This window comes from Thermosipho sp. 1070, assembly GCF_001682135.1.
In the GTDB taxonomy this organism is placed as follows: Bacteria; Thermotogota; Thermotogae; order Thermotogales; family Fervidobacteriaceae; genus Thermosipho; species Thermosipho affectus.
Map to the genome: position 1 here is coordinate 1095758 of NZ_CP007121.1, position 57076 is coordinate 1152833.

General features: G+C 32.2%; 67 protein-coding genes, 2 tRNA genes and 2 pseudogenes (2 of these 71 cut by a window edge). 53 read left to right on the forward strand and 18 right to left on the reverse strand.

The window, feature by feature from the left end; translation table 11 throughout:
• The 4 genes in view from pyk to Y592_RS05455 are tightly spaced (at most 1 nt apart) and all read right to left on the reverse strand, a layout consistent with a single transcriptional unit that may run on beyond the window.
• Positions 1–1214 carry the 5' portion of a pyruvate kinase gene (pyk, locus tag Y592_RS05440; protein WP_075665994.1) on the reverse strand. It extends 199 nt beyond the left edge of the window, so 1214 of the gene's 1413 nt are visible here — the first part of the coding sequence; the start codon lies at positions 1212–1214; its stop codon lies off the left edge, out of view.
• Entirely contained in the window at positions 1171–2433 is a 1263-nt protein-coding gene (locus tag Y592_RS05445) for a DUF5693 family protein (RefSeq protein WP_075665995.1), read from the reverse strand. The genes pyk and Y592_RS05445 overlap by 44 nt, the downstream gene beginning before the upstream one ends.
• The gene (locus Y592_RS05450; RefSeq protein ID WP_075665996.1) at positions 2396–3613 is read right to left on the reverse strand and encodes a hypothetical protein; all 1218 of its coding nucleotides are present in this window, start codon (positions 3611–3613) and stop codon (positions 2396–2398) included. The genes Y592_RS05445 and Y592_RS05450 overlap by 38 nt, the downstream gene beginning before the upstream one ends.
• 1 nt (position 3614) lies before the next feature.
• Positions 3615–4496, reverse strand: coding sequence for an RluA family pseudouridine synthase (locus Y592_RS05455; protein ID WP_075665997.1), 882 nt, complete (start codon positions 4494–4496; stop codon positions 3615–3617).
• 119 nt (positions 4497–4615) lie between these two features.
• Here Y592_RS05455 and Y592_RS05460 point away from each other — a divergent pair.
• From Y592_RS05460 to Y592_RS05680, 45 genes are all read left to right on the forward strand, one after another.
• Positions 4616–4690, forward strand: a tRNA-Val gene (locus Y592_RS05460).
• Between the two features lie 17 nt (positions 4691–4707).
• Positions 4708–4782, forward strand: a tRNA-Gln gene (locus Y592_RS05465).
• Between the two features lie 182 nt (positions 4783–4964).
• On the forward strand, positions 4965–5339 hold the full coding sequence (gene rpsL / locus Y592_RS05470) for a 30S ribosomal protein S12 (RefSeq protein ID WP_075665998.1): 375 nt from the start codon (positions 4965–4967) through the stop codon (positions 5337–5339).
• Positions 5340–5357: 18 nt separating this feature from the next.
• Positions 5358–5825 (forward strand): 30S ribosomal protein S7, encoded by a 468-nt coding sequence (rpsG, locus tag Y592_RS05475; protein WP_075665999.1) that lies wholly within the window; start codon positions 5358–5360, stop codon positions 5823–5825.
• 13 nt (positions 5826–5838) lie between these two features.
• On the forward strand, positions 5839–7914 hold the full coding sequence (fusA, locus tag Y592_RS05480) for an elongation factor G (protein ID WP_075666000.1): 2076 nt from the start codon (positions 5839–5841) through the stop codon (positions 7912–7914).
• 31 nt (positions 7915–7945) lie between these two features.
• On the forward strand, positions 7946–9148 hold the full coding sequence (gene tuf, locus Y592_RS05485; protein WP_075666001.1) for an elongation factor Tu: 1203 nt from the start codon (positions 7946–7948) through the stop codon (positions 9146–9148).
• Between the two features lie 64 nt (positions 9149–9212).
• The gene (gene rpsJ / locus Y592_RS05490) at positions 9213–9521 is read left to right on the forward strand and encodes a 30S ribosomal protein S10 (RefSeq protein ID WP_012057174.1); all 309 of its coding nucleotides are present in this window, start codon (positions 9213–9215) and stop codon (positions 9519–9521) included.
• Between the two features lie 22 nt (positions 9522–9543).
• Positions 9544–10161, forward strand: coding sequence for a 50S ribosomal protein L3 (gene rplC, locus Y592_RS05495; protein WP_075666002.1), 618 nt, complete (start codon positions 9544–9546; stop codon positions 10159–10161).
• Positions 10162–10198: 37 nt separating this feature from the next.
• Entirely contained in the window at positions 10199–10864 is a 666-nt protein-coding gene (gene rplD / locus Y592_RS05500) for a 50S ribosomal protein L4 (RefSeq protein WP_075666003.1), read from the forward strand.
• On the forward strand, positions 10864–11169 hold the full coding sequence (rplW, locus tag Y592_RS05505; RefSeq protein ID WP_075666004.1) for a 50S ribosomal protein L23: 306 nt from the start codon (positions 10864–10866) through the stop codon (positions 11167–11169). The genes rplD and rplW overlap by 1 nt, the downstream gene beginning before the upstream one ends.
• A gap of 15 nt (positions 11170–11184) precedes the next feature.
• Positions 11185–12009 carry a 50S ribosomal protein L2 gene (gene rplB / locus Y592_RS05510; RefSeq protein WP_075666720.1) on the forward strand — a complete coding sequence of 275 codons (825 nt, stop codon included), beginning with the start codon at positions 11185–11187 and terminating at the stop codon, positions 12007–12009.
• A 15-nt stretch (positions 12010–12024) separates the two neighbouring features.
• Positions 12025–12312: a 30S ribosomal protein S19 gene (rpsS, locus tag Y592_RS05515; RefSeq protein ID WP_004101445.1), complete on the forward strand. Its 288-nt coding sequence runs from the start codon at positions 12025–12027 to the stop codon at positions 12310–12312.
• Between the two features lie 14 nt (positions 12313–12326).
• Positions 12327–12776 (forward strand): 50S ribosomal protein L22, encoded by a 450-nt coding sequence (rplV, locus tag Y592_RS05520; protein ID WP_075666005.1) that lies wholly within the window; start codon positions 12327–12329, stop codon positions 12774–12776.
• A gap of 17 nt (positions 12777–12793) precedes the next feature.
• Positions 12794–13423 carry a 30S ribosomal protein S3 gene (gene rpsC / locus Y592_RS05525; protein ID WP_075666006.1) on the forward strand — a complete coding sequence of 210 codons (630 nt, stop codon included), beginning with the start codon at positions 12794–12796 and terminating at the stop codon, positions 13421–13423.
• A 22-nt stretch (positions 13424–13445) separates the two neighbouring features.
• A complete protein-coding gene (gene rplP / locus Y592_RS05530; RefSeq protein ID WP_075666007.1) occupies positions 13446–13874 on the forward strand; it encodes a 50S ribosomal protein L16 in 429 nt (142 codons plus the stop codon).
• Positions 13871–14071, forward strand: coding sequence for a 50S ribosomal protein L29 (gene rpmC / locus Y592_RS05535; protein WP_075666008.1), 201 nt, complete (start codon positions 13871–13873; stop codon positions 14069–14071). The genes rplP and rpmC overlap by 4 nt, the downstream gene beginning before the upstream one ends.
• Before the next feature lie 5 nt (positions 14072–14076).
• Positions 14077–14373, forward strand: coding sequence for a 30S ribosomal protein S17 (gene rpsQ, locus Y592_RS05540; RefSeq protein ID WP_075666009.1), 297 nt, complete (start codon positions 14077–14079; stop codon positions 14371–14373).
• Entirely contained in the window at positions 14360–14728 is a 369-nt protein-coding gene (gene rplN, locus Y592_RS05545) for a 50S ribosomal protein L14 (RefSeq protein WP_075666010.1), read from the forward strand. The genes rpsQ and rplN overlap by 14 nt, the downstream gene beginning before the upstream one ends.
• A 13-nt stretch (positions 14729–14741) precedes the next feature.
• Positions 14742–15062: a 50S ribosomal protein L24 gene (rplX, locus tag Y592_RS05550; protein WP_075666011.1), complete on the forward strand. Its 321-nt coding sequence runs from the start codon at positions 14742–14744 to the stop codon at positions 15060–15062.
• A 13-nt stretch (positions 15063–15075) separates the two neighbouring features.
• Positions 15076–15624: a 50S ribosomal protein L5 gene (rplE, locus tag Y592_RS05555; RefSeq protein ID WP_075666012.1), complete on the forward strand. Its 549-nt coding sequence runs from the start codon at positions 15076–15078 to the stop codon at positions 15622–15624.
• Between the two features lie 12 nt (positions 15625–15636).
• Positions 15637–15822: a type Z 30S ribosomal protein S14 gene (locus Y592_RS05560; protein ID WP_075666013.1), complete on the forward strand. Its 186-nt coding sequence runs from the start codon at positions 15637–15639 to the stop codon at positions 15820–15822.
• Between the two features lie 15 nt (positions 15823–15837).
• On the forward strand, positions 15838–16242 hold the full coding sequence (gene rpsH / locus Y592_RS05565; RefSeq protein WP_075666014.1) for a 30S ribosomal protein S8: 405 nt from the start codon (positions 15838–15840) through the stop codon (positions 16240–16242).
• A gap of 13 nt (positions 16243–16255) precedes the next feature.
• The gene (gene rplF, locus Y592_RS05570) at positions 16256–16810 is read left to right on the forward strand and encodes a 50S ribosomal protein L6 (protein ID WP_075666015.1); all 555 of its coding nucleotides are present in this window, start codon (positions 16256–16258) and stop codon (positions 16808–16810) included.
• Positions 16811–16825: 15 nt separating this feature from the next.
• Positions 16826–17194: a 50S ribosomal protein L18 gene (gene rplR, locus Y592_RS05575; protein WP_075666016.1), complete on the forward strand. Its 369-nt coding sequence runs from the start codon at positions 16826–16828 to the stop codon at positions 17192–17194.
• A 14-nt stretch (positions 17195–17208) separates the two neighbouring features.
• Positions 17209–17739, forward strand: a complete 531-nt coding sequence (rpsE, locus tag Y592_RS05580; RefSeq protein ID WP_075666017.1) for a 30S ribosomal protein S5 — start codon at positions 17209–17211, stop codon at positions 17737–17739.
• 1 nt (position 17740) lies between these two features.
• Positions 17741–17926 carry a 50S ribosomal protein L30 gene (gene rpmD, locus Y592_RS05585; RefSeq protein ID WP_075666018.1) on the forward strand — a complete coding sequence of 62 codons (186 nt, stop codon included), beginning with the start codon at positions 17741–17743 and terminating at the stop codon, positions 17924–17926.
• 15 nt (positions 17927–17941) lie between these two features.
• Positions 17942–18385: a 50S ribosomal protein L15 gene (gene rplO, locus Y592_RS05590; protein WP_075666019.1), complete on the forward strand. Its 444-nt coding sequence runs from the start codon at positions 17942–17944 to the stop codon at positions 18383–18385.
• Positions 18386–18387: 2 nt separating this feature from the next.
• Positions 18388–19674, forward strand: a complete 1287-nt coding sequence (gene secY, locus Y592_RS05595) for a preprotein translocase subunit SecY (protein WP_075666020.1) — start codon at positions 18388–18390, stop codon at positions 19672–19674.
• Between the two features lie 4 nt (positions 19675–19678).
• Positions 19679–20323 (forward strand): adenylate kinase, encoded by a 645-nt coding sequence (locus tag Y592_RS05600; RefSeq protein WP_075666021.1) that lies wholly within the window; start codon positions 19679–19681, stop codon positions 20321–20323.
• A 5-nt stretch (positions 20324–20328) separates the two neighbouring features.
• Entirely contained in the window at positions 20329–21081 is a 753-nt protein-coding gene (gene map / locus Y592_RS05605; RefSeq protein ID WP_075666022.1) for a type I methionyl aminopeptidase, read from the forward strand.
• A gap of 5 nt (positions 21082–21086) precedes the next feature.
• A complete protein-coding gene (gene infA / locus Y592_RS05610) occupies positions 21087–21311 on the forward strand; it encodes a translation initiation factor IF-1 (RefSeq protein ID WP_075666023.1) in 225 nt (74 codons plus the stop codon).
• 18 nt (positions 21312–21329) lie between these two features.
• The gene (gene rpmJ / locus Y592_RS05615) at positions 21330–21446 is read left to right on the forward strand and encodes a 50S ribosomal protein L36 (protein WP_012057198.1); all 117 of its coding nucleotides are present in this window, start codon (positions 21330–21332) and stop codon (positions 21444–21446) included.
• A 12-nt stretch (positions 21447–21458) separates the two neighbouring features.
• Positions 21459–21827, forward strand: coding sequence for a 30S ribosomal protein S13 (rpsM, locus tag Y592_RS05620; RefSeq protein WP_075666024.1), 369 nt, complete (start codon positions 21459–21461; stop codon positions 21825–21827).
• Between the two features lie 12 nt (positions 21828–21839).
• A complete protein-coding gene (gene rpsK, locus Y592_RS05625) occupies positions 21840–22229 on the forward strand; it encodes a 30S ribosomal protein S11 (RefSeq protein WP_075666025.1) in 390 nt (129 codons plus the stop codon).
• A 13-nt stretch (positions 22230–22242) separates the two neighbouring features.
• The gene (gene rpsD / locus Y592_RS05630; protein ID WP_075666026.1) at positions 22243–22872 is read left to right on the forward strand and encodes a 30S ribosomal protein S4; all 630 of its coding nucleotides are present in this window, start codon (positions 22243–22245) and stop codon (positions 22870–22872) included.
• A gap of 6 nt (positions 22873–22878) precedes the next feature.
• Positions 22879–23865 (forward strand): DNA-directed RNA polymerase subunit alpha, encoded by a 987-nt coding sequence (locus Y592_RS05635; protein WP_075666027.1) that lies wholly within the window; start codon positions 22879–22881, stop codon positions 23863–23865.
• Between the two features lies 1 nt (position 23866).
• Positions 23867–24250 carry a 50S ribosomal protein L17 gene (gene rplQ / locus Y592_RS05640; RefSeq protein ID WP_075666028.1) on the forward strand — a complete coding sequence of 128 codons (384 nt, stop codon included), beginning with the start codon at positions 23867–23869 and terminating at the stop codon, positions 24248–24250.
• A 40-nt stretch (positions 24251–24290) separates the two neighbouring features.
• Positions 24291–25598: a trigger factor gene (locus Y592_RS05645; RefSeq protein WP_075666029.1), complete on the forward strand. Its 1308-nt coding sequence runs from the start codon at positions 24291–24293 to the stop codon at positions 25596–25598.
• A gap of 13 nt (positions 25599–25611) precedes the next feature.
• Positions 25612–26190: an ATP-dependent Clp endopeptidase proteolytic subunit ClpP gene (gene clpP, locus Y592_RS05650; protein WP_232218230.1), complete on the forward strand. Its 579-nt coding sequence runs from the start codon at positions 25612–25614 to the stop codon at positions 26188–26190.
• Between the two features lie 48 nt (positions 26191–26238).
• The gene (locus Y592_RS05655) at positions 26239–26997 is read left to right on the forward strand and encodes a YebC/PmpR family DNA-binding transcriptional regulator (RefSeq protein ID WP_075666031.1); all 759 of its coding nucleotides are present in this window, start codon (positions 26239–26241) and stop codon (positions 26995–26997) included.
• A gap of 1 nt (position 26998) precedes the next feature.
• Positions 26999–27721 carry a hypothetical protein gene (locus tag Y592_RS05660; RefSeq protein ID WP_075666032.1) on the forward strand — a complete coding sequence of 241 codons (723 nt, stop codon included), beginning with the start codon at positions 26999–27001 and terminating at the stop codon, positions 27719–27721.
• Positions 27660–28514 (forward strand): CheR family methyltransferase, encoded by an 855-nt coding sequence (locus Y592_RS05665; RefSeq protein WP_075666033.1) that lies wholly within the window; start codon positions 27660–27662, stop codon positions 28512–28514. Before Y592_RS05660 ends, Y592_RS05665 begins: the two co-directional genes overlap by 62 nt.
• Positions 28515–28523: 9 nt before the next feature.
• Entirely contained in the window at positions 28524–29069 is a 546-nt protein-coding gene (gene lspA, locus Y592_RS09240) for a signal peptidase II (protein WP_075666721.1), read from the forward strand.
• The gene (locus tag Y592_RS05675) at positions 28978–29853 is read left to right on the forward strand and encodes an RluA family pseudouridine synthase (protein ID WP_232218164.1); all 876 of its coding nucleotides are present in this window, start codon (positions 28978–28980) and stop codon (positions 29851–29853) included. Before lspA ends, Y592_RS05675 begins: the two co-directional genes overlap by 92 nt.
• Before the next feature lie 100 nt (positions 29854–29953).
• Positions 29954–31273 carry a glutamine synthetase family protein gene (locus Y592_RS05680; RefSeq protein ID WP_075666035.1) on the forward strand — a complete coding sequence of 440 codons (1320 nt, stop codon included), beginning with the start codon at positions 29954–29956 and terminating at the stop codon, positions 31271–31273.
• A 4-nt stretch (positions 31274–31277) separates the two neighbouring features.
• On the opposite strand, the gene Y592_RS05685 is transcribed toward Y592_RS05680, so the two are convergent.
• From Y592_RS05685 to Y592_RS05715, 7 genes and pseudogenes are all read right to left on the reverse strand, one after another.
• The gene (locus Y592_RS05685) at positions 31278–32150 is read right to left on the reverse strand and encodes an MJ1477/TM1410 family putative glycoside hydrolase (protein ID WP_088368918.1); all 873 of its coding nucleotides are present in this window, start codon (positions 32148–32150) and stop codon (positions 31278–31280) included.
• Between the two features lie 4 nt (positions 32151–32154).
• The gene (locus Y592_RS05690) at positions 32155–34410 is read right to left on the reverse strand and encodes a DUF2194 domain-containing protein (RefSeq protein ID WP_088368919.1); all 2256 of its coding nucleotides are present in this window, start codon (positions 34408–34410) and stop codon (positions 32155–32157) included.
• Entirely contained in the window at positions 34407–35798 is a 1392-nt protein-coding gene (pelG, locus tag Y592_RS05695; protein WP_075666038.1) for an exopolysaccharide Pel transporter PelG, read from the reverse strand. Before pelG ends, Y592_RS05690 begins: the two co-directional genes overlap by 4 nt.
• Before the next feature lies 1 nt (position 35799).
• A pseudogene (gene pelF, locus Y592_RS05700) lies at positions 35800–37215 on the reverse strand (GT4 family glycosyltransferase PelF).
• Positions 37208–37600 carry a hypothetical protein gene (locus Y592_RS05705; protein WP_075666039.1) on the reverse strand — a complete coding sequence of 131 codons (393 nt, stop codon included), beginning with the start codon at positions 37598–37600 and terminating at the stop codon, positions 37208–37210. The pseudogene pelF and the gene Y592_RS05705 overlap by 8 nt, the downstream one beginning before the upstream one ends.
• Before the next feature lies 1 nt (position 37601).
• On the reverse strand, positions 37602–38459 hold the full coding sequence (locus Y592_RS05710) for a hypothetical protein (protein WP_075666040.1): 858 nt from the start codon (positions 38457–38459) through the stop codon (positions 37602–37604).
• Positions 38456–39652 carry a hypothetical protein gene (locus Y592_RS05715; protein ID WP_075666041.1) on the reverse strand — a complete coding sequence of 399 codons (1197 nt, stop codon included), beginning with the start codon at positions 39650–39652 and terminating at the stop codon, positions 38456–38458. The genes Y592_RS05710 and Y592_RS05715 overlap by 4 nt, the downstream gene beginning before the upstream one ends.
• A 454-nt stretch (positions 39653–40106) precedes the next feature.
• Between Y592_RS05715 and Y592_RS05720 the strand changes: the two genes are divergently transcribed.
• The 5 genes and pseudogenes from Y592_RS05720 to Y592_RS09245 all read left to right on the forward strand — a co-directional run bounded on the left by Y592_RS05720 (position 40107) and on the right by Y592_RS09245 (position 45910).
• Entirely contained in the window at positions 40107–40601 is a 495-nt protein-coding gene (locus Y592_RS05720; protein WP_075666042.1) for an HD-GYP domain-containing protein, read from the forward strand.
• Positions 40602–40771: 170 nt separating this feature from the next.
• Positions 40772–41088 (forward strand): annotated as a pseudogene (locus Y592_RS09350) (DUF5317 family protein).
• A 49-nt stretch (positions 41089–41137) separates the two neighbouring features.
• Positions 41138–41779 (forward strand): tRNA (adenosine(37)-N6)-threonylcarbamoyltransferase complex dimerization subunit type 1 TsaB, encoded by a 642-nt coding sequence (gene tsaB, locus Y592_RS05730; RefSeq protein ID WP_075666043.1) that lies wholly within the window; start codon positions 41138–41140, stop codon positions 41777–41779.
• A complete protein-coding gene (gene mutS / locus Y592_RS05735) occupies positions 41772–44231 on the forward strand; it encodes a DNA mismatch repair protein MutS (RefSeq protein WP_075666723.1) in 2460 nt (819 codons plus the stop codon). The genes tsaB and mutS overlap by 8 nt, the downstream gene beginning before the upstream one ends.
• Entirely contained in the window at positions 44228–45910 is a 1683-nt protein-coding gene (locus Y592_RS09245) for an HD domain-containing phosphohydrolase (RefSeq protein WP_232218166.1), read from the forward strand. Before mutS ends, Y592_RS09245 begins: the two co-directional genes overlap by 4 nt.
• Here Y592_RS09245 and amrA read toward each other — a convergent pair.
• The 5 genes from amrA to Y592_RS05765 are packed head-to-tail and all read right to left on the reverse strand — an operon-like array spanning position 45904 to position 49576.
• The gene (gene amrA, locus Y592_RS05745; protein WP_075666044.1) at positions 45904–46422 is read right to left on the reverse strand and encodes an AmmeMemoRadiSam system protein A; all 519 of its coding nucleotides are present in this window, start codon (positions 46420–46422) and stop codon (positions 45904–45906) included. The genes Y592_RS09245 and amrA overlap by 7 nt on opposite strands.
• Complete coding sequence (locus Y592_RS05750) at positions 46419–46928, reverse strand: DUF6115 domain-containing protein (RefSeq protein ID WP_075666045.1); 510 nt, start codon at positions 46926–46928, stop codon at positions 46419–46421. The genes amrA and Y592_RS05750 overlap by 4 nt, the downstream gene beginning before the upstream one ends.
• Positions 46925–47500, reverse strand: a complete 576-nt coding sequence (locus tag Y592_RS05755) for a DUF4897 domain-containing protein (protein ID WP_075666046.1) — start codon at positions 47498–47500, stop codon at positions 46925–46927. The genes Y592_RS05750 and Y592_RS05755 overlap by 4 nt, the downstream gene beginning before the upstream one ends.
• Before the next feature lie 5 nt (positions 47501–47505).
• Entirely contained in the window at positions 47506–48369 is an 864-nt protein-coding gene (locus Y592_RS05760; protein WP_075666047.1) for an ATP-binding protein, read from the reverse strand.
• Positions 48370–48382: 13 nt separating this feature from the next.
• Entirely contained in the window at positions 48383–49576 is a 1194-nt protein-coding gene (locus Y592_RS05765) for an L-cysteine desulfidase family protein (protein WP_075666048.1), read from the reverse strand.
• A gap of 66 nt (positions 49577–49642) precedes the next feature.
• On the opposite strand from Y592_RS05765, the gene Y592_RS05770 reads away from it, so the two are divergent.
• A complete protein-coding gene (locus Y592_RS05770; protein ID WP_075666049.1) occupies positions 49643–51205 on the forward strand; it encodes a DNA-binding protein in 1563 nt (520 codons plus the stop codon).
• Positions 51206–51246: 41 nt separating this feature from the next.
• On the opposite strand, the gene Y592_RS05775 is transcribed toward Y592_RS05770, so the two are convergent.
• Positions 51247–52788, reverse strand: a complete 1542-nt coding sequence (locus Y592_RS05775) for an FGGY-family carbohydrate kinase (RefSeq protein ID WP_075666050.1) — start codon at positions 52786–52788, stop codon at positions 51247–51249.
• Positions 52789–52892: 104 nt separating this feature from the next.
• Entirely contained in the window at positions 52893–54005 is a 1113-nt protein-coding gene (locus Y592_RS05780; RefSeq protein ID WP_075666051.1) for a KamA family radical SAM protein, read from the reverse strand.
• A 364-nt stretch (positions 54006–54369) separates the two neighbouring features.
• Between Y592_RS05780 and Y592_RS05785 the strand changes: the two genes are divergently transcribed.
• Both Y592_RS05785 and Y592_RS05790 read left to right on the forward strand, forming a co-directional pair.
• Positions 54370–56940, forward strand: a complete 2571-nt coding sequence (locus tag Y592_RS05785) for an efflux RND transporter permease subunit (protein ID WP_075666052.1) — start codon at positions 54370–54372, stop codon at positions 56938–56940.
• On the forward strand, positions 56937–57076 hold the start of the coding sequence (locus Y592_RS05790; protein ID WP_075666053.1) for an outer membrane lipoprotein-sorting protein. The gene runs 616 nt beyond the window's last position; 140 of the gene's 756 nt are visible here — the first part of the coding sequence; the start codon lies at positions 56937–56939; the stop codon falls past the right edge of the window. Before Y592_RS05785 ends, Y592_RS05790 begins: the two co-directional genes overlap by 4 nt.

Consider the following 57076-nt stretch of genomic DNA (forward strand, 5'->3'; position numbering starts at 1 on the left):
TACAGTGTAGAAATATTTGGAGTAGCAGCCATTATTGGTACGTTCGGTCTCAATCTTGCTACGTTAATTGCTGTTCTTCCTGTACCGGTTGCTGTTATTATCAATTTTGCGTTTATATCCTTTGAAAGATTATAGACTGCATGGGAAATAGCTGTTTCTGGATCTTCTGATATGTAATAACTTCTTATCCATTCTAATTCAATTGATTCATAGTTGAGAAGAAACTTTTCAGTATTTATTGCAACTTCGTTCATAACCTTAACCGCTTCTATGGGGTAATCGCCTATTGATGTTTCAGCTGAAAGCATTATAGCATCTGTTCCATCAAGAATTGCGTTGGCTATATCTGAAACTTCTGCTCTTGTAGGTGTTGAATTTTTAATCATGCTTTCTAACATTTGTGTTGCAGTGATGACAGGTTTAGCATACCTATTAGCGGTTTCTATGATTTGTTTTTGAACAATGGGGACTTTTGAAAGAGGAATTTCAACACCTAGATCTCCTCTTGCAACCATTACCCCATCTGCTTCATGGATTATTTCGTCAAGATAATCTAATGCCTGTGCAGTTTCTATTTTTGCAATTACAGGTATTCCGTTACTAAGTGATTTAGCAAGTTTTACATCCTCGGGTTTTCTAACAAATGAAAGTGCTATGAAATCTATATTTTCCTCAATTGCAAGTTTTATGAATTCCTTATCTTTCTCTGTAATTGCCGAAATTGAGAGATCTACCCCTGGAAGGTTGACACCTCTATGATGTGTTATTCTTCCTCCTCTAATTACTTTTGTTTTTACAATATTATTATTTGTTTCAAGCACTTCAAGTTCTATTGCACCATCGTTTATCAAAACTTTATCTCCTTTTTTTACTTCAAATGGAAATCTAACGTAATTAACTGAAAGTAACTTTTCATCGCCAAGCACATCGTCTGTTGTTATATCAACTATGCTATTTTCTTTTAGTGTTATGTATTCTTCTTTAAGTTTTCCAGTTCTAATCTTTGGACCAGATAAGTCTATTAAAATTGCAAAAACTGCGTTTAACTTTTCTCGTAGTTTTTTTAATCTTTTAATTCTTTCTTTATGGACTTCTAACGTATCGTGGGAAGAATTTAGTCTAAATACGTTAACTCCGGTTTTGATAAGTTTTTCAAGCATTTCTTCTAATTCAGTGGCGGGACCTATTGTGGATACTATTCTTGTTTTTCTCATATAAAACACTCCTTTCAAAGAATAAATTAATTATTGAAAAAATAATAATTGAAATGAATAGTGTAATCAATTCTCTATAGACATTGATAAACAAAGGTGCTCTAATATGACAGAAAGTATTAAATGTAGATAATAAGGCAATGCTTCCAAATATTTGAAAGAATTTTCTGAAGAAAATATTTTTAGTATATGGTGCTAAGAATAAAAGAGGATAAAATATTAGTTCTTTGGTTCTTGGACGAATTATAAATATGTCTTCTATAAATTCTCTTAAATTTCTTTCAAAGTCTGAAACGAATCCGTAATTCCCACTTCTAATTATATAATATATCCCAAAAATAGTGAATATAGGTAATAATATCTTCATATATTTTTTAAACTCTTTATTTTGAGTGTTTATTAGTTCAATCAATAAAATCACTGGAAGGAGGATTAGAGAAAGTTTTACTAATTTGAAAGTTTCAATATTGTTTACATGGTAAAAATCGTATAAGGAAAGATTGGTAAATATTCCTAATGAAAAATATGAAAAAAATTTCAGAATATTGTTGTTTACCTTTTTAAATACGAATATGGTTCCAATAATACTTACAATTGACACAAAATAATCATATGAAAAGTATAGAATGGGAATGAAAAAAGCAATAAATGGAAAAAGACTGAATACGAAAAGTACAAGTATTACAAGAAAAACATACTTTATATTTTTTGCTTTGACTATATAAGGAGAAGGTTCTGAAGTTGGAAAATAGTTGTTGAATTTTTTTGCAACAGTTTCGGTTAATTTTGTTCTTGGTAGAACTATAAGATCTATACTTCTTTCTACCACTGCACGCCAAAGTCTTTTGAAAAGAGTTTTTTCGTTGTATTTTGTTAGTTCCTCAGGTTTTATATAATGGACGTTTATTACATTAGTTAATTTTTTTGCATAATTTTGAGAAAGTTTGAATGAGGAATTAAATTCGAGTATTCCAAATACTTTATCTTTTATATCAATATTTACAGTTGTTGCGTCTTTTAACACAACATACTTGGAAAATTTTGTAGGAATGGTTTTTCCATCTGAGAAAAAGACTTCATTTGAGTCTTCAAAAACTATTTTTGTTTTCATGTTTTCTATATCTGAAATTATTCTTATCAAAGACGAAAGTAAGGCAATTATTGTAAAGATAAATAATACCTTATTTAACGATGTGTATGACAAAATTTTTATCTTCATAATGCCTCCTTTGTCTTTTAGGATTGATCCATGTTTTTATAAATGGGGATTTTATCATTATACCTCCTATATTGAACCATCTTTTTTGGTCAAAAAATTGAAGAGAGTTTGAATTTTTTTCGTTAATATATATTGTTTCGAGTTTTAAAGTGTTGTTTTTAAAAGTATCTTCACAATAAACGGCAATTATATTTTTTCCACACTTGAGTTTGAAAATTTCTCCTTTTTTTTCTTGATTGTTTATTTTTAAAAGAGTTTTTGTTTTGTTAAAGTCTTGTGAAATGACTTTTATTTCATAATAGTTGTCGAATAGATGTTTTTTTTCTAACAGTACTTTGGGCGGAGTGGTATCTTTTACAGTGATTGTTGTAATTGTAGAATTAGATGATGAAATTTCGTAAAAGTTTTTGGTGCCTATAAAAGTTAGGGTGCCGTACTTTGTGTGGGAGAAAAATTCGTATTCTTTTTCTTGAAAGTTTATTGTTGATTTGGGAACGAATAAGTTTTTGGTGAGACTTGATTCGTTTCCTAATTCGTCTTTTGCGTACACAAAAATTGTATATGTTCCAGGTAAAAGCGCACCAGCAGTTGGTGAAATAGTATTATTTATATAAACTTTAGTCTGTGTCTTCCCATAGTCATTTATGCGTATTTTGTAAAAACCATACTCTGGAAATGAAAATGTTGTAATATCTATTTTAGGTGGTTTAGGTGTTATTTTATATTCTCCAAAATAGAATTTTAAATTTGGTATTTCATATTCTTTTAGGAATAAATCAAGATATTCTTTTAATTTATCTTTTGGGGTTATTTTTTTTACTATTATCTTTTCATCGTATAGTTCTATTGGAAATTCATCTATAACAACTTGGGTAATTTTTGATATTTTGTATAATTTTAATATAGATTGAAATACATCTTTTGAAACCTTTATTGTCCCGTCTTTTCCAATGGTTTGTCCATCTTCTAGTACTAATAGATTGTCTGGAAATTCGAAGTTTTCTACATTAGGACTTTTGAAATAAGATATAATCTTTCCCCTAAATTTGTTTGGTTTTCCAAAAAACGGGTAAATTTCACCATTTATTATAATGGTGTTATCATATGTATTGAAATAAATGTTAATAGAAAAGAAAGACAATGAGATATGGAGTATTAATAAAAAAAATATTTTTTTCAATTCATTCCTCCATTTTTAAGGCTTTTAAAGTTTCTTGTAGGTCTTTTGCAAGAGGGGCTATTGCCCTGATTTTTTTATTTTTATAGACAAATGTCATTTCACTACAGTGTAAAAAATATCGCTTTAGTCCATATTTTCTTTTAAATTCTCTATTTAATTTTTTGTTACCATAAAGGTTATCACCTACAACTGGATAACCTATTAAACTCAAGTGTTTTCTGATTTGGTGTTTTCTTCCAGTTTTGATTTCCACATCCAATAGTGAGAAATAGCCAAGATCAGTTTTGAATGTTTTTTTCTTGTTGTATATGGTTTTTGCATATTTACTATCAAGTGGTATTTCTATTTTTTCGGTTCTTTTAGGGTTACCTATACAGAGTGTAACATATTTTTTCTTTATATTTCTTGAAGAAATTATATCACTAATTTCTCTTGCACTATTAACGTTTTTTGCCACAATGAAAACTCCTGATGTGTGTTTATCTAATCTATGGACGAGGTAAGGTGTAAAATCTTTCTTTTTGCCTAAATACATTAATCCCTCGATTAGCGTAGCAATATGTGTCCCTTTTCCTGGATGGATTGGTATACCAGCGGGTTTGTTTATTATCAGAATATTTCCATCTTCATATATGATATCAAATTCCATTTTTATTGGAATGATTTGATTGTTTTTTTCTCTATTGTACTTAGAGGTATCTTCGTTAATGTTTATCTCATCTCCAACTTCAAGTTTGTAAGATGGATCTTTAATTTTTTTTCCGTTGACTATCACCTTTCCTTTTCTTATTAATTTGTAAATGGCGCTCAAGGGTAAATTTTTAAGTTCTTTTCTTAGAAATTTGTCCAATCTGGAATAATAATTTTTTTCTGTTACTATCATGTCTTTCTCCCTCGCTTTCTTATTTTATTATACTCTATGGTTGTGTTTAAATCAAAGAAGGTAAATTTATTTTAACATCTTGACAAGTTTTTTTTGTGTGATAAAATAAAAGTCGGCCTGGGTGCGTAGCTCAGTGGGAGAGCGCTTCCTTGACGCGGAAGAGGCCGCAGGTTCAATCCCTGCCGCACCCACCAGTTGTTTTTTTTCTAGTTGGGGCGTCGTCTAACTGGCAGGACACTGGACTTTGGCTCCAGCAGTGTAGGTTCGAGTCCTACCGCCCCAGCCAGAGGGCTTGATGCCCTCTTTTTTTCTAAGTACCATTCATAAAACGCACGAAAAAGTGGACGAAACAAAATGTTCACTTATTTTTCAAGAGAATTTTGCTATAAGGGTTTATAATAGAATTTGTAAAATATTGCGGCGTGGCTGAAATGGAAAAATTTTATAGTTTTTGAAGGGAGGGTTTAGATGCCTACAATTAATCAGTTGGTAAGGTATGGAAGAAAAGTAATTAAGGAAAAATCAAAATCTCCAGCGTTACAAGGGCACCCACAAAAAAGAGGAGTTTGTGTAAGGGTATCGACAATGACTCCAAAAAAGCCAAATTCAGCTCTTAGAAAAATTGCAAGGGTTAGATTGAGCAATGGGATAGAAGTAACTGCATATATTCCGGGTATAGGACATAACTTGCAAGAACACTCAGTTGTGTTGGTTAGAGGTGGAAGGGTAAAAGACTTGCCAGGTATTAGGTATAAAATTATAAGGGGCGCATTGGATGCAGCAGGTGTTGAGAACAGAAAACAATCAAGAAGTAAGTATGGTGCAAAGAGACCTAAGAAATAAATTGGGAGGGAAATATAAATGAGAAGAAGAAGAGCGGAAATTAGAAAAGTTCCACCTGATCCAATTTATAATGATGTTTTGGTTTCAAAACTTATAAATAGAGTTATGTGGGATGGAAAAAAATCAATAGCTCAAAAGATAGTTTACAAAGCTATGGAAATTTTAGCGGAGAAGACGAAGAAAGATCCACTTGATGCTTTGCATCAAGCAGTAGAAAATGTCAGACCTATTGTTGAAGTAAGACCAAGAAGGGTTGGGGGTGCTACATATCAAGTGCCAATTGAAGTCGAAGAACCAAGGAAGACATCACTAGCATTAAGATGGATTGTTGAAGCGGCAAGAGCTAGAAAAGGAAAGCCAATGGCTGAAAAATTAGGTGAAGAATTAGTCAATGCTTTTAACAACACGGGAACGGCTATTAAGAAGAAAGAAGATGTTCACAGGATGGCAGAGGCAAACAGGGCATTTGCACACTTTAGATGGTAAGTAGGAGGAGAGTATGAAGGAGATACAGGCGATATACGTTGACTTGAAAAAATTAAGAAACATAGGTATTATGGCCCATATCGATGCAGGTAAGACAACGACTACAGAAAGGATTCTTTTCTATACAGGTAGAAAGCATAATATTGGTAGTGTGGATGATGGTACTGCAACAATGGATTGGATGGTTCAAGAAAAGGAAAGGGGTATTACCATTGTTTCGGCTGCAACAACATGTATGTGGAAGGGCTATCGTATTAACATAATTGATACTCCGGGACACGTTGACTTTACCATTGAAGTAGAAAGGGCGTTAAGGGTACTTGACGGAGCTGTTGCCGTTTTTGATGCTGCTGCAGGTGTTGAACCGCAGTCAGAAACTGTTTGGAGGCAAGCAGATAAATACAATGTGCCACGTATTGCGTTTATGAATAAGATGGATAAATTAGGTGCGGATTTTGAAATGTCCGTTGAAAGTATGGTAAAAAGACTTAGGGCAAATCCAATTCCTGTTCAAATGCCTATGGGAGCAGAGGATTCGTTTGAAGGGATAATAGATCTAATTGAAATGAAAGCCATAAGATGGCTTGATGAAAAGGGTACAGAAATGGTTTATGAAAAGATTCCCGAAAAATATTTGGCTAAAGCTGAAGAAATGAGAGAGGAATTACTTGAAAAAGTGGCAGAGCTTGATGATGATATAATGGTCATGTATTTAGAGGGCGAGGAGATTTCAAATGATTTAATAAAGAAGGCATTGAGAAAGGCTACAATTGAAAATAAAGCTACACCTGTATTTTGTGGCTCTGCAAAAATGAACAGAGGCGTTCAACCTTTATTAGATGGAATTTTGGAATATTTGCCATCGCCACTTGATGTGCCACCTGTTAAAGGATGGGATCAAAATGGAGAAACAATAGACATAGTTCCAAATGAAAACGAACCATTTACAGCACTTGCTTTTAAAATACAAGCAGATCCATATGTAGGTAAATTAACATTTTTTAGAGTTTACAGTGGAAGGCTTGAAAAGGGTAGTTATGTGTACAATTCAACAAAGGGAAAAAAAGAAAGAATTTCAAGATTGATATTTATGCATGCCGATAAGAGGGAAGATGTGGAATATGTAAGAGCAGGTGATATCGTAGCAGCAATTGGTTTAAAAGATACAAAAACAGGAGATACATTATGCGATGAGAAGAGACCTGTTATTTTGGAAAAAATGGAATTCCCAGAGCCTGTTATTTCTATAGCGGTAGAACCGGAAACAAAAAAAGATCAGGATAAGTTATCAAGGGCTTTAACATTGTTAAGTGATGAAGATCCTTCATTTAGAGCATATGTTGAGCCTGAAACAGGTGAAACTATTATTTCAGGTATGGGTGAGTTGCACCTTGAAATAATTGTAGATAGATTAAAACGTGAATTTAACACAAATGTGAGAGTAGGTCAGCCTCAAGTTGCCTACAGGGAAACTATTCAAGTTCCAGCTGAAGCTGAAGGAAAATATATAAGACAAAGCGGCGGAAGAGGGCAATACGGACATGTTGTAATGAGATTTGAACCTATTGATTTGAGTAAGACTTTTGAATTTGAAGATAAAATTGTCGGCGGAGTTATACCAAAGGAATATATTCCTGCAGTTGAAGAAGGTGTGAGAGAAGCAGCTCAAAGTGGATATATTGGTGGATATCCAATGGTAGGAATAAAAGCGATATTACTCGATGGTTCATACCACGAAGTTGATTCGTCCGAGATGGCATTTAAGATTGCAGCAAGTATGGCATTTAAAGAGGCTGTGAAAAAGGCAAAACCAATTTTACTTGAACCTATAATGAAAGTTGAAATTACTACTCCAGAAGAGTATATGGGAAACATAATAGCAGATCTTAATTCGAGACGTGCACATGTGGAAACATTGGAATCAAGAGGACATTTGAGAATCATAAAGGCTTTGGTGCCGCTTTCCGAGATGTTTGGTTATGCAACTGATTTAAGGTCGTTATCGCAAGGTAGGGCAACTTATACAATGGTACTTGAAAGATATGCAAAAGTTCCTGATAAGATTGCTGAAAAAATAATTTCAAAATAACTTATCCACAAAGGATAAAGGAGGGTGAATTATGGCAAAAGAAAAGTTTGTGAGAAGTAAACCACACCTTAATGTTGGTACGATTGGACATATTGACCACGGAAAAACAACATTAACAGCAGCTATAACAAAGTACTTGTCTTTGTTTGGAAGAGCGGATTATACACCATATGAACAAATCGATAAAGCTCCAGAAGAAAAAGAAAGAGGAATTACAATTAACATTGCACACATTGAATACGAAACAGACAACAGACACTACGCACACATTGACTGTCCAGGTCACGCTGACTATATCAAAAACATGATTACTGGTGCAGCTCAAATGGATGGTGCTATTCTTGTTGTTGCAGCAACTGATGGACCAATGCCACAAACAAGAGAACACGTTCTTCTCGCAAGACAGGTTAATGTTCCTGCAATGATTGTTTTCATTAACAAAACGGATATGGTTGATGATGAAGAATTAATTGATCTTGTTGAAATGGAAGTAAGGGAACTTCTTAATAAATACGAATTTCCAGGTGACGATCTTCCAGTAATAAGAGGTTCTGCTCTTAAAGCAGTTGAGGCATCTAATGATCCTAATGATGCTGCATATGCACCAATTAAAGAGCTTCTTGATACTATGGACGAATACTTCCCAGAACCACAAAGGGAAACGGATAAACCATTCTTGATGCCAGTTGAAGACGTATTTTCTATTACAGGAAGAGGTACGGTTGTTACTGGAAGAATCGAACGTGGTGTTATCAAACCCGGTGATGAAGTAGAAATCGTAGGAATGAGTTACGAAGTAAATAAAACAGTTGTTACAAGTGTTGAAATGTTCAGAAAGATCCTTGATGAAGGTCTTGCAGGCGACAATGTTGGATGTTTGTTAAGAGGTGTTGACAAAGATGAAGTGGAAAGAGGACAAGTTCTTGCAAAACCAGGATCAATAACACCACATACAACATTTAAAGCACAAGTTTACGTTTTAAAGAAAGAAGAAGGCGGAAGACATACACCATTCCAAAAAGGATACAAACCACAATTCTTTATCAGAACAGCTGATGTAACAGGTGAATTAATTGACTTCCCTGCAGGTGTAGAAATGGTTATGCCTGGAGATAACGTAGAAATGACAATTAAACTTATCTACCCTGTTGCTATTGAAGAAGGAATGAGATTTGCTATCCGTGAAGGTGGAAGAACAGTCGGTGCAGGTGTTGTAACAGCAATTGTTGAGTAATTATAAATATTTTGGAGAGGGGGGTAACCCCCTTTCTTCCTGAAATAAAAAGGGAGGGAACAAGATGCCAGGACAGAAGATAAGAATTAGGTTGAAGGCATATGATCATAAACTTCTTGATGAGTCTGCAAAAAAAATAGTGGAAGTTGTAAAACAAACAAATGCAAAGGTTTCTGGGCCAGTACCTTTGCCAACGGAAAGAACTTTATATGTTGTCTTAAGATCTCCTTTGAAACATAAAGATTCAAGGGAACAATTTGAAAAAAGAGTACACAAGAGAATGATTGATATATTAGAACCATCACCAAAAACTATCGATGCGCTTATGAAAATAAATCTTCCCGCTGGAGTTGACGTTGAAATCAACTTGTGATTCAAACTTGGAGGTGCTAGTTATGAAAATGATTATTGGAAGAAAATTGGGAATGACACGAGTTTTCGTAGGTGATAAGGTTGTTCCTGTTACTGTGATTAAAGCTGGACCATGTTTTGTAGTGCAAAAGAAAACCGTTGAAACAGATGGTTACAATGCTATACAATTGGGATTTGAAGAAGCAAAGAAGGTAAATAAACCTATGGAAGGTGTTTTCAAAAAAGCAGGAGTAAAACCATTAAAAGTCTTGAAAGAATTCAGAGTTGATAATCCCGAAAATTTTGATTTGGGTCAAGAAATAAAGGTTGATATTTTTTCAGAAGGTGATAAGATAGATATTACAGGATGGTCAAAAGGTAGGGGATTTGCTGGTGCTATGAAAAGATGGGGCTTTAGAGGAGGTCCAAAATCTCACGGTGCGAAATTCCATAGAGAATTAGGTTCAGTTGGTCAACACTCAGAGCCTGCAAGAATTTTCAAAGGTAAAAAGATGCCGGGACAATATGGTAACGAACGCGTAACAATTTTGAATTCAGAAGTTGTTAAAATAGATGTTGAGAACAATTTAATAGCGGTTAAAGGTGGCGTCCCAGGAGCGAGAGGCGGCCTTGTCCTCATTAGATCTGCAAAGAGGGGATAAGAGCAAGCCTCGAAAATGAAAAAAGGAGGCATTGGGGATGGCGAAAGTTGATTTGTTTAATATCAAAGGTGAAAACATTGGTACAATTGAATTAAAAAATGAGGTTTTTTCAATTGAGCCCAACCAAGATGTTATGTGGCGTTATATTGACATGCAACTTACAAATGCAAGAGCGGGAACTGCGTCAACAAAGACTCGTAGAGAGGTTTCCGGTGGAGGAAGAAAACCATGGATTCAAAAGCACACGGGAAGGGCAAGACAAGGCTCTATAAGAGCACCTCATTGGAGGCACGGTGGAGTTGCACATGGTCCAAAGCCCAAAGTTTATTTTAAAAGGTTAAATAAGAAAATGAAAAAGCTTGCTTTAAAATCAGCTTTGTCCTTGAGATTAAAGGAGAATAATCTAATTGTAGTTGATGATATTAAGTTTGAAAAGCCGAGAACCAAAGACTTGACGGAAGTTTTGAAGAATTTAGGACTTGAAAATCAAAAAGTTTTAATTGTTCTTCCTAAAAAAGAGAATAAATACGAGAATGTAAAAATTTCTGGACGAAATATTCCTGGGATTAAAGTATTAATTGCGGACAATCCAGGAGTCGATAGAGTTAATATCGATGGGTTGAATGTATACGATATTTTAAATCATGATAAGCTTGTGCTCCTCCAAGGTACTGTCCAGAAGATTGAGGAGGTGCTGGGATAATGAAAAATTATGCAGATATAATCATTAGACCAATTGTAAGTGAAAAGGCATATTATGCAAGAGAAGATAGGAAGTATGTTTTTGAGGTTGCAAAGGATGCCAATAAACCACAAATAAAAGAGGCAATTGAAAAATTGTTTAATGTGAAGGTAAAAAAAGTCAATGTTGTTAATGTTAAACCGAAACCAAAGAGAGATTTGAGAAGAGGAGCAATGGCTAGGGAAGGTTATACTAGATCGTGGAAAAAAGCTATAGTTACACTTAAAGAAGGTTATACAATTAAAGAATTAGAAGGAGAACATTAAAAGGGGTGAAAAATGATGGGTCTTAAAAGATTTAAACCAACAAGCCCTGCTCGTAGACAGATGATAATACCAGATTTTTCTGAAATAACAAAAAAAGAACCAGAAAGATCATTGGTTGTTCCACTTAAAAAAACAGGTGGAAGGAACAATTATGGTAGAGTTACTGTTAGGTTTAGAGGTGGCGGCCATAAGAGAAGATATAGGATAATAGATTTTAAAAGGGATAAAGTTGGTGTGCCTGCGAGAGTAGTATCAATAGAATATGATCCAAACAGAACAGCCAGAATAGCTTTACTTGCATATGCTGATGGTGAAAAAAGATATATATTGGCTCCACAAGGATTGAATGTTGGCGATACAATTATGAATGGTCCGGATGCAGAAATTAAACCTGGAAATGCTTTGCCACTTGAAAATATTCCCGTTGGTACTATTATTCACAATGTGGAATTTATACCTGGAAAAGGTGGGCAAATTGCGCGTTCGGCAGGGACATCGTGTCAATTAATGGCAAAAGAAGGTAAATATGCGCTGTTAAAGATGCCTTCAGGGGAATTAAGAAAGGTTCCAGTAAAATGTTATGCAACTGTTGGTGTTGTTGGTAATGAAGAACACAAGAACGAAGTAGATGGTAAAGCAGGTAGGGTTAGATGGAAAGGTAGAAAGCCGCATGTAAGAGGGGTTGCAATGAATCCAGTTGATCACCCACATGGTGGAGGTGAAGGTAGAGGAAAAGGTCACCATCCACAAAGTCCATGGGGTCAATTGGCAAAAGGATATAAAACAAGAAGAGGTAAGAAAGCGTCAGATAAATTAATTGTTAGAAGAAGAAATGGTTGATGAGGAGGTGCAATAATGGGTAGGTCCACGAAAAAGGGACCTTATGTAGATCCCAAATTATTAAAGAAAATAAGACAGTTAAACGAAGCAGGAGAAAAAAAGATAATAAAGACATGGAGTAGGGCAAGTATGATAGTACCAGAAATGGTTGGGCATACAATAGCAGTTTACAATGGATTAAAACATATCCCGGTTTATATTACGGAAAATATGGTAGGACACAGATTGGGAGAATTTTCCTTTACCAGAAGATTTGGAGGGCACGCGGATAAGTCAGCAAGTAAGGGTCAGGTTAAAAAGTGAGGAGGGTGGAAGCAATGCAAGTTCTCATAAAGAGAAATGGAATGAAACGCTCTAAATTTCATAGAGTAAGGAAAGAAAAATTAGCATCGATGCCCGTCTATGAAGCAAAGGCTGTTGCAAAGTATATAAGAATTTCACCTAGAAAAGCCAGAAGTGTTGCAAATTCAATAAAAGGGAAAAATGTTTCAGAAGCGTTTACAATTCTTGAATTTTCTCCTAAAAAAGCTGCACGAATAATAAAAAATGTGTTAAAATCAGCAGTAGCGAATGCGGTTAATAATCACGGATTAAATGAAGAAAATTTGTACGTTTACACCTGTTATGTAAACGATGGTCCTAGAATGAAAAGACTTTGGCCAAGGGGAAGAGGAAGCGCGGACATAATACAAAAGAGAATGTCTCATATAACAGTAATAGTTAGAGATAGGGAAGCCGAGAAGGCTGCAATTGATGAAAAGAAATAGAAAGGTGAGGTGGTAAGGTGGGTCAAAAAGTTCATCCACGTGGCTTTAGGCTCGGGATAACAACTGATTGGCAAGCAACTTGGTTCAACGAAAAAAATTACAAAGAATATTTGTTAGAAGATGAAGAAATAAGAAAGGTAATAAAATCAAAATACTCTCACGCAGGAATCAGCGAAATAGTAATTGAAAGACCAGATTCAGAGAGAGTTATTGCGATTATAAAGACGGCAAGACCTGGTATAATAATAGGTAAAAAAGGTGCAGAAATCACTGAATTAAGGAAAGAGTTGGAGACAAGATTCAATAGGAGATTTATTGTAAATGTTGAAGAAATAAAATTACCTGAAGTGGATGCACAACTTGTTGCGGAAAATATCGCAAATAGGATTGAAAAACGTGCTTCATATAAAGTCGTTATGAAAAGGGCAATATTTAACGCAATGAGAAAAGGTGCAAAAGGTATAAAAATAATGGTTTCTGGAAGATTAGCAGGTGCTGAAATTGCAAGAACAGAATGGTATTTGAAAGGAAGATTACCACTTCAAACGATTAGATCTATAATAGATTATGGGACTGCGAGAGCAGAAACAAAATACGGTACGATAGGTATAAAGGTATGGATTTATAAAGGCGACGCCGATATCTGACGTCTAAAGGAGGTAGTACGACATGTTGATGCCAAAGAGAGTAAAGTACAGAAAACAGCATAGGGGAAGAATGAAGGGTAAGGCAAAAGGTGGAGCATTAGTTGCATTTGGTGAATATGGTTTAAAAGCGCTTGAACCTCATTGGATTACTGCACAACAGATTGAAGCATGTAGAATTGCTATTACAAGGACTTTGAAAAAATCAGGAAAGTTATGGATTAGGATTTTTCCAGATAAATCGTATACAAAACACCCGGCAGAGAGTAAGCTTGGAAAGGGAAAAGGTAACGTTGAAGGATGGGTAGCAGTAGTGAAACCTGGAAGGATAATGTTTGAGATTGGTGGAGTAAGTGAAGAATTAGCAAGAGAAGCACTTGAATACGCTGCAACAAAACTTCCAATTAGAACAAAAATAGTAAAAAGACATGAGATAGGTGGTGAAGCAGTATGAAGGCTGCTGAACTTAGAAATCTTACAAATGAAGAATTAATGAATTTGTTAGAGGAAAAGAAAAGAACTCTCATGAACTTGAGGTTCCAGAATGTACTAGGTCAACTAAACGATTATAGTCAGATATCAAAGACTAGGAAAGATATAGCAAGAATCAAAACAATTCTCAGGGAAAGAGAATTGGGTGTAAGGAGGTAATTGACATGCCAAAGAAAAGACTTGTAGGTGAAGTTGTAAGCGATAAGATGGATAAGACGGTTGTTGTTTCCGTTAGTACGTTGGTAAAACACCCGAGAGTGGGTAAATATATAAAGAGGACAAAAAAATATTATGCGCATGATGAAAATAACGAATGCAGAGTAGGAGATACCGTTGAAATTATTGAGTCAAGACCTTTGAGTAAGCTCAAAAGATGGAAAGTGTTGAGAATAATTGAAAGGTCTGTATTTACAGAAGAAGTAGAAGATGCGGAAGGAGGTAGTAACAATGATAATCAATGAAAGCTACCTCAACGTGGCTGATAACTCAGGTGCAAAACTTTTAAGGGTAATTAGGGTAATGGGTGGTTCCAGAAGAAAATGGGGAACGGTTGGAGATATTGTTGTCTGCAGTGTAAGAGATGCAGTTCCAAATGGAGATTTGAAAAAAGGTGATGTAGTTAAAGCGGTTATTGTTAGAACGAAAAAAGAAATAAGAAGACCTGATGGTTCATATATTCGTTTTGATGATAATGCTGCTGTTGTGATTGATAAATATAACGAGCCTAAGGGGACACGTGTTTTTGGACCAGTGGCAAAGGAATTAAGAGAAAAAGGTTTTATGAAAATAGTCTCCTTAGCGCCGGAAGTATTTTAAGGGGTGATGTGCAGTGGCAAGAAAAATAAGAAAAGGAGATACGGTAAAGGTACTATCTGGAAAGGACAAGGGAAAAACAGGTGAAGTAATTACAGTGATTCCAAAAGAGGATAAGGTTATAGTCAGAGGGGTAAATATTGTAAAAAGACATCAAAGACCAAATGCACAGATGAGGCAAGGAGGAATAATTGAGAAAGAGGCTCCTATATATGTTTCAAAGGTTGCATTAGTGTGTCCAAGTTGTGGAAATGCTACAAGAGTTGGATTTAAATTCTTAGAAGACGGTAAAAAAGTAAGGTACTGTAAGAAATGCGGAGAAGTCATAGATAAGTAAGGAGGCATAGAGCATGCAGTACATACCATTAAAGGAAAAATATGAAAAAGAAATTAGAAATGCAATGATGAAAGAATTTGGCTATAAAAACATTCACCAAGTTCCAAGATTGGAAAAGATAGTTATAAATATGGGAATTGGTGAAGGTTCAAGAAATAAAGATGTTATAGATATCCACGCAAAGGAATTAGCTTTAATTGCAGGTCAAAAACCTGTGGTAACAAGAGCAAAAAAGAGTATATCTAATTTTAAAATAAGAAAAGGTATGCCAATAGGATTGAAAGTTACTTTAAGAGGAATCAATATGTACAACTTTTTGTATAAGCTCATTAATCTTGTACTGCCAAAAGTTAGAGACTTTAGGGGATTGAATCCAAATGGTTTTGATGGAAGGGGAAACTACTCATTCGGTTTGACAGAACAATTGGTATTTCCAGAGATTTCTCCTGATCAGGTAAGAAGAGTGCAAGGTATGGATATTGTAATTGTCACAACAGCAAAAACCGATGAGGAAGCTAGGAAGTTACTTGAACTCTTTGGATTTCCTTTTAAAAGACAATAAGGAGGTTTAAATATGGCAAGAAAAGGTCTTGTAGAAAGATGGAAGAAACCCAAAAAATTTAAAACAAGAGAGTATACAAGATGTAAGATATGTGGACGTGCACATTCTGTTTATAGAGAATTTGGTGTATGTAGGGTTTGTTTTAGAAAAATGGCCAACGAGGGAAAACTCCCGGGAGTTAGGAAGGCAACATGGTAAAAGGAGGGGAATACAATGTGGAGCGATCCAATAGCTGACATGCTCACTCGAATAAGAAATGCTAACGTTGCATTAAAAGAACAAGTAGATGTTCCAGCATCAAATTTAAAGAAAGCAATAGCTGAAATTTTGAAAACAGAAGGATTTATTAAAGATTACACATATATTGAGGATGGGAAACAAGGAATCATCAGAATTCAAATGAAATACAAAGGTACAAGGAGAAATAGAGAAAGAGTAATTCACGGAATTGTTAGAATTTCAAAGCCAGGAAGAAGGATTTATGTGGATAAAGATCATCTTCCAAAGGTTAAAAATGGATTAGGAATAGCAATTTTAACAACTTCTAAAGGCGTTATGACTGACAAAATGGCAAGAGAAATTGGAGTTGGCGGAGAAGTAATCGCCTATATCTGGTAAGGAGGTGTACTCAATGTCCCGTATAGCAAATAAACCTATAGTAATACCAAATGGCGTAGAAGTTAAGGTTGAAGGAAATATTTTTAAGGTTAAAGGTCCAAAAGGTGAGTTGTCGCAAGAATTTTTACCTTATGTTAAAGTCGAGATTAATGAAAATGAAATTAATGTAAAACCAAACGTTGAATTTATGAAAAGAAAGTCAGACTTAAAGAAAATGAAAATGTTTACAGGTACATACTGGAGATTGTTTAATAACATGATTATTGGTGTTACACAAGGATTTAAAAAGGAATTAGAAATTGTTGGAATAGGTTACAGAGCACAGTTGCAAGGGAAAAAATTGGTTATGAATCTCGGATATGCGCATCCCGTTGAAATGGAAATACCATCTGATGTTACAGTGGAAGTCCCAAGTCCAAATAAAATTATAGTGAGCGGAATTGATAAACAAAGAGTAGGGCAAGTGGCAGCGGATATAAGAAGGTGGAGAGAACCTAACGTATATTCAGGAAAGGGTATTAGATACGTAGGAGAAGTAGTAAGATTGAAAGAAGGAAAGAAAGCATAAAGGGGGTACACTGAGATGATAAAAAGAGAAAATAGAAATTGGAGAAGGAAAAAGAGACACTTAAGTATAAGGAAAAAAATTCATGGTACAGCTGAAAGGCCAAGGTTGTGTGTATATAAAAGTGAAAAACACATATATGCACAGGTTATAGATGATGATAAAGGGCATACATTGGTAGCGGCATCAACTTTAGATAAGGAATTGAGAGAAGCTTTGAAAAAGACTTGGAATAAAGAGGCGGCACGTGAAGTTGGGAAGTTAATTGGTAAGAGAGCAATCGAAAAGGGTATCAAGAAAGTGGTTTTTGATAGAGGTGGATACAGATACCACGGAAGAATTGCAGAACTTGCTGAAGGTGCTAGAGAAGCAGGCTTGGAATTTTAAGGGAGGTGCACTGAATGGCAGATATTGCACAGAAAATAAAGGCAACGGGTGAAGATTTCGAAGAAAGAATAGTGGAAATTAGAAGGACTACAAAAGTTACAAAGGGTGGGAAAAATCTTTCCTTTAGGGTGTTAGCCGTTGTTGGAAATAGAAATGGAAAAGTAGGAGTTGGCGTTGGAAAAGCAAGAGAAGTACCAGATGCTATAAGAAAAGCTTTATCAGCTGCAAGAAGAAACGTATTTAAAGTATCAATCCACAATGGCACGATTCCTCATGAAATTGTTGGAAGACAGGATGCGGCGAAAGTTTTGTTAAAACCAGCTGCACCAGGTACAGGTATCATCTCAAATGGAACAGTACGTGCTATTGTTGAATTGGCCGGTATTCACAATATATTGACAAAATCAAGTGGTTCAACCAATCCGGTTGTTTTGGCTCAGGCAACGGTTAATGGTTTGAAAAACCTCCTATCCTTGGAGAAAATAGCTGAATTAAGAGATATAACTCCAAAAGAAGTTATTTATGGTGTAAAGAAGGAGGGTTAATATGAAAAAGTTAAAAATAACCTTGGTTAAAAGTCCTATTGGATACAAATATGATCAAAAAGATACAGTTAAAAGACTTGGGTTGAGAAAGTTAAATTCGACGGTGATTAAAGAAGATATTCCTCAAATTAGAGGTATGATTAGAAAGGTAAGACATTTGGTTAAAGTTGAAGAAATAGAGGAATAAGGGAGGTAATATAATATGAGATTATCCGATATAAAACCGACTCCTGGTTCTATGAAAAAAAGAACAAGAGTAGGTAGAGGAATAGGTTCTGGAAAAGGAAAAACTTCTGGAAAGGGACACAAAGGTCAAAAAGCAAGGGGAAGAGGAAAAGTTCATATTTGGTTTGAGGGTGGTCAGACACCTTTGCACAGAAGATTACCAAAATTTGGATTTAAAAACTTTGCCAAAAAGGTTTACACAGTAATAAATGTTGAGCAACTTGAGAAGTATTTTGAATCAGGAGAAGAAGTAACACCTGATAAATTAATGGAAAGAGGTTTAATTAAGAAAATTAATGATGGAGTAAAAATACTAGGAAATGGTGAAATAACAAAACCATTAACGGTAATTGCCCATGCCTTTAGTTCAAGTGCCAGGAGGAAGATAGAAGCCGTTGGCGGCAAGGCAGAGGTGATTTAACAATGTGGAAGGCATTAAAAAACGCTTTTAAAATACCTGAACTTAGAGATAGAATAATTTTCACGTTACTAATGCTTATAGTCTTTAGGCTCGGAATTTACATTCCGGTTCCTGGGGTGAACTTGAAGGCATGGGGGGTTGCGTTTTCTCAAATGGGAACGGGTGCTGCTGGAGGTTTGATGAGTTTTTATGATGTCTTTACAGGTGGAGCATTTAGAAGGTTTTCAATATTTGCAATGAGTGTTACACCATATATAAACGCATCGATTATTTTGCAACTTCTATCTTCAGTTATTCCTTCTTTAAAAGAGTTGTTAAAAGAAGGTGAAGAGGGAAGAAAGAAATTTCAAAGAATTACTAGAAATTTGACCGTTATACTTGGTGCGTTGCAGGGATTTGTGGTTTCATTTGGTCTTGCAAGAAGTTTTGAGAATGTGTTAGTTATTCCTTTATGGACATTTACACTTTTATCTACTATGACATTGCTAGCTGGTACTATGTTCTTATTGTGGATTGGTGATAGGATAACGGAAAAAGGTATAGGAAATGGTATTAGTGTTTTGATCTTTGCGGGAATTGTTGCAAGATATCCAGCATATTTTAGAACAGCGGTACTTGGCGGATTAAACATATTTGAATGGATTTTCTTGCTTGGAGTAATGTTCTTAATGGTTATTGGTATTATATATGTACAACAAGCCGAAAGAAGAATAGTAGTACAATACGCATCCAGAATGGTTGGAAGAAGAATATATGGTGGGACTTCAACTCACATTCCAATCAAGGTGAATCACAGTGGAGTTATTCCAATTATATTTGGTTGGGCAATAGTTTCTATACCAGTTGGTATAGCACAATTTACAAGTTCTGAAACTTTAAAATCATTATTTTCAATGACTAGTCCACTTGTGATAACTATTTATGCTGTTTTGATTTTCTTCTTTACGTATTTCTACAGTGTTGTTGTATTTGATCCAAAAGATATAGCACAAAATATAAAGAGTTATGGTGGATACATACCAGGTATTAGACCGGGAAAACCAACTGAGCAATATATTACAAGGGTTTTGAATAGGATAACTTTTGTTGGGGCATTATTCTTAGTTGCAATTGCACTTGTTCCTTACTTGGTTCAAGGTGTTACGGGAGTTAGCATATGGCTTGGTGGTACGAGTGCATTGATTGCTGTTGGTGTGGCACTTGACATAGCTCAACAAATGGAAGCGCACCTTATTATGAGAAATTACGAAGGATTTGTTAAAAAAGGAAAACTCCCAGGAAGGAGATGAGAATATGAATATTGTCTTCCTGGGGCCTCCTGGGGCTGGTAAAGGAACTTATGCAAAAAAATTGGCAAATATATTAAATATTCCGCATATATCAACTGGAGATATATTTAGAGAAGAGATAGCTTCTAAAAGTGATCTAGGTAAAAAAGTAGAAGAAATATTAAAACGTGGAGAACTTGTACCAGATGATTTGACAAATACAATTGTAAAAGAAAGGCTTTCAAAATACGATTGTAAAAAAGGATTTATATTAGACGGATTTCCAAGAACAGTTGCTCAGGCTAAAGCTTTAGATGAAATATTGAAAAAACTTGGAAGGGAACTTGGGTATGCAATATATTTTGAAGCAAGTGAAGAGGTTGTTGTTGAGAGAATTAGCAATAGAAGAATTTGTAAAAATTGTGGCAAGATTTATAACTTAATAACTCTTCCTCCTAAGGTTAATGGAAAGTGTGATGTTTGTGGTGGGGAGTTATATCAAAGAGAAGATGACAGAGAAGAAGTTGTAAGAAAAAGATATAAAGTTTATATGGAAAACACGTTTCCTGTAATAGAATATTATCGAAAATCTAACAAACTTTTTACAGTGGATGGTAGTATGGATGTTGATTCAGTAATAAAAGAAGTATTAAATATTATCAGAAGGTGAAAGAATTGATTTACATTAAAAACAAAGAAGAAATTGAAAAGATAAAAGTAGCTTCACAAGCGGTGGCTACAATATTGAAAGAAGCAGAAAAAGTTGCAAAAGTTGGTGCGACGGCATGGGATTTAGAGGTTTTGGCCGAAAAGATTTTGAAAGAGTTAAAATGTACTCCAGCGTTTAAAGGTTATCACGGTTATCCATATATTACTACTGTTTCTGTAAATGATGAAGTTATACATGGATTTCCATTGAAGAAGAAGGTATTTAAAAAAGGTGATATAGTTTCGTTAGATGTAGGTGCAATATACGATGGGTATTATGGTGATGGTGCATACACGTATATAATAGGTGATACCGATGAAGTTGGGAAAAAGTTAGTTGAGACAACAAGAGAAGCATTGAATATAGCAGTTGAAATATTAAGAGCGGGTATAAAACTAGGAGATATTTCTCATGAAATACAAAAATATGTGGAATCTAATGGGTTCAATGTGGTAAGGGATTTTGTAGGTCACGGGGTTGGAAGGAAGCTCCATGAAGATCCACAGATTCCAAATTATGGAAAAAAAGGAACGGGTGTAATATTAAGAGAGGGTATGACTATTGCAATAGAACCTATGGTTACTGAAGGCGGCTGGCACGTAGCGGTTTTAGAAGATGGATGGACTGTGGTTACAGTTGATGGAAAAAGAGCAGCTCATTTTGAACATACTTTGTTAGTAAAAAAAGACGGATGTGAAGTTTTAACCCAGGTGGGGTGATAAGATTGTCAAATAAGGAAGATATTATAAAGATGGAGGGTACCATTGTTGAAGCTTTGCCAAATGCTATGTTCAGAGTAGAATTAGAGAACGGTCATAAGATTTTGGCACATATTAGTGGAAAGATGAGAAGAAATTTTATAAGATTAGTGCCAGGAGATAAAGTAGTAGTTGAGTTAACAATTTATGATTTAACCAAGGGAAGAATAGTTTACAGGAAAAAGTCATAGAAGAAAGGAGAGAGTGCCATGAAAGTACAATCATCTGTGAAGAAAAGATGTGAGCATTGTAAAATAATAAAAAGAAAAGGTAGAGTTTACGTTATTTGTAAGGTGAATCCAAAGCACAATCAGAAGCAAGGTTGAGGAGGGAGATAGATGGCTCGTATTGTTGGTGTTGAAATACCAAATGATAAGAAGGTAGAAATTGCTCTTACTTATATATATGGTATTGGTAGGACTAGAGCGAAATTAGTATGTGAAGCGACAAATGTGGATCCAAATAAAAGAGTAAGAGAATTAAATGATGAAGAAATTAGTAAAATAGCCACATTTATTCAACAGAACTTTAAAGTTGAAGGTGAATTAAGATCAGAAGTAATGCAAAATATAAAGAGGTTAATCGATATAGGATGCTATAGAGGATTAAGGCATAAATTGGGGTTACCAGTAAGAGGTCAAAAGACAAAATCTAATGCAAGAACGAGAAAAGGTCCAAGACCAAGTAGAATCAAGAAGAAAAAATAAGGAGGGACATAAATGGCAAAAAAAACGCGTAGGGTTGTTAAAAGGAAAAAGAAAATATCTGTTGATCGTGGCGTTGTACATATTAAGTCAACATACAACAACACTATTATTACCTTAACCGATCCAGATGGAAAAGTAATCACCTGGGGAAGTGGAGGAACTGCAGGATTCCAAGGAACAAGAAAGGGAACGCCTTATGCAGCACAACTTGCAGCAGATCAAGTTGCCAAAGAAGCGGTAAAACTTGGTATGAAAAAAGTTGATATTTTGGTTAAAGGACCAGGTTCAGGAAGAGAAGCTGCAATTAGGACTTTCCAAGCAGCGGGACTTGAAATTGGGATTATTAAAGACGTTACACCTATTCCATTTAATGGCTGTAGGCCAAAGAAGAAAAGAGTTTAAGGGAGGGAAATAAATGGCTAGATATACAGGTCCACAATGTAAACTTTGCAGGCGCGAAGGAATGAAGTTGTACCTGAAAGGCGAAAGGTGCTTTACTGATAAATGTGCATTTGATAGGAGACCTTTTGCTCCAGGTGATCATGGAAGAGACAAGAAGAAGTTAACGCAATATGGTATACAATTAAGGGCAAAGCAAACTATGAAAAGGATATATGGGGTACTTGAGGCACAATTTAGAAGATATTATGAGACTGCTGCTAAAAAAACGGGGGATACCCGTGAAAATCTTGTTATACAGGTGGAAAGAAGACTCGATAACGTAGTGTATAGGTTGGGATTTGCAGTTAATAGAACAACTGCAAGGCAGCTTGTAAATCACGGACATTTTATGGTTAATGGAAGAAAAGTAACGATTCCATCTTATCAAGTTAGACCGGGAGATGTGATTGAAGTAAGGGAAAAAAGTAGGGATATTTTGCCAATTAAAAATGCAATAGAATTGAATAAAGATAAAAATAGAATGCCATGGGTTTCAGTAGATTTTGATAATTATAAAGGGGTTTATGAAAGACATCCAAAACTAGAAGAAGTTATTGATCTTCCAGTTGACGTACAAGCAATTATCGAATTGTACTCGAGGTGATAAATTATGGATTTTATTATGCCTAAAGGTCTTAAAATGGAAGATCATTCGGAAGCGGATGAACATTATTATGCCCGGTTTGTTCTTTTTCCGCTGGAAAAAGGATACGCTACAACTATAGGGAATACATTAAGAAGGGTTTTGCTTTCTTCCATCCCATCACTTGTGATAACGGATGTAAAGTTTGTAAGACCAGAAAAATACCATGAATTTGACACTATAGAAGGGATAAAAGAAGATATAATAGAGATACTTTTAAATTTAAAGAAAGTACAACTAAAGATGGAAAGTTACATAGAAAGTCCAGTAGAGTTGAGTATTCAGCACAAAGGAGAAGGAGAAATTAAAGCTGGGGATATTATTGTGCCTGCGGGGGTAACAGTCGCAAATCCAAATCTGCACATTGCAACTGCAAATGAAGATGCGGATATTGAAATAAAGATGTATGCAACGATAGGTAAAGGTTTTGTGCCAGCTGCAGAAAGAAATGAAAAACCAGATATAGGATGGATTGTTTTGGATGGAGTATACAACCCTGTTCTTAAGGTTAATTGGAAAGTTGAGAATGTTAGGGTTGGTAAAAAGACTGACTATGATAAATTGATTTTAGAAATCTGGACTAAGAAAAATATAAAACCTATAGAAGCATTAAAACAATCTGTTAAGATAATAAATGATCACTTTAAGTTAATTGAAGAAAGTTTTGGTGATATGGAAGATAATGCAATTGTAATCGAAACTACAAACACAGAAGTGATTGAAGAGATGGTAGATGAAGATGATGTTTTAAGTAGAAAGATAGATGAGCTAGATCTGTCCATGAGAGCATTAAATTGTTTAAAGAGGGATAAAATAGAGACAATAGGAGATTTGCTTGAAAGAGGAGAAGATGAATTGTTAAAAATTAAAAACTTCGGACAAAAATCCCTAGATGAGGTAAAAGAAAAGCTGAAGGAAAAGTTTGGAATAAGCTTTGGAAGGGAGGAAGAATGAAATGAGACACAGAATGAAAAAACATAGAATTGGAAGATATGGAAGCCATAGAAGATCCTTGCTAAGAAATTTATCAAGGGAAATTATAGAACATAGTAGTATAATTACTACCACCAAAAAGGCAAAAGCGGCACAAGAATTTTTTGAAAAATTAATGACAAAGGCAATAAAGGCGAAAAAGGCAGATAAAAAAGAAAGAGAAGTAGCTTTAAGAAGGGAAATTTTCAAAGCATTAGGTGATAGAAAATTAGTTAATAAACTCGTTGATGAAATTGCACCAAAGTATCTTGATAGACCAGGTGGATACACGGCTATTTATAAAATAGGTCCAAGAAGAGGCGATGGTGCAGAGATGTCATTGATAAAACTTGTAATAGAAGAGTAAGGGGGAAGTCCCCCTTTTTTACTCTTTGAGGAGGTGTAGTATGGAAATAAAAGAGCTAGGTGTTGATAAAAACATTGTGACTAAGGAATATATATTTGATGGTACAGATATTAAAACTGCTGAAAGAAGGACTTTAAACGAATTGAATAGAAAATATACTGTGGAGGGGTTTAGAAAAGGAAAAGTCCCTCTTAGTGTTTTTAAAATGAGATTTGGAAAAGATTTTTATGACTATTTTGTCTTTGAGCAATTGTTGGAAGAGGTTTATAAATCTTTTAAAGAAGAGACTAACCTCTTGTTAATTCCAGAAATTGTGGAAAAGGAAATAAATTCTGAAAATGGAAGAGTAGTTGTAAATTTCCATAAAAAGCCTGTTGCAAAAGTTGAAGTTGAAAAAATTAAGGTTAGAATTGCAAATAAGGAACAAGTACTAGATAATTACCTTGATTTGAGATTGAATTCTTTAAAGGAAGAACATGCTGTTTTAGAACCAAAAGAGGGACCTGCAGAATTTGATGATCTAGTTAGAGTTAGAGTTTTTGTGGTTAATAAAGAGACGGGAAAAGTTTTAATAGATGGAAAAGAAGATGAATACGTGTTGTATAAAGAGGATGAAAGACCAACCGTTAAAAATGTAGTAGGACATAAAAAAGGGGATGTAGTAGAATTTGATAGAGAATTTGCAGGAAAAGAAGGGGAAAGTGTTACTTATCACTATAAATTGGAAATCCTAGAAGTTTATAAAAGAAATTTGCCTGAATTAACCGATGAATTTGTAAAAAATAATTTATCCGAACTACATCTAGAAACTTTGGAAGAACTTAAGAATAAAATAAGAGAAGAAGGTACAAAAATTTACGATGATGAAATTAAGCATTCAATAAGGGAACAGATCTTGGCACAACTTCCAGATGTGACTGAATTGTTTATTTCTGAGAAAACTATAGATTATGCTGTAAGGCTTATAGTCAACAATATGAAAGAAGAAAATAAATATGAAGATTACGTGAAAAAATACGAAACTGAAGAAAAGGCTTTAGAATCTTTAAAAGATTACTATGTAACTGAATTAAAGAAAGAGTCTGCAATTGAAAAGCTTGCAAAAGAGTATAACATTGAAAGAAAAGTATCTGATGAAGAATTGGAAAAATACGCCGAAATTTTGGCACCTTATTGGGGTATTAGTGTTGAAAGGGCAAAGGTTTTAGCGAAAGAAAAACCAGAGATAAGAGAAGAAATAGAGAATATGATTTTTGTGGATAAAGTTATTGATAAAGCTGCAGAAAAAGTTCAAAGAGAAATTGTCGATGTGAATAAAGAAGGTGAAGAGAGTGAAGAAAATAATTGATCAATATGTCCCAATGGTAGTTGAAAATACCGGAAAATATGAAAGGGCTTATGATATTTATTCCAGATTATTAAAGGATAGAATAATCTTTTTGGGCAGCGCCATAGATGATCATGTTGCAAATTTAATAGTAGCACAGCTTCTTTTTTTAGAAGCAGAAGATCCAGATAAAGATATACAATTGTATATAAATTCTCCGGGTGGATCTGTAAGTGCTGGGCTTGCCATATACGATACTATGCAATATGTTAAATGTGATGTTGTCACAATATGTATAGGGCAAGCAGCATCTATGGGTGCTGTTTTGCTTGCTGGAGGTGCAAAGGGGAAGAGGTTTTCGCTGCCTAATAGCAGAATCATGATTCATCAACCATTAGGTGGCGCGGAAGGTCCTGCAAAAGATGTTGAAATTATGACGCGTGAACTTTTGAGAATAAAGAATAAGATTAACGAAATATTAAGTTTTCACACGGGTCAGCCAATTGAGAGGCTGGAAAAAGATACGGATAGAGACTTTTTCATGACACCTGAAGAAGCGCTTGAATACGGTTTAATAGACAAGGTTATTAAACCGGAAGATAGGAAAAAATGATTTATGGTATAATTAATGTGTTAAGGATAATTTGAAGGAGGTAAAAGAATGTCGGGTCACAACAAATGGGCAAATATTAAACATAGGAAAGCGGCCCAAGATGCAAAAAGATCTAAAATATTTACAAAATTGATTAGAGAGATTATAGTTGCTGCAAGAGAAGGCGGGGGAGATCCAGAAACAAATCCAAGATTAAGAGCAGTTATAGAAAGAGCAAGAGCGGCAAATATGCCAAAAGATACAATTGAAAAATCCATAAAAAAGGGTACAGGTGAACTGGAAGGTGTAGATTACCAGGAAATAATATACGAGGCATATGCTCCTGCTGGAGTTGCATTGTACATTTATGCTATGACAGATAATAAAAATAGAACAGCTCAAGAATTAAGGCATCTTCTGAGTAAACATGGAGGTTCTCTTGCAGAGAGTGGTTCTGTTGCGTGGTTGTTTGAAAGGAAAGGAATTATTGAAATTCCGAAAGAAAAAGTTGCAGACTTTGAGGAATTTGCAATGGTAGCAATTGATGCAGGAGCAGATGATATTGTTGAAGATGATCCTATACAGGTTATTACAGCTCCAGAAAATATGACTGAGGTAAAAGATAAGTTGGCAGAAAACGGTTTTGAGGGAGAAGCAAAGGTAACCTTTATCCCAAAAAATACCGTTAAAGTAACGGGTGCAGATGCAGAAAAAGTATTGAAATTGATAAGTATTTTGGAAGATAATGATGATGTGCAAGAAGTTTATGCAAATTTTGATATAGATGACAAAGAAATGGAAGAAATAATGGCCAAACTTGAAGGATAAAATGAAAAAAATAGTTTTTTTGTTTTTGTTTTTGCAAATTCTAAGCTTTGCCCAAATATTGGATTTTTGGGTAGATCCTTTTTTCGATACGTACGGTTTTTCTATTACTCAAGACATCGAATTTTGGAAGGTTAAAGCCCTGCTTCGATATGATATTAATGTTAATTGGGAGCAGGGCTTTCCTGTATTTGAAGCAAATGTTCCAGAAATTTTTTTTGATTTAAATGCAAAGATCTATTCCGTTGAGTATGGTTTTTTTCACAGAAAAGTTCCATTTTCTGTATTTGTAAATCCATATGAAATGGGTTTGAATGTAAGATATGGTTTTACAGGTTTTTATAATGATTATTGTTATTTTTCTGGAAATTTTTTGGATGTATCCTTTAAAGAAGGCTTAATTAATGTTGGACTAAAATACAAAGATTTCAGAATTTTTTATGAAAAATTTTTAGAAAAGAATATCTTTGGGATTCAAATAGATGATTTGATCTTTTTTTACGATGAATACGGGCTAGAAGCGGCGTTGTATTTTCAAGACGAGTATTTTGGACTGTATTTTAATCCTGTAAATAATTTGCTAGGAATGGCTATTTTCAGCAAAAATAATTATTTATTTATAACGCAAGAAGAAATGTACATGAATGTAAAGTGGGGTGAGATTAATGTCTTTGGAAGATTTCAAAAAGAGAAGAGAAAGTTTGCTTTCGGGTTCAAAATTTGGTGATACACAAGAATTTTCTATGGAGGAATTTCAATGGTTTTTAGAGCAAGTAAAAAAGCAATTTAATTTTGATTTGACAGGTTATAAACCACATAGAGTTAAAAGAAGAATAGAGATGTTGATTAAAAAATATAGACTTAAATCTTATAAAGATTATTACAATTTGATTTTGAAAGATGAAAAGAAGAAGGAAGAATTTTTTGATAGAATGACTATAAATGTTACGGAATTCTTTAGAAATCCAGAGAAGTGGTGGGAACTAAGGGATAAATTTTTACCTCAACTTTTAAAGGAAAGTGGTACAAAGTTTAAAGCATGGAGTGCGGGATGTTCTACAGGAGAAGAACCGTATTCTCTTGCGATTTTACTTGAAGAATTAAGAGCACCAAGTACAGCAAAAATTCATGCAACGGATATAGATATAGGTGTTTTAACAAAGGCAAGAATGGGTGAGTATGAAGAAAGATCCTTTGTTAGTACTCCTCCACAATATTTAAAAAAATACTTTGATTTAACAAGCAAAGGGACTTATAAAGTGAAGGATATAGTAAAAAAAAGAATTTTATTCAAAAGACATAATTTATTACAAGATCGTTTTGAAACAGGATATGATTTGATTTTGTGTAGAAACGTGGTAATTTATTTTGAATTGGAAACGAAAATGGAGTTGTACGAAAAATTTGCAAAGTCCTTAAGACCAGGTGGTTTGTTATTTATAGGGAACACTGAGAGAATATTTAATTACAGGCAGTTGGGATTTGAAGTTGCATCACCGTTTATTTACAGAAAGTTGTGAGGTGATTTTTTGTTTTGGATAACGTTAGCATTTGTTATCGACCAAATTACTAAATATATTGCTACAAATTATTGGAGGTTTAATCCAACTAAGGTATGGATATTTTATTTCACATATGCGACTAATAAAGGTGTGGCATTTGGTCTTTTTTCAAATTCAAAAGAAATAGTTGTTTATTTAACACTTGCAATTACCATCTTTTTGTCTTTGATACCTTTGATCAAAAATTTGGATTTTTTAACGAATATGTTTTTAGGATTTATCATTGGTGGTGCATTGGGAAATATAGTGGATAGAATTAGATTTGGATATGTAGTTGATTTTATAACTATGCCTTATTGGCCAACTATATACAATTTGGCGGATTTCTTTATACTTTTGGGTGGTATTGGAATTGCAATATTATCATTGTGGAGGAGAGATATTGGAAATTCAAGTAACAGCGCGGGAAAAAGGATGGAGATTGGACAAGTTTGTTCAAGAGATAGCTCCAAGTTGGATATCAAGGACGTACATACAAAAAGCAATCAAGAGTGGGGAGATAATAGTAAATAATGAGATAAAGAAACCAAGCTATAAATTAAAAAAAGGTGATGTGGTTTTTTTTGAGTTGCCAGAAGAACCCAAAAAAGTGGAAATTGTACCAGAGAATATACCTATAGATGTAATTTATGAGGATAGAGATATAATTGTTATAAATAAAGCTCCAGGTGTGGTGACTCATCCCACACCTTCCTTTATTTCTGGTACGTTGGTTAACGCTTTGATGTACCATTGTAAAGATTTTCAGGGGATAAGTGGTGAATTAAGACCCGGGATAGTACATAGATTAGATAAGGACACAAGTGGAGTTATAGTTGTTGCAAAAAATGATAAAGCTCATCAAAGCTTATCTAGTCAATTTAAGGAGAGACTCACAGAAAAGACTTATATTGCAATTACTTCTGGAGTTATAAAAAAAGATTATGGAACAATTGATGTACCACTTGGAAGGAACCCAGTTGTGAGGACAAAAATGGCCCCTTTAGAATGGGGAAAAAGTGCTTTAACATACTATAAAGTTTTAAAAAGATTTAAAGTTGCTACACTTGTTCTTGCCTTTCCAAAAACGGGAAGAACCCATCAAATAAGAGTACATATGAAATACATAGGCCATCCTCTTCTTGGAGATGAACTATATGGAAAAGGAAAAAAGGATGAAATATTTGAAGTTAAGCGACAAATGCTGCACGCTTTAAGACTTTCGATTTTTCATCCTACAACTGGAAAAAAGATGATTTTTGTTGCCCCCCTTCCTTCTGATTTTAAACGGGTGATAAAGAATCTTTCGGAAATTTAATAAAAAATCTTGTAAGAGTTGATTTTTGCTAAATAAATGATATAATCAGAACAAATAAGGCTTATGTGCCTTATTATTTCTTTTTAGGGGGTGTTTTGTTATGGGGATAGATGAGATTTTTGAGGTTATTGAGAGGGAAAAGATAAAATTTATAAGGTTGCAGTTTACCGACATTAACGGGATATTAAAAAATGTCGAAATTCCTTCGAATGATTTAAAAAGGGCGTTTGAAAGAGGGATAATGTTTGATGGTTCATCAATTGAAGGGTTTGTTAGGATTAATGAATCGGATATGTATTTAAAGCCAGATCCAGCGACTTTTGCAATTCTTCCATGGACACTTGAAGGTCAAAAGAGTGCAAGAATAATTTGTGATGTTTACAAATATGATGGTACACCTTTTGAAGGGGATCCTAGGTTTAGATTGAGAAAAGTTATGGAAGAGGCAAAGGAATTAGGATTTGTCCCTCACACAGGCCCTGAAGTTGAATTTTTCTTGTTGCCAAGAAAAGATAATAAACCTGTATTTGAATTTTTAGATGAAGGTGGATATTTCGATCTTTTGCCTGTAGATATTGCAGAACACTTAAGAAGTGAAGTTGCTGTAATGTTAGAAGAGATGGGGATAGATGTTGAAGCTACGCATCATGAAGTTGCTCCATCACAACATGAAGTAGATTTTAGATACAGTAATGCTCTTTCATCCGCTGATGCCGTTCAAACTGTAAAGTTAGTTATAAAGACGTTAGCGGTAAAGAATAATTTATACGCGACATTTATGCCTAAGCCATTTTTTGGAATTAATGGTAGTGGGATGCATGTGCATATGAGTTTGTTAACAAGTGATTTAAGTGAAAATGCGTTTTACGATAAGGAAAAAGATGATATTTCCGATATAATGAGGTATTTTATAGGAGGTTTAATAAAATTTGCAAGGCCTATAACGGCGATTACAAATCCAACTGTAAATAGTTATAAAAGGTTAGTTCCAGGATATGAAGCCCCTGTAAATGTCGCTTGGTCTCTTGCAAATAGATCTGCACTTATTAGAGTACCAATGGCAAGAAAAATGGGGACAAGATTAGAATATAGAGCACCTGATCCTTCATGTAATCCGTATTTAGCTTTTACTGTTTTAATTAAAGCGGGGCTTATTGGTATAAAGGAAAAAATAGAACCACCAATGCCAGTTGAGGAAAATATTTATCATATGAAAGAAGAAGAAAAAGGAATTTTTGGGATAAAGTTGTTGCCGGAAAATCTTAGTGAAGCTATAAATGAAATGGAAGGTTGCGAAATAATAAAAGAAGCACTTGGTGAGCATATATTTTCCAAATTTATAAAAATGAAAAGAAAAGAATGGAGAGAATATTCCACATTTGTAAGTGAATGGGAAAGAAGAAAATATGAAATAATATGAGGGCTTAATTGCCCTCATATTTTTTGTAGTATTTCAAACCAAGTGATATATCTTTTAAACGTTGATTTTTATTTGCGGGATATCCATAAAAATGATATTTTTCGCATAAATTAATAAATTCTTTTAAGATATTTTCATTATTTGGTGGGTATATATAATCTGTAACAAGAACAAATTTTTCAGAGTTTTGTATTTTGAGTGTGTACGTAAGTCTTTTTTCACTTTTTAGTTTTCTATTTTTGTAAAAAAATAGAGTTTCAATTCCTATTCCATCTATTGATTTTATGTACAAATTATTGAAATCAAAGTCTATAATATCTTCTCCATTTTGAGGTACAATTAAAAGGTTATTTACTTTTTCTTTTATTTCGCTTAAAAATCTTATCATTTCATTTGCTGTAAATATTATCTCATAGCCATTTTCTGACCAATATTTATAAGAGTCTATTAAATCGAGGTAAAGACCGTCTATATTGTATGACAAAATTTTATCTATTGTTTTGAAAACTATATTTTTCCATTCGCTATACCAATATTTTACTTTGTAATTTCCCTTCCAATATTTGTTTTCTTTTCCAAGCCATTTTGGTGGATTTTTTTTCCAAGCATCTTTCCAATAATCTCTATAGCTTTCTGCCTCGCCGATGCTTAAGTATGCAAGGATTTTTGTGCCGTCTTTTTGGAGTTTTTTTAGATAAACTTTGTCTTTATCATTTAAGTAGAAAACATCTATAACCAGAAATTTTGGAGTATAAAAGGTATAGATTTTTTGTAAATCTATATTTTGAAGTTGATATATAAACGGTACATTTATCTTTTCAATACTTAGAGTATATATTAAAATCATAAATATCAGGAATAAAGTTATATATTTCATATTATCACCTTAGAAAAGTTATAACTACTTTTGATGAAGTTGTTTTTAATATGTATATATCGTTTTCGGGATAAAATGCCACTATGTCACCTCCCAGTATGCTTCTTATGGGAATTTTTGTGCGTAAAAGAAAATATTTTGGTTTTAAAGCAGATGGTGAAATAATTATTTCCATTTTATCTTTTTTGATATTGTATTCGTATTTTTGTGTTAAAAAATCAAAAAAATAAGGATATGCCTCTGAAGCAGTTTGATTTTCTAACCATGGAAAAGTTATCTTAACTTTGTAGTAGAATGTACTTAAATAAGACAATAGCTCTTCCCATGTTTTGTTTTTAGGATTTCTGTCATTTGAAAAGAAGTCATCTGGGTGTATAAAGTGTTGGAAAGAACCAAAATTTGCAAGGGTGTTTATGGAATTTAAAAGGATTTTCTTAAGTGGATAATAACCATATGTGGATCGTGGTATTACAATTGCAAAGTTGCCGATAATTTTGTATTCTGAAAAATCATCATTAGATGTGTAAGTGGTACCTATTGTTTTTATTTCTGGAAGTGCCTTTAGTAAATTTTTTATACCAAATTTATCTATTATATTATTTGGAGCTACATAACTATTTATAAAAATAGGATGTCCTAAAATTAATTGGATAAACTTTTTGGCCGATTTAAGACCTTCTTGTAGGTTTTTTTCATTTTCCCAATTTCTTTTTAAAAGTGAAAGATGATTATATCCGTGTAATCCAAGTTCATGTTCGGAGTTATCGATTTCAACTAATGCATTTGAGGGTTTATCTGAAATTAAAAATTCGGAAAAATCAAAAGGTGGATTACTTGCACCATTGTAACTTAAAGGTGTAACTATTGTGTATTTTATATTGTAGCTTTTTGAAAAATCTTTCATGTCTTTCCACCATATGTTATAGTAAAAGTTTGTATCATTTATTCCCTTTTTAACAATTTCATACGACGGAATTGGAAAATCGTCTATATAAAATATAAAAGAATTTAAAAATCCCATTATGTTAAAATCCTGCATATCAAGGATGCATTGTAAAATTAATCCCCTTGTTTCTTTTATTATAATTGGTGGATAAATGTATCCAAGGTATCCATTTTTTTCTTTTTTATACCAAATTACTGGAATGTTTTTATCACTTACAAGATAAGATAGAATTTTTTCATTATGTAAATCCACATTGAAAGAAATTTCAAAACTTCTTTCAATTTCAATGCCGTTTTTGGTGTTTTTTAAAGGAAATATTTCTTTTTTAAAGAAAATTTTTTTGACGATATGTTCTTCAGTTTTTATGTTGTTTTTCCAGGGAGTATTATAAATATTTGTTATGTATAAAATTGTACCTCCGTTATTTAGAAACATCTCTGTATTTTCAGAAGAAATGAACTTTGAATTTGTACACCAAATTATATATTTATATGGTAAAAGATCTATAAATGATTTGTTATAAAAGTCATCTATTATTGTTATATCAAAATTTATTTTTGCGTATTCTAAAGTTTTTTTTAGGTCATATTGAATCTTTGTGTAAAAGTTTGAATCATATGTATCTTTTACGATTAGTATTTTGTTTTTCATTCCAACTTGTTTTGTCAAAAATACGTCTATTAGCTTTTCAATGTTGAGTACAACCTTTTCGTTGTTTAAAAAGCTATTGAAAATTGCACATCCACCTCTTGGAGAGATAAATATTAATGGATATTTTGTATCTTTTGATTTTAGATCTAAAATAATTTTTATATCTTTTGCAAAGATTTTGTATTTTTCAACAGGTTGTGGTAATGTACTTGGTGTTGCTGTAAAAAAATCCTTATCATATGTAATTTCAAAATTTTTTAAGACTTTGTATCCATACATATAATGTATACCTATCTTGTTCAATAGGTTGTTGATTTCCCTTTGTTCAGTTGAAACTCCTAAATTGTTAAAAAAGAAAAATATACCGCCTTCTTCAACAAATTTAGAAAGTTGTCTTAAGTATACTTCGGGAGTGTTTAGTTTTGTTGAGTAATACCATGAGATTATCCCAGTATAGTGTTTTGATGAGATGTTGTAGTAATTAAATTTTTCAATGTCTGCTAAATCAAAATTTAGGTTATTTTTTTCAAGGAGGGGAATTACGTGATCTTTTAGCATGTATTCTCCGTATTCTTCAGAGCCTTTGTAGAGAAGTAAGATCTTTTTTTGAGAAAATGATAGGATGCTTAAGATTAGAAAAATTGTTAATAATATTTTTTTCATCTTTTCACTCCTCTAATTAATTTTCCTTCTGGAAGAGAAGGATTTTGTCTGAAAAATTCGATTTTAATTATATCTTTTATTTTCTTTTTAAGTAATGTATATGAAACCATAGTTCCTATTAAAAATGAAAGGGCATATCCTGCACCAAGGGATGCATAACCTATCTTTGAGACTAAAATGTAGCTTAAGAAAATATTCAAAAATAATACTGCTATATTCAAACTAAACGCCAAATTTCTAAAATCGAAGTATAAAATTAATAATATTACCATGAGGTAAAAACCGTTGAGCATTGCCCCTATTAGTCCCAGTCTTAAAATAGGTTTTGAAAGTTCATTTGATATAGGGAGAAGTTTTAATTCATTTAGTATAAAAAATAACGTGGTAATTAATATTTGAATCTTTATGGTAAGTGAAATACTTTGTAAAAGTTCTTTTTCCATTTCATCTTTTATAGTTAATATCTCGGAATATACGTATCCTTCCTTTAGTGAAGTGTAAAAATGTTTATATTTTTTATAAAACCTTGTTTCAAGTACCAATATAAACATGGTAATTGTGGGAATTATAGTTAGATAACAAAAAAACATGGGACTATCGTATATAAATGAAAATTTAAATCCGTCTATTAATTCCTCTCCAAAGTTTGGATTATTCCACACTATAAAATCATCAACCCATATAGCAAGATAATACGAAACCCCTATTAACATAAGTTGCCAATATTTTTTTATTTCTTTTACCCATTCGAAGGAAATTTTTTGATTATTATTTCCAAATGTGTTATATACTGTTATAAAATTTGTTATTATACCCACAGTTATACCTAATGCATAACCATATATTTCCGAAAGGTTGTAGTAGGAAAATAATTTGGAAAAAACAATAGAAGATATACCCATTAATACATATGATGTAATGTACCAATTAATTTCGTCAGTGGAAATTGCCGCAATTGAAATTAACCATAAGACAAGTAATGAGAGTGTAAGATAGGTAAATGAAATAATAAATTTAAATGGTTGGGGATTAAATAGAAAAAATAAAACAAGAAAGATAATTAATAAAGTTGCATTTGCTACAATTATTCCCAATGTTTCAGGGAGAATTTTTTCATATTCTTTTAAATACATAATATCTGAAATTCTCCTTGAAAGAAACATAGAAAAAATCCCTGATATTATTATAGAAAAAATAAATCCATATATGATCGCAGTATTAAAGTAAATGTTAAATATATTTAAATAGTTAAGTATTATCCACAAAGATAAAGTGGTAATAATCCATGGACCTGAAGCGGTCAATATAGAATAAAGTATGGCAAGTGCATCTGTCGAAACTCTATTTTGAAAGAATAATTTATTTAATTTAAATCCGACTCCCGCCAAGTTATTCCACCACCGAATAGTATAGTTTTTTGTAGTTTCCCACCATTTGATCTAACCTATATCTTAACATTACCCTTTTTTTTCCTATTTCTGATGCTCTTTTTCTAAAAGAATCGTCTTTGTACAAAGTGATAATTGCATTTGCCATGGCTTTAAAATCTTTGGGCTTTACGACAATGCCAGCAGGACCTATAATGTCTTCTTTACTACCGTATATTAATTCTCTACATGCCCCAACGTTTGTTGCAACTACTGGAATACCTATTGATAATGCTTCAAGTATAACTAGTGGTTGACCTTCACTTACACTTGAAATTAGAAGGATATTTAATTTATCGTAATATTCTTTTACGTCAACCATTCCAGTAAATTCAACCGTGTCTTTTAAGTTGAATATTTCTACCATTTCGTAACATTCTTTAAAGTAATCAGGTTCCTCATCGGTAGGACCAATTATGTATAACTTGAAAGATTTTATTTCATCTTTTGCTATTCTTGCAGCTTTTATTGCTGTCTTTATATCTTTTATTTCTACAACTCGTCCTACAATTCCAATGGTAAATGGTTGTTTTTCTTTTCTGTATTGTATGTCTTTGAATCTTTCTACATCAATACCATTTGGTATTACAAGCATTTTTGAGTGTTCACTGCAGAGTTCTTTTTCAAATTTTTGGTTGTCTTCAAATAATGTTGTTATTTTCTTTGCACCTTTGTATACAATTGAGCTTATTGTGTTAAAAAGTTTTATCCACCCTGTTTTGAATTCTTCTTTAATTCAATCCGAACGTAGTATTTCAAGTTGTCTTTCTCTGTGATATATACCATGTTCAGTAAGAATCACGGGTTTGTTGTATTTTAACCCATTTAAAATAGCTGAAATTCCTGCATATCCTGTGGTGATTGTATGGTATATATCGCATTTTGGAAGATCAATAGCCATAGAATTTAAAAAGGGTATCATCATAGAATATAATGTCCAGTAGTAATTTGGAAAATTCTCAAAAGGCAAGTATTTTTCATAGAATTTTAGTATTGAACTCCAATAGAACTCAGATTTTAGGAAACTTGTAAAGTCGAAATTGAGATTTTTCTTAAATAGATAATATAAATCCTTTCCCATTTTATTTTCATTAAATGGATAGGTTATAATTTTTCCTAGAGAATTGGTAAATTTTTTTGTTACTTTTCTTTTATTTTTAAATTTGTATTTTGCAAAGAGGTAGAATTCAAAATAATCTGTTACGTTTTCGGGAAACACGTATTTTTGCTTTCTTTCTCTTGGAGTATCACCCACATGAATAACGCAAAATTCAATATCTTTCATGTTTTTTATTAAAGAATGTCCCCAGTTTGATACGCCTCCCACCACGTAAGGATAAGTACCTTCAAAAAGTAGACCTACTTTCAGATTAATCACCTTCCAAGATTTTTTTTAGTTTTTTTTCCGATGGATTGTTTTTAATTATATAAAGCCCTATTTTTTGTGTATATGATAAATTTAATTTTTCAAGTTCTTTGATTAGTAAATTAAATTTTAAACTTTCGGCAAATTTGTATTTGTTAAAATCCTTTAGTGTTGAAGAAATTAAGATGAGGTATTCTACTTTAGATAAGTCTTCAATACCAAGTTCTTTTTTATGGTACAATTCGTTAAATGTTTCGTTCATTTTTATGTATAAACTTCTTTTATTCCAAGGCAGTTTTTTTAGTTCATACGGTGATTCAATCACCGCTTGATTGTAGTTTATTACAATTATTAAAATTATTAAAATGAAAGTTATAATAAAAAGGATTTTATCCATGTTATCCCTCCAAGAGTATTTTTAGTGCTTCGTTTTTAAATGAAAAGTTATAAGAGTAGAAAACGTTTAATAGTTCTTTTACCTCTTTGATATTACGTTGTTTTAGATAATATAACATTGCTTTTTCAAATAGAGGTTGAAATTTTAGTTTTTTTAGTTTTTCATCTAATATTTTTTCAATCAAGGTATTTTCTCCTAATTCTTGTAATACATCTAATAACAAAAGGATTGCTTCTATATTAAGAGGATATTTTTCTAAGAATTGTAGAAGTGTTTTTTTTGTAGAGATAAGTATATCTGTTTTTTGATTTTCGGTAAGAAATGGAGAAAGTGCATAATAGAATGAATACCTTGCGTATTCTACTTTATTATTGATTTTTGAAAGTTTTTCTAAAAGTAAATTTTCAATATTGTTTATTGCTTCAGTTGTGTATAAAATTACATCTTGGTTTGTTTCTACTTTTATGACTAAATAAAGTAGACGAAGACCTTCCAAAAAGTCTATTTGTTCTTTTTTTAGTAGTTCGAATAACAAACGTATAGCTTCCTTTTTTTGTGAAACACTTCCGTGTTTTATGATTATGTTAAATGGTGCAAGATCAACACTTTTAAAGTTTGGGTTGAATGTTTCAATGTTTTTTTCTTTAAATTCTATAGGGATATATTTTGGTTTTTTTTGGGTTATTAATAATGTTTTTATTATTGGATAATACGGGAAAAATATAATAGATCCAATAAGATCTGATACTTTTAGATCTATTAAGTTTAGTATTAGATATAGAAAGAAGAAGAATATATTTAATTTTATTAAAGAAAGAATTCCAAAAATAAGTGATACAAATATAATTATTTTTTTCATTCTTTTGTATAAGCCTCCAGTATGTTTAGTTTCCTTTCGGTTTTAATTTTGTTTAACACGCGATTTAGTCCTTGGGAATTGCAAGAAGTTAAGAGAATACTTAGCTTGTTTTGTAACGGATTGTAAAAAACAAAATCAGTTTCTCTGATATATTTTCTTATCTTGCTAATATCAAAATCTTTAGTAATAGAAGCTTCGATAAGTGAGTATGGAATTTTAAACCTTTTAAATCTTTCATCTATCTTTTCAAATACGGCTTTAAATTTTTCTATATCTGTAGTTATAGTCTGCTTTTCAAGTTCAATTGAAACATATAGAAGGTTTGATAGCCAATCTGATAAAAGTTTAAGATATGTTTCCGTATTTTTGTTTATTTTCTCAGGGTCCATGTTTTCAATTAGGACAAAACCTATTGTTTTATTTCTTTGAGAAATTTTTGTAGCCATTATAGGTTCCATAGAAAAGTCTACATTTTCATCTGAAATGTACAAAACACTTACAGATGCAAATCCTAAATCATTGGCCATTGAAATTATCTTTGATTTTTCTATTGGAAATGAATTTGGAAGGATTTGTGGACCTTTTCTAACTTTTAATCGTAAAAAGTTGTTCTTACTTAGAGTATATATGGAAACAGTTATGGCGCTTACAAAGTCGTATATTAGTTCCACTGCTTCATTAAATATGTCTTCAGGATTATTAAATTCTATTTCTTTTAATCTATCCACAAACAAAGAAACTCCTTTATTTTCAAGGAGTAGCTTGTTTTGAAGGTCATTAGTCAAAAGTTTATATTTTTCTATAGTTTTTTCAAGTGCTTTTATTTTTTCATTTAAAAGATTAATTTGTGTTTTTTGTTCATTTATTTTTTGTACATAGCTATCTCTAAAAAATCCGGTTATGAACCCCATAGATAGAAGTACTATCGGAAATCTTAGAACGGGCCAAGTAAAGATAACGGTAAAAATATTTATATTGTAGTGGATGTATAAAGATAAAAAATAGAAAAATAAACTAAATGTGGATGAGAAAAAAAACATGTCTAAGCCATGTCTTATAGATATATATATGTTTAATATGCAATATGGATTTGGATAAGATAAAACGTATCCGTAGTATTTGAAAATAATATCAAATGTAAAAAGAAGAGAATTAAGGAGAATAATTTCTATATAGTTGGAGTATTTTTTCATCCTTTTTCACCATCCTTACTATATTATAACAAATTTTAAGAGTTTGTTATAAGCTGTTTTTTAGATTGAATTTAATATTAATTTTATTACAAATTTGATTATGTTTTTTTTCAAGAAAATATTTTAAAATAATTACGAAAAAAATAAAGAAATAGTTGGAAAAATCCATTAGTTTATCAACGATTGTGCGGAATTTTTTTAAATTAATATAGAAATATTTAATATTATAATAATATTGAGTTTTGAATCTAATAATTTAGAAGGAGGGGAGAAGGTATGAAGAAGATGTGGAAGAAAATTATTGTTTTCGCACTTATTGCTTTGCCATTTGTAATTGCTACTGTGGGAAACCTTACTCTTTGGCCATCAAAAGGAGGAAAATAAGTTAGAGAGAAAAAGCAGGTGATACGATGGGGAATTTTTTGAAGAATTTAGATTTGGAAAAGAATATGTTATTTATAATGGAGAAAATGTTTCAAAACTTACCGTAAAAATGGCAAAAGAGCTAGGGTTTCCCGATAAAGATTTAAAGTTAATTGAGATTGCTGGAGTATTACATGATGTGGGAAAAATAGGAATTCCGGATATAATTCTTTTGAAAACAGATAAGTTGTCTTTTGAGGAGTACGAAATAATGAAAGAACATTCTAAAAAGGGATATGAAATATTAAAAAATATAACAGAGTATAAAGATACTATAGCAAAATGGGTGTTGCATCATCACGAAAGATGGTATGGAAAATGTTACCCAGATGGGTTGTCAAAAGAAGATATTCCAGTTGTTTCTAGAATATTAACTATATGTGATGTTTTTGATGCACTTACAAGTGACAGGCCGTATCGAAAGGCATGGAAGAAAGAAAGGGCAATATTATTTATAGAGGAAAATTCGGGAGTGATTTTTGATCTGGAAATCGTTAAAATATTTTTAAGTTTGGTAAGGATTTAGTATTAATGATAGTATATATCTTTTTAATCTCTTTTTTTACTTCTATATTAACTAAAAGAATAAAGTTTGTAGTAGAGAGAAGATATAGGTATTTTTATTTGTTCCCAATACCTTTTGTTCTTCAGGTTATACCGTATTATAGGGAGATTTTAATGCCACTTTCTTTTTCTATGTTAATAGTGCTCTTATTATTAAACAAACATATTCCGGGGTTTTCTTTGATAACAATTGGAACAGTTTTAAATTCATTTGTTATGATGATAAATGGTTGGAAAATGCCAGTTTTAAAAAGTCTTGTAAAAAATTTGCGCTTCCTATAGGTATGAGGCATGTGGTTGTTGACACGTTTAGTTGGAAAATATTTCTCGGTGATTGGATACCTGTTATTTTGCCGTGGAAAGAATATTATATAATAAGTGTGGGTGATATTTTCGTGTATATTGGTGTTTTTTTGTTTTTGTTAAAGATAAAGAAGCGGGATAGATAAATATCCTGCTTTTTTTTATGATAAAATTGAAAGAAAGGAGGTATAATTGATGAAAGTTTTTGCAATTGATACATCAACACCGCAACTTGTAGTGTATTATAGAGATGAAAATAGGATTATTACTCAAACTTTAATGGCAAAAGATAAACATACGAAAAATTTGAGTATTTTGATGGAAATACTCAAAGGATTTGAAATAGATTTTGATGAATTAGATGTAGTTGGTATAGGAATTGGTCCGGGAAGTTTAACGGGGTTAAGAATTGGTATATCATTTGCCTTAGGACTTTCTATAGATAAAAAGATAGTTACAGTTCCATCGACAAAGATAATAGCGGCAAATCTGTTGTATTGTGGTAAAGATATTGTAGTTGTACGTAAGGCAAGAAGTGGATATATATATGGTGCAATATACGATGATAAATTATCCGTAAAAGTTTCTCCATTTGTCGAAGAAATTGAAAAATTTAAAGAGAGGTTAAATGGAGATTTTAGCGTTATAGGTGATGCTGCAGAATTTTTCGGGAAAAAATTTCCTGAATTTTTTGACTATCCCCAACCTGAGAGATTGGGAATGCTTGTGGAAAAAGAAATAGAAAATGGAAATTTTGTAGATAAAGTTGATCCACTTTACATACAAAAATCTATTGCGGAGATTAATTTTGAGAAAAGACACAGAAAGGATGGTTGACTTGGAAAAGTTAACGCCCATGATGAAACAGTATATGGGAATTAAATCAAAGTATAAGGACGCAATATTGTTATTTAGACTTGGAGATTTCTATGAAGCGTTTTTTGAGGACGCTGAGGTAATTTCTAAAGTTTTAAATATAGTGTTGACAAAAAGACAAAGTGCTCCAATGGCGGGAATACCATACCATGCACTTGAAAATTACTTGAAAAAGTTGGTAGAAAGTGGTTACAAAGTGGCTATTTGCGAGCAAATGGAAGATGCATCTCAAGCAAAAGGAATTGTTAAAAGAGAAGTTACCCGTGTTATTACCCCTGGAACAATAATTGAGGACGAACTTCTCTCAAGTGATAACAATTATTTGATGTCGGTTATTTTTGAAGAAAATTATGTTTCAGCCTTCATTGATGTATCTACAGGTGAGTTATTTTTAAAAAGTTTTGAAAAATTAGAGGAATTAGTTGACTATGTAAAAATTTCGAATATTTCTCAAATAATCTGTGATGAAAAGTTGTATGAAGATTTAAAAAGAGAATTACCAGATATTTTTGTTGAGAAATTGGATGAATGGTATTTTCAAGGGTATGATGAAAAAATGAAAGAGACGTATAAATTGGCATCTGTTGATCATTTTGAATTATTAGAATCTGAAAAAAAGGTTTTGGGAGGACTTTTAAAGTACTTAGAGTACACTTTAATGGATAGCAAGGTACCACAAAAACCCAAGAAATTAGAAAAAACAAAGTATATGGTCCTTGATTCAAAAACAGTGGATAATTTATCTCTTATTCCCGGGGAAAAAGGTAAGAATCTTTTTGATGTGTTGAATCAGACCAAAACTTCAATGGGGGCAAGATTATTAAAAAAGTGGATTTTACAACCTTTAAAAGATAAAAATGAAATATTAGAAAGACAGGGGTTAGTAGAGGCTTTTTATAATGATCAATTACTTTTAAATGAGATAAGGGAGTATTTAAGCGGAGTTTATGATATTGAAAGAATTTTAACAAGGCTTAGCTATGGAAAGGTTTCACCAAAAGATTTGATATCTTTGAAAAACAGTCTTTTGTTGATTCCACATATTAAAGAAGCTTTGAGCACAAATAAAAAATTGGAAGATTTTGCAAGTAACTTAGATGAATTTAGGGAAGTGGTGGTGTTTCTTGAAAGAGCATTATATGACGAACCATCAAACTCACCTGGTGATGGAAATGTAATTAAAGAGGGATATTCTGTTGAGTTAGATGATTACAGGAATTTATTGTTTCATTCTGAAGAAAGACTGAAAAAATTTCAAGAATTAGAAAGGCAAAGAACTGGTATTCAAAAGTTGAAAGTAGGATTTAATCAAGTGTTTGGATATTATATTGAAGTACCAAAAGGACAGATAAAGAACGTTCCAGAAGATTATATAAGAAAGCAAACGTTGGTAAATTCAGAAAGATACATAACGCAGGAATTAAAAGAATTTGAGGAAAAAATAATGTCTGCACGCGAGAAAGTAGAGCTTATAGAAAAAAGTTTATTTGAAGAAATACGTGTGAAACTTTTAGATTATGTGGAAAATTTAAGAGTACTTGCACAAAAACTTGCACAGCTAGATGTTGTAAGCAATTTCGCAATGGTGTCTAGACTGTATGGTTATACAAAGCCAGAATTTACAGATAGTGAATTTAGTGTAAAAAATGCAAGGCATGCTGTAGTTGAGAGATACATTTCAGATTTTATTCCCAATGATATTTACATGGATAAAAAAAGAAGAATGTATATTATTACGGGACCAAATATGAGTGGTAAGAGCACTTATATAAGGCAAGTTGGATTAATTGCCATAATGGCTCAAATTGGATGTTTTGTACCAGGAGAAAATGTTAAACTTCCCATTTTTGATAGAGTATTTACGAGAATGGGTGCAAGAGATGACATCTCAACTGGCAAAAGCACTTTTTTAGTTGAAATGAGTGAGGTAGCTTTGATTTTGGATAAAGCGACAAGAGAGAGTTTAGTGCTTTTGGATGAAGTGGGGAGAGGTACAAGTACATTTGATGGAATAAGTATTGCCTGGGCGATGAGTGAATACATATATAACGAAATTGGGTGTAAGACAATATTTGCAACACATTTTACCGAATTAACGGAGCTTTCAGATGTGTATGAAGGAATAAAAAATTTAACAATAGCAGTAAAAGAAACAAACAATGGTGTGATATTTTTACATAAGGTTATTGAAGGAGTTGCAGATAGAAGTTACGGTATAGAGGTAGCACAAATTGCAGGTATTCCTGCAGGTGTTGTAGAGAGAGCACGTGAAATATTAGATGTAATTTCAAAGAAAAGTGAATTGGAAAAAAAAGTAAGTGTGTTAAAACAAGGACAACTAAAGAAAATAAAAAGTAAGAAAAAAATACCAAATGGACAACTTTCACTATTTGAGGGAGGTGTTAATGGTTGAAGTTAAAGGACCTCCTTTTTAAAAGTTATATAAAAATCATTGTTTTTGGATTGATTATTTTGTTTTTAGTACTTTCTTTATTTTATCTTTTTGTAAATTTTCGTATAAATAAACAGATTGAAGATATGTCCGTATCCTTTGTCAAAAATACCATGGAGATTTTTGAAAGAACTTTAAAGAGTTTTAATTGGTATTTGGATAAAGAGTTAGAATCATCTATTTCATATTTGGAAATGAATCCAGATGAAGGAGAAAGAGTTTTAACTTTACTATTTTCAAAGGCCCCTTTCTATTTTAAACATGCATATATGGATGTTTTAGATTTTAATGATTTAGATAAAAAGTTGAGAGGAAAACTCAGTAAATCTGTAGATTATTATATTAAAAAAAATATCGTTAATGGAATTTTCAAAAATAATCTGTATATTAGGATAAATGATAAAATATATGTTTTGAGAATGAGTTTGCCACTTGAGTTTCTAAAGGATACTTTTAGTGAGATAAATGATATGAGTAAAAATTTTAAATTTATATCTTCAGTTAACGTTTGTGATTCTTCTGGAATGCCCATTTCAAAAAGATTTCTTAAAACAGATTTAAGTGAAAAGGACTTAAAAAGAGTTTTTAGTGATAGTATTTTGCATATAAAAAAACAAAGAGGAATTTATACAATATATTATCCATGGAAATTTGAAAGTGAAAAAGAAGTTTTTGGACCTTTACTTTTAAGTGTGTCATTTGACTTTTCGTATATATATAAAGTCCTTTTTTATATGTCGTTAATAATTGGCGGTGCAGTTTTAATAGGTATTTTGTTTTCTATAAAGCTTTCAAAGAAGATTTCTAGAAGATTATCTAGTTATTTTGAAAAATTGATTTCCAATATGAGAGAGTATAGAAAGACAAAGATATTTGATGTGAATAATTTTGAAGATTGTGAGATAGATGAAGTTAATGAATTAATACGTGAATATGAATACATGATAGAAGAAATGTCTGCAACATTTCAAGAATTAACTGCCATGAATGAAGAATTAGAAAATAGTTACAAAGAAATAGAACGTGTAAATGATGAGTTAGAATCGGCATATTTGGATTTTAGTATAAAACTTTCAAAAGTTGCAGAAGGATACGATGAAAATACAGGGAATCATATAGATAGAGTGGGGATTTTGTCGGCGTTTATAGCAGGAAAGATGGGGTTTTCAAGGGAAATGGTTTATAAAATAAGACATTATGCACCATTGCATGATATTGGCAAGATTTTTGTTGATAGAAATATTTTAACGAAAAATGGAAGATTGACAGAAGAGGAATGGGAAGAGATGAAAAAACACACGATATACGGTGCACGTTTAATTGGTGATAAACCACATTTTGAAGTTGCAAGGAATATAGCACTATATCATCACGAAAACTGGGATGGAAGTGGATATCCATACGGCTTAAAGGGAGAGGAAATTCCTATTGAAGCTGCTATAGTTCATCTTGTAGATGTTTACGATGCACTTAGATCGGAAAGGCCGTATAAGAGGGCATTTACACATGAAGAGGCTATGAAAATAATAATGGAAGGCGACAGAAGGACAAAACCAAAACACTTTTCTCCAAAAGTATTGGAGGTTTTTGTAAGGTGCGAAAAGACAATTAAGAAACTTTGGAAAAAGATTTATCAGTGATATCTTTGTACCGTGAATTTATATATTTCGAAATTTTCTGAATATATACCTGCTTTTAGTTTTGCAATTCTTATTTGTTCATCTGTTGAATTAACACCTTCTATATCTGGAAGTAGAAGCCCTCTTCTGTTCCCTTGTTTTACTATTATTCCATATTTTTTTGGATCAAGTTCTTTAATTGAGTTTACTTTTTCTGTTTCACTTAGCACATCTACAGATACAATAATTGAACCAAGTTCTTTTTTTGAAAGTGGTAAAAACCTTGGGTCTTGTGTTGCAGCAGCGATTGCATTATTTCTTATTTCTAGAGCAAGATTTTCTTGAGTAGGTTTAAACGTTCCTATACAACCCCTTAAATTTCCATCTGTAGTATGTAGAGTTACAAAACAGCCCGCTTTTTTTTCGAATAATTCTTTTGGCAATGAGTTGTCCGGATTTATTATTTTTGAATATAAAACATAATTTTCTATTACCTTTATTGCCCATTTTACATATGGATGTTCTCCAATCATAGTTGTCCTCCTTTCGAGCGGAGAAATAAATCTATTATAAGTCTAACTTCGCCGATACCTATACCAAATTTTTTAGCAATTTCTGCTTCACTAGCACCGTTGTTGTAAAGTTCGATTATTTTTTCTTCCATTGTTTTTTCTGTTTTTGGTTCTTTTTTTATTTCATTTTTTTCTTCTAGAATTATTTTTTCTTCTTTGATTATATTTTCCTGTGTTTTTTGTCTATTTTTTTCTTTTAATTGAGACATATCCAAAAGTACCTTTGAATAAAGGTCGTTAATTTCAGAAATTAAATCGTTGACTTCTTTCATTTTTTGTTCTAATATTTCCAACTTTGAATCAACAAAAGTTTTTACCCGTCCCATTAACTGGATGAGACGTTCTTCATCTTCTTTCAACTTTTCGGGTTGATTTTTGGTAGAATACAGATGCACAAGGTATGTTCCCCATGCAAATGAAACACTAAAGATAGTTGATAATAGCACTAGCCATTCAACAAAACTCATTTTTTCCCTCCATAGATTACCGTTGGAAAATTTTTAAGTGTATTTCCAGACCAATAGAGTTTGTTTTTAATTATACTAGTTGGGGTAGGTTGAGCAGATATCAGAGCACTTTCTTTTGGGATATATACTATAAATGAAGAATTTTCATTTGGATTTATTTGTATGTTGCCTAAACTTAATGTGTATTTGTTGTTGCCTATTGTGACTAGGTTTTCTATTACGGCAATTTCTTGTATTTCTAAGATTCCTGCCCTTTCTGAGGCAGAGTTTTTGTACATTTTTACACTCATGTTTTTTCCGATTTCTTCTGATATCTTTTTGAAATAATCAAGAAAGGTAGCAGATGAATTTTGTGTATAACTTACTTTGTAGTTTTCCATTTCCTTTAGATCGTTAAAAGAAAGCCCTGCGATGGTTGTTATAGTTGCAGCGTTTGAATAATCAGTTTCAATGATAGTTTGATAATATGTGATATCGAATTTTGGTTTTCGATTAAATATTGTGAAAAAATCAAATATTAAAAATGCTACTATCATGAAAAGTAATATGTAAAACAAAGTTTTGTTTTGCAAAAAAATTACCCCCTTATCCTTTCTTTAGTTCTACAAAATTTACATATGTTACTAGTCGTTGGATATCCACATTTTTCGCAAAATTTTATTTCTATTTTTTCTTCAGGTAAGAATTTTTTCATCTCTAAAATGCTGTATACGATGTTTAATTTTTGATCCCTAGAAAACTCTATGTTTGTTTTGAATTTTTTTTGTGTGCTTTTTAGAGAGTTTGGGCAAGCACAACCAATATATGGAAGAGATTTTAGTTTTGTGTATGTTAAAATTTCTTCTTCTGTTAAAAAGTACAATGGTTTAATCCTTCCAACTAGGTTTTTTTCTTTTATTGTAGGTGTTAAGGGACCTGTTCTTTGAAGTTGTGTTATGTTTTTGTTGAACATGTTGTTGAATATGAAAAAGACCTCATCATCTAAATTATGACCTAAAACCACATAATCAAAATCATTTTCGAATGCGTATTTGTTTAATATATATCTTCTTATCATTCCACAGTATGAGCAAGGTTTATATTTTATATCCATTATTGTAAACCCTTCTTCTTTTTCTAAATCGTATATAGTTAACTTTTCATTTGTCATCTGTGTGATTTTTAGTGCTATTTCTTCGGATTTTTCGGTAAATACGGGGATTCCAAGTCGTATAAAAAAGTATTCTATTTTTAAATTGAATTTTTCTTTTAATTTTGAAAGAATGTAGCTTACTGCTACAGAATCCTTTCCACCTGAAATTGCAACAAGTAATTTTTTATTTTTGATTTTGTATTTATCCAAAAATTTTCCTATTTTTCTTTCAAAGTATTCCACAAAATGGTCTTCGCAAAGTCTTGGTGATTTGAAAATAGCTTTTTTCTTACAATGTTGACATTTCATAAAGTACCTCCCTTTAGCATTTTCCAATGAAATCTAATACATCACGGTCAAATTGTTTAACAGAATTTGTAAGTTTTCCCACTCTTCTTATTGTCTCTTCCACATCTTCTGCAACTATTCCATTTCCACATGGAACGTCTATATTGTGTAAAGCTAAGTTGCTTACTTGTAGAGCAGTAAGAGTACCAGTTATAGCTTTAAGTGCACATCCTCTTTTGGCACCATCACACGTTAATCCAAAGAGTGTACCTAAAGTATCATTTATTGCATTTTTTATTTGTTTTTTATTCCCATTGTTTATATAAGTTAATCCTGCTGCAGCCCCTGCTGCTGAAATGGTTCCAGCACCGCAGATGGGGGTTAAAAGTCCTGTGTATGCCTTTATATATATTGTAACTAGTATACTTAATAGTGTGGCTTTTAATAATTTGTCTTTTGAAACTTTGTCTTTATATAAAGCAAGTGGTAGTATACAGGACAAACCTTGATTTCCACTTCCAGCCACCGTCATTACAGGTTTCAAAGCACCACTCATTCTTGCATCTACACCTGCACTTACATACTTTACATACTCATTTATTGCGGCATTTGAGAAGTTTCCTTCTGTGTTTATTCCAAATTTTGCAATTTCCAGATTCATTTCAATGGCTTTTTCAACGAAGTCTAAGATATCTGTATCTGGATTTTCTATGTAATCTAAAATCTTATCTATGGAAAAGTTTTTAATTTTTTCTATGCTTGTTTTTTTAGGATTGAATTTTTCATTTTTAATTACTTTGCCATCAATCACTATTTTTGCAATGTTATCATGTTTTCCCTCAATAAGTATCTGTACATTGTTATCTGAGATTATAGTTGTATCCACAAAAAGGTAATTTTTTTCGTTAAGAGAGATTTTTACTAAATTTTTTATTTTCATAGCACTTTCCAAACATTTTGGATTTATATTTTTTAAAACTTCTAAACCTTTTTTTGCATCTCCACATATGTATCCCAAAGATGCTGCAAGTTCAAGCCCAAATATATCTGTGCCTGGTATATTTACTACCAAACCATTTTTATACGTATTCTTATCCAAAGATATTTCTATTGCTTTTAATTCACCTGTTGAATGCTCTTTTCCAACTGCTGTCGAAAGTGCGATTGCTATAGGTTCTGTGCAACCATATGCAGGTTTAACTTGGTCAAAAAAAATTTCTTTTAGCATAAAAATCCCCCTTTCAAAAGAATTATACCATATGATAAAATAATATGATAATTAGGAGGTGAAAACATGAAAAAGTCTATAGTGTGGATGTTTTTGATAATTTCTTTAATTTCTATTTCCATGAGTATTTCAGATGCAAAGAAATTACCAGATGGGACAGATGTTTTGATTAGGGGAATTGTAACAGTAGAACCAGGCCCATTTGATGTTAATATCATATTTGTTCAAGATGAGAGTGCGGGTATTAATGTGTATCTTAAAGGTGGGTATTTTGAGAAAGTTAAGCGTGGGGATTTAGTTGAGGTTAAAGGTTATTTGTGGACACATAGATTAAATCGGGAGATAGTAGTGAGTAAAAATGGCGTTAAGGTGATTTCAAGTGATAATGAATTGCCAGAGCCATTAAAAATAAAAACTGTTGATATTAACGATGAATCACTTCAAGGGCTATTCGTTGAAGTTGAAGGAAAAGTTGTGAGTATTGAAAAAGGGGATACGCGAAAGATATACATTGATGATGGTAGTGGAAAGGGTATGGTCTTTATAAGGGAAAACACAGGAATATTGACTTCGTATTTTAGAGTTGGAATGAAAATGAAGGTAAAAGGTGTACTTGGAAGATATCAAGCATTTTTTGAGCTTTGGCCAAGGGGAATGGAAGATATAGAAGCTGGAGATGTTTTTCCACCAGAGGTAGGATCCGTGTTTTTGAAGAATAACAAAGTTTATGTGGTTTTTAATGAACCTGTAGATCCAACAAGTGTGAATGATAATAAAACTGTTAGAATTTCAAATGTTGAAATTAAAGGACATGAAATGTTCTTTAACAACAGAGTAATAATTTTGGATGCTGGTGTTGAAAAACCTGAAAAGATAATGATAAGATTTATAAGAGATATTAATGGAAATAAAATGGGGTCAAAAATATTATCGATTGATCCAAAAAAAGATATTTTTGAAAATAGAGTTTTATTCGATGAAGGACATGGTCAACAAGCGGGGAATGCCGATTGGGTAATTAATGGGGCATATTCTAAATTTGCAAACTCTATAGATGGGTATGTAAAAGGTACAAAGGAAAAACTTTCCTTTGAACTTTTAAGCTTATACAAGGTACTTGTAATTCCAGAACCTAACAAACCATTTGATAAGACAGAAGTACAGGCAATTGTAAAATTTGTGGAAAATGGTGGAGGGTTATTCCTTATAGCTGACCATGGTGGATCAGATAGAAACCATAACGGGTGGGATTCTCCAAAAATATTTAATCAATTTGTTAAAAAGTTTGGTTTTGTATTTTCGGAAGATAATATCCAAGAAGAACCTTTAAGATATATATATGAACATTATATAACAAGTGGTGTAGAAAAAGTAGGTGTATGGGCAGGAAGTACGATAAAAATTTTATCAGATAAGGTAAAGGTTTTAATAGCAGATAGATTTAAAAAGCCGTTTTTAGTTGTTTCAACTTTTGGAAAAGGAAAAGTAGTGGCAATTGGTGATAGCTCACCTTTTGATGATGGTACCGGTGATAGAAATGATATTTTACACAATGGTTGGGATTATGGAGATGATGCAAAACTTGCTATTAATATAGTTAATTACTTGAAGAATGATAATATAAAGTAAAATTTTTACAATTGGGAGAAGTACTTCTCCCAATTGTTTATTTAGTCTTCAGGATAGTTTGTTATTTTCTTAATATCTTTGTATACGTTTTTAAGGGAAGAATATACCTTTTTATACGCTTTATTATACAGTTTTTCGTATATTTCTACTTCTCTTTCGTTGGGTTGAAATATATTTGAGTAATGTACCATTTTTTTTACTACAGTTTTTATATCTGAAAACGCGGCAAATACACATATTGCTGCTCCAAGGCCAGAGGTTTCATGTGTTTCTGTTTTATATACGGGAAGGTTGAACATATTTGCGGTTATTTGACAGATGCGATTACTTTGTGCACCACCACCTGAAACTGTTAATCTATTTATTTTAATTTTCCCCTTCTTTTCAATTCTTTCTAATCCATCACGGAGCGCATAATTTATTCCCTCTATTATCGCTCTATAAATATGTCCTTTTGTATGTATATCTCCAAAACCAATTATTGCTCCCTTTGCATTTGGCATATCAAGTCCTGGAGTCCACATGGGATATAGAATAAGTCCGTGTGATCCTGGGGGAATATTATCGAGAAATTTGTTTAATATTACTTCGGGGGCTACTTGTAATTTTTCTGCGAGTGATATTTCTTTTTCTCCAAATTCTCTTATAAACCACTTTATTAGCCAATATCCCCTGAATATTTCTATTTCTGGGTTGTACATGTTTGGGATAACTGCCGGATACGGAGGAATAAATGGTATAGGTTCAAAGTATTTTTTAGATGTGACTTGAACCGTTGCAGTTGTCCCAAAGCTTAGACTTGCACAATTTTCGGTTATACAACCTGTTCCCAAAGTTTCACAGCCTTTATCTGAACCAGAGGTTATTATATCTATTCCTTCTGGAAGACCTATTTCTTGTGAAACTTTTTTTGATATTTTTCCAATGGAGATACATGGGTCAACTAATTTTGGAAGTTGTTCTCTTGTGAATCCAAACAACCGCCAACGCCAATTTTTGTCACTTTTAGGCCAATCTTGTTTTTTATAGTCAAATGGTATATGTCCAATTTGAGATGCTTTTGAATCGATAAATTTTCCCGTTAGTTTGTACAAGAGATATCCTGATAATAGTAGAATTTTATGAGTTTTTTTCCAAACATCTGGTTCATTTTCCATTACCCAATTTGGTCTACTTCTTCTATAAATTCTCAATGCTGTTTTTTTCATGCGTATAATTGAAAATCCTATATTTTCAATAAAATTTAGCACATTTTTCTGCGATGCTTTTCTTTGATCAAGCCATATAATTGCTGGTCTAAGGGGCTTTCCTTCTTTATCTACAAAAACAATAGTATCCCTTTGGGTTGTTATGCTTACACCTAGAACTTTTGAGAATTTTCCTTTATTTCGCTCTTTTAACCTTTTTACAGAACTTGAAAGAGCATTCCAATAAATTTCTACATCTTGTTCCGCTAACCCCGGTTTTGTAGAAAAATATGGGACGTATGTTATTTTTTCGATATCATGGAGTTTTCCGTTTTCATCAAATAAAAGTGCTCTCAAACTTTGAGTGCCGCAATCAATACTTATTGCATAGTTCATTTTTGCACACTCCAAATTTTTAATTTTTTCTATATAATATTATATCTCCAAATGGTATATATAAAATATATAAAAAAACAAGCAACCTTTAAAGGTTGCTTGTTTTAATATATGGGATTTTCAACAATATATTCAGTTACAAGTTCTTTGTAATCATCAAACCAGTATGCATTTGGATTTCTTTTGAAAACCATAATTTTCCCAGCATCCTTTGGATTGTGAGCTCTTTGATATCTGAATATTATATGTTCATCTGTAAGTGCTGAAACTTCTATCTTTCCGGTTTCATGTGACATAACAAATCTTGCTCTTTTTGCAAGCCCAGATACGTTCATTATTGCTTTTAAGAATATTTGATATCCTTCTTCAACTGGTACCGCAAAAGGTTTATTACCGGATACCGGTCTTCCTTGGAAAACGTAATATGGTGGTATTCCGATAAATGATAATTTTTGGAATAGTTCCATTAAGGTTTTCCAATTAGCATTTACCCCTTTGATTAAAGGTGTTTGGTTTGCAAGAATTGCACCAGCTTTTAAAAGCATATTAACGGCTTTAATAGCTGGTTCTGTTAATTCCCTTGGATGGTTGAATTGTGTCATTATGTATATTTTCTTTTCATCAGTTGAATATTTTTTGATAAGCTCAATTAATTCAGGATCTTCTATTATCCTATACGGATTGAAAGCAACCATTTTAGAACCTATCCTTATGATTTTTACGTGTTCTATTTCTCTAATTCGAGAAATTATTTTTTCTAATTTTTTGGTAGAAAGTAATAGAGGATCTCCTCCAGTAAGAAGTACGTTTGTAATTTCTTTATGTGATTTTATATATTCTAAATCTTTTGTTACATCTCTTGCGACTTCTTCGCCGATGTTGATAAATAATCTTTTTCTAAAGCAAAATCTACAAAAACCCCCACATACATCGTTTACCAACAAAAGAGCGGTGTCTCTGTATTTGTGTTGTAGTCCTTTGCTTATTGTATAGCTTTTTTCGTTTGAAGCATCTAGTCTTCCCCATTCTTCAAGTTCTCCTATTTGAGGAATTATAAGTTTTCTTATAGGATCATTTGGATCTTCCCAATTTATGAGATTTAAATAATAATCATTAGTTCGGAATTTGTATTTTTCCGTTACTCTTTTCAATTCTTTTTTTTCTTTATCTGTAAGCTGGTCGACTTTTGAAATGTCAATAATATACTTTACAGGCATAATATCCCTCCTTTGTAAAAAATTGGTATGTTTTCAGGAAAGAAAGGAATAGTTTGGTTGGTCTCATTTTAATTTTAACAAATATAAGTTAATTTAATATTGTTAGTAAGTAAATATATAATTGCATTTACGTATATTATATATTAAAAGTGTTGTATAAGTTTATGCAGATCAATTGTTAATTGAATTTATTACGTAATTAGAAAAAATGTATTTTATATTAAATATTAATTAAATAAAATAACTTTAGAATATGGGTTGATTTATTTTTATGCATCGCATAATTTTAACATTTTTTGTGTGTTTATTGTAACAAATAAGTGGTAGATTATATTATGCAACGCAGAATAAAGGAGGTGTTGTTTTGGAAAGGTTGGGAAGATTTGTTCAAAAGAATGCGCTTTTGATAATTATTGTTACTTTTGTACTTACGGCTTTTTTCCTGGTTCAAATTAAAGATTTAAAGATAAGGGATGACATTACAAAATATCCACCAAAAGATGATCCTTTAGTGCAAAAGTATGAATCTCTTGCAGAAGAATTTAACATTAATTCCATGGTCATGGTGGGATTTGAAATTGAAAATTCAGAAGATTTAAGAAAGATTGATGAATTAACTACCAAGGTTGAAAAGTTGGAAGGAGTAGAACATGTTACTTCGATAACAAATATTCCACTTGTTGTAAACACGGAAAATGGTATTGAGGTTTCTACAGTTTCTGAAATGCTTAAATCAGGAGAGGTAGAACCAGCGTCTCTTTTGAAATATAAAACGCTAAGGAGTAAGTTTATTTCTGACAATGGGAAATCTGGATTGATGTTAGTTTCTCTTGAAAGTGGGAAGGAATCTGAAGCATTTGAAGCGTTAAAAGATTTAGCAGAAAACAACTATTATAAAGGTGTTCATTTTTACGGAGTTTCTGCTGTGAATCAGGCTGTTAAAGAGATAACTTTTAGAAATCTAATGAAACTTGTTCCCATATCGCTTTTAATAGTGGTTGTAATTTTGACAGTTACATTTAGAAGATTTACAGGTGCTTTTTTGCCAATTTTAGGGGTAATTATTAGTGTTATTTGGACTATGGGATTAATAGTAGTTTTTGGATTCGACATTACAATAGCAAATTCCATTATACCTGTTGCTTTGATATCTATTGGTACGGCTTATTCTATACACGTTGTGAATAAGTACTATGAAGAAAAGGGAAATAAGAAAGAAAGGGTAATTTACACGTTAAGAGATGTTGGCATTGCTGTCTTATTAAGTGGTCTTACAACCGCAGTGGGATTTTTGTCATTACTTACTGCTGATATAAAACCTGTTTGGATAATGGGGATTTTCTCTAGTATTGGAGTTATGTTGTGTAACTTTATAGCGCTATTTTTTGTTCCAGCGATGTTGTATTACATAAATCCGCCTACAGTTTTTCATGTGGATGAAAAGAAACATTCAAGGTTGGTTTTAAGGCCCAAACTAACACTAACTGTTTTGATTATCCTTGTTATTGCAACGATACCATTTATTTTTAATATAAAAACAGATATGGATATTGTTAATTCTATAAATGATAACGAGAGAATTATTGTAGATAAACGTTTTATTGAAACAAATTTTGGAGGCTCTGATTATTTATTCATAGATGTGAAGGGAGATTTTAAAGATCCTGCTGTTTTAATTGCAATGGATGAGATAGAAAGAAGGTTAAATAATTTAGATGGAGTTGTAAATACATTTTCTATTGTTGATACTTTGTTGGATTTAAGTAGGGCATTTACTGGATTTTATTCTATACCGTTCTCAAAAGACGAGTTGTCAAACTTGTGGTTTTTTCTCCAAGGAAATGAAACAATTTATTCCGTCGTTAACAAACAACTAAATAGGGGGATTATACAAGTAACAGTCAAAGTTGATAGTGAAAGCAAAACAAGAAAATTAATAAATGATATAGAAAAAATTTTAGAGAGTGTGCCAAAAGGTTTTGAAGTTTCCCATACTCCCGATTTTAAATATTACGCAAAAGCACTTAATGTAGATGTTAAAAAACTTGAGAAAACATATAATTTAGTGAAGAATATGCCATTTTCTAAGATTGCAAGATTACATAGAGATGAAATTTTAAAAGCAATTGATGATGTAGAAAAATTATTAGGAGAAAGTGTAGAAGATAAAGAAAGGGTTGTAGATCAGCTTTTAAGTATGAAGAAGTTTGAAGAAGAAGAATTTGATTCTGATTTTGGCTATCTATTATACAACGAGCTTTATTTGCCTGTAAAAAAATGGAAGGCAAGTTATTTTGCAAGGAAATTAGGAATTCCATATAACGAAAATACCGAACAATATTTAAAGATAGTATCCGAAAAAGATATATATATTCCAAGTTTAAAGCCAAGTTATAGTGCAATACACACAGGTGCACAAGAAATAGCGTTGTACGTGAGTGATTTATTGTTTAAGAATCAGTATCAATCCATGTTTTTGACTTTATTCGTAGTTTTTGTACTTTTGCTTTTACAAATGAAGTCTTTTGCAGTGGGAATAATAGGAGTAATTCCGTCGATTTTTACCGTCTTTTTCAACTTTGTGCTTATGGGTATGTTAAACATACCGCTTAATACTGCAACAATTTCCATTGCTGCTATTGCAATAGGTGCAGGGGTAGACTATGCTATTCATTTTATTTCCAGGTACAAGATCGAAAGTGAAAGGTTGGGTAATAAAAAAGATGCGGTTGTAAAGACTATATTTACAACAGGAAGGGGAATAGTATTTAATGCATTGGCTGTTTCATTTGGATTTTTCACATTTGTATTTTCGGATATTAAGATGTTAAGGCAATTCGGGCTTTTAACGGGTATTACTTTGATTTTGAGTGCACTTTTAACAATATTATTCTTATCTGCGGCATTTTCGATAAAAGGAGGTAGAAAGGCATGAAGAAGTTTTTGACGGTATTTTCACTATTATTTGTTATTTTTGCATTTTCTATAACAGGTCAAGAGGTTTTGGATAATGTAAAGGATAGTTATCAGAATGTAAAAGACGAGAAGGCACTGTTTGAATTAAAAATGAC

What these genes read in the sequence shown, in the direction of transcription:
- rplR (WP_075666016.1), top strand. Translation starts at nt 16,826, where the DNA reads ATGATAAAAAGAGAAAATAGAAATTGGAGAAGGAAAAAGAGACACTTA.
- rpmD (WP_075666018.1), top strand. Translation starts at nt 17,741, where the DNA reads ATGAAAAAGTTAAAAATAACCTTGGTTAAAAGTCCTATTGGATACAAA.
- Y592_RS05665 (WP_075666033.1), top strand. Translation starts at nt 27,660, where the DNA reads ATGTCTTTGGAAGATTTCAAAAAGAGAAGAGAAAGTTTGCTTTCGGGT.
- Y592_RS05780 (WP_075666051.1), bottom strand. Translation starts at nt 54,005, where the DNA reads ATGCCTGTAAAGTATATTATTGACATTTCAAAAGTCGACCAGCTTACA.
- rplD (WP_075666003.1), top strand. Translation starts at nt 10,199, where the DNA reads ATGGCGAAAGTTGATTTGTTTAATATCAAAGGTGAAAACATTGGTACA.
- rpsQ (WP_075666009.1), top strand. Translation starts at nt 14,077, where the DNA reads ATGCCAAAGAAAAGACTTGTAGGTGAAGTTGTAAGCGATAAGATGGAT.
- rplC (WP_075666002.1), top strand. Translation starts at nt 9,544, where the DNA reads ATGAAAATGATTATTGGAAGAAAATTGGGAATGACACGAGTTTTCGTA.
- rplP (WP_075666007.1), top strand. Translation starts at nt 13,446, where the DNA reads ATGTTGATGCCAAAGAGAGTAAAGTACAGAAAACAGCATAGGGGAAGA.
- clpP (WP_232218230.1), top strand. Translation starts at nt 25,612, where the DNA reads ATGGTAGTTGAAAATACCGGAAAATATGAAAGGGCTTATGATATTTAT.
- rpsG (WP_075665999.1), top strand. Translation starts at nt 5,358, where the DNA reads ATGAGAAGAAGAAGAGCGGAAATTAGAAAAGTTCCACCTGATCCAATT.
- secY (WP_075666020.1), top strand. Translation starts at nt 18,388, where the DNA reads ATGTGGAAGGCATTAAAAAACGCTTTTAAAATACCTGAACTTAGAGAT.
- rpsM (WP_075666024.1), top strand. Translation starts at nt 21,459, where the DNA reads ATGGCTCGTATTGTTGGTGTTGAAATACCAAATGATAAGAAGGTAGAA.
- Y592_RS05690 (WP_088368919.1), bottom strand. Translation starts at nt 34,410, where the DNA reads ATGAAAAAAATATTATTAACAATTTTTCTAATCTTAAGCATCCTATCA.
- rplE (WP_075666012.1), top strand. Translation starts at nt 15,076, where the DNA reads ATGCAGTACATACCATTAAAGGAAAAATATGAAAAAGAAATTAGAAAT.
- rpsH (WP_075666014.1), top strand. Translation starts at nt 15,838, where the DNA reads ATGTGGAGCGATCCAATAGCTGACATGCTCACTCGAATAAGAAATGCT.
- Y592_RS05770 (WP_075666049.1), top strand. Translation starts at nt 49,643, where the DNA reads ATGAAAAAGTCTATAGTGTGGATGTTTTTGATAATTTCTTTAATTTCT.
- amrA (WP_075666044.1), bottom strand. Translation starts at nt 46,422, where the DNA reads ATGATTGGAGAACATCCATATGTAAAATGGGCAATAAAGGTAATAGAA.
- rpmC (WP_075666008.1), top strand. Translation starts at nt 13,871, where the DNA reads ATGAAGGCTGCTGAACTTAGAAATCTTACAAATGAAGAATTAATGAAT.
- Y592_RS05680 (WP_075666035.1), top strand. Translation starts at nt 29,954, where the DNA reads ATGGGGATAGATGAGATTTTTGAGGTTATTGAGAGGGAAAAGATAAAA.
- Y592_RS05445 (WP_075665995.1), bottom strand. Translation starts at nt 2,433, where the DNA reads ATGAAGATAAAAATTTTGTCATACACATCGTTAAATAAGGTATTATTT.
- Y592_RS05705 (WP_075666039.1), bottom strand. Translation starts at nt 37,600, where the DNA reads ATGGATAAAATCCTTTTTATTATAACTTTCATTTTAATAATTTTAATA.
- Y592_RS05660 (WP_075666032.1), top strand. Translation starts at nt 26,999, where the DNA reads ATGAAAAAAATAGTTTTTTTGTTTTTGTTTTTGCAAATTCTAAGCTTT.
- rpmJ (WP_012057198.1), top strand. Translation starts at nt 21,330, where the DNA reads ATGAAAGTACAATCATCTGTGAAGAAAAGATGTGAGCATTGTAAAATA.
- Y592_RS05560 (WP_075666013.1), top strand. Translation starts at nt 15,637, where the DNA reads ATGGCAAGAAAAGGTCTTGTAGAAAGATGGAAGAAACCCAAAAAATTT.
- Y592_RS05685 (WP_088368918.1), bottom strand. Translation starts at nt 32,150, where the DNA reads ATGAAATATATAACTTTATTCCTGATATTTATGATTTTAATATATACT.
- rplO (WP_075666019.1), top strand. Translation starts at nt 17,942, where the DNA reads ATGAGATTATCCGATATAAAACCGACTCCTGGTTCTATGAAAAAAAGA.
- rplV (WP_075666005.1), top strand. Translation starts at nt 12,327, where the DNA reads ATGCAAGTTCTCATAAAGAGAAATGGAATGAAACGCTCTAAATTTCAT.
- Y592_RS05760 (WP_075666047.1), bottom strand. Translation starts at nt 48,369, where the DNA reads ATGAAATGTCAACATTGTAAGAAAAAAGCTATTTTCAAATCACCAAGA.
- rplN (WP_075666010.1), top strand. Translation starts at nt 14,360, where the DNA reads ATGATAATCAATGAAAGCTACCTCAACGTGGCTGATAACTCAGGTGCA.
- rpsE (WP_075666017.1), top strand. Translation starts at nt 17,209, where the DNA reads ATGGCAGATATTGCACAGAAAATAAAGGCAACGGGTGAAGATTTCGAA.
- rplW (WP_075666004.1), top strand. Translation starts at nt 10,864, where the DNA reads ATGAAAAATTATGCAGATATAATCATTAGACCAATTGTAAGTGAAAAG.
- tuf (WP_075666001.1), top strand. Translation starts at nt 7,946, where the DNA reads ATGGCAAAAGAAAAGTTTGTGAGAAGTAAACCACACCTTAATGTTGGT.
- Y592_RS05715 (WP_075666041.1), bottom strand. Translation starts at nt 39,652, where the DNA reads ATGAAAAAATACTCCAACTATATAGAAATTATTCTCCTTAATTCTCTT.
- rpsK (WP_075666025.1), top strand. Translation starts at nt 21,840, where the DNA reads ATGGCAAAAAAAACGCGTAGGGTTGTTAAAAGGAAAAAGAAAATATCT.
- rpsL (WP_075665998.1), top strand. Translation starts at nt 4,965, where the DNA reads ATGCCTACAATTAATCAGTTGGTAAGGTATGGAAGAAAAGTAATTAAG.
- rpsS (WP_004101445.1), top strand. Translation starts at nt 12,025, where the DNA reads ATGGGTAGGTCCACGAAAAAGGGACCTTATGTAGATCCCAAATTATTA.
- Y592_RS05750 (WP_075666045.1), bottom strand. Translation starts at nt 46,928, where the DNA reads ATGAGTTTTGTTGAATGGCTAGTGCTATTATCAACTATCTTTAGTGTT.
- rplB (WP_075666720.1), top strand. Translation starts at nt 11,185, where the DNA reads ATGGGTCTTAAAAGATTTAAACCAACAAGCCCTGCTCGTAGACAGATG.
- tsaB (WP_075666043.1), top strand. Translation starts at nt 41,138, where the DNA reads ATGAAAGTTTTTGCAATTGATACATCAACACCGCAACTTGTAGTGTAT.
- Y592_RS05655 (WP_075666031.1), top strand. Translation starts at nt 26,239, where the DNA reads ATGTCGGGTCACAACAAATGGGCAAATATTAAACATAGGAAAGCGGCC.
- Y592_RS05765 (WP_075666048.1), bottom strand. Translation starts at nt 49,576, where the DNA reads ATGCTAAAAGAAATTTTTTTTGACCAAGTTAAACCTGCATATGGTTGC.
- rpsJ (WP_012057174.1), top strand. Translation starts at nt 9,213, where the DNA reads ATGCCAGGACAGAAGATAAGAATTAGGTTGAAGGCATATGATCATAAA.
- mutS (WP_075666723.1), top strand. Translation starts at nt 41,772, where the DNA reads ATGGTTGACTTGGAAAAGTTAACGCCCATGATGAAACAGTATATGGGA.
- Y592_RS05710 (WP_075666040.1), bottom strand. Translation starts at nt 38,459, where the DNA reads ATGAAAAAAATAATTATATTTGTATCACTTATTTTTGGAATTCTTTCT.
- Y592_RS05775 (WP_075666050.1), bottom strand. Translation starts at nt 52,788, where the DNA reads ATGAACTATGCAATAAGTATTGATTGCGGCACTCAAAGTTTGAGAGCA.
- rplF (WP_075666015.1), top strand. Translation starts at nt 16,256, where the DNA reads ATGTCCCGTATAGCAAATAAACCTATAGTAATACCAAATGGCGTAGAA.
- Y592_RS05635 (WP_075666027.1), top strand. Translation starts at nt 22,879, where the DNA reads ATGGATTTTATTATGCCTAAAGGTCTTAAAATGGAAGATCATTCGGAA.
- rpsD (WP_075666026.1), top strand. Translation starts at nt 22,243, where the DNA reads ATGGCTAGATATACAGGTCCACAATGTAAACTTTGCAGGCGCGAAGGA.
- Y592_RS05645 (WP_075666029.1), top strand. Translation starts at nt 24,291, where the DNA reads ATGGAAATAAAAGAGCTAGGTGTTGATAAAAACATTGTGACTAAGGAA.
- Y592_RS05600 (WP_075666021.1), top strand. Translation starts at nt 19,679, where the DNA reads ATGAATATTGTCTTCCTGGGGCCTCCTGGGGCTGGTAAAGGAACTTAT.
- Y592_RS05455 (WP_075665997.1), bottom strand. Translation starts at nt 4,496, where the DNA reads ATGATAGTAACAGAAAAAAATTATTATTCCAGATTGGACAAATTTCTA.
- fusA (WP_075666000.1), top strand. Translation starts at nt 5,839, where the DNA reads ATGAAGGAGATACAGGCGATATACGTTGACTTGAAAAAATTAAGAAAC.
- rplQ (WP_075666028.1), top strand. Translation starts at nt 23,867, where the DNA reads ATGAGACACAGAATGAAAAAACATAGAATTGGAAGATATGGAAGCCAT.